The organism is Caulobacter segnis, assembly GCF_019931575.1.
GTDB classification, from domain to species: Bacteria; Pseudomonadota; Alphaproteobacteria; order Caulobacterales; family Caulobacteraceae; genus Caulobacter; species Caulobacter segnis_C.
The window spans coordinates 845,485-900,276 of the sequence record NZ_CP082923.1; the positions used below are offsets into that span (position 1 = coordinate 845,485).

56 protein-coding genes and 3 pseudogenes (2 of these 59 cut by a window edge) are annotated in these 54,792 nt (G+C 69.4%); 31 read left to right on the forward strand and 28 right to left on the reverse strand.

Annotated features, from left to right (window positions below):
* Together K8940_RS03960 and K8940_RS03965 are read right to left on the reverse strand one after the other, a co-directional pair.
* Positions 1-333 (reverse strand): annotated as a pseudogene (locus tag K8940_RS03960) (efflux RND transporter permease subunit) (it extends 2,734 nt beyond the left edge of the window).
* A gap of 3 nt (positions 334-336) precedes the next feature.
* Positions 337-1,440 carry an efflux RND transporter periplasmic adaptor subunit gene (locus K8940_RS03965; RefSeq protein WP_223393233.1) on the reverse strand — a complete coding sequence of 368 codons (1,104 nt, stop codon included), beginning with the start codon at positions 1,438-1,440 and terminating at the stop codon, positions 337-339.
* 84 nt (positions 1,441-1,524) lie between these two features.
* Between K8940_RS03965 and K8940_RS03970 the strand changes: the two genes are divergently transcribed.
* Entirely contained in the window at positions 1,525-2,157 is a 633-nt protein-coding gene (locus K8940_RS03970) for a TetR/AcrR family transcriptional regulator (RefSeq protein WP_223393234.1), read from the forward strand.
* 67 nt (positions 2,158-2,224) lie between these two features.
* On the forward strand, positions 2,225-2,431 hold the full coding sequence (locus K8940_RS03975) for a hypothetical protein (RefSeq protein ID WP_223393235.1): 207 nt from the start codon (positions 2,225-2,227) through the stop codon (positions 2,429-2,431).
* A gap of 48 nt (positions 2,432-2,479) precedes the next feature.
* On the opposite strand, the gene K8940_RS03980 is transcribed toward K8940_RS03975, so the two are convergent.
* Together K8940_RS03980 and K8940_RS03985 are read right to left on the reverse strand one after the other, a co-directional pair.
* Positions 2,480-2,839 carry a nuclear transport factor 2 family protein gene (locus K8940_RS03980; RefSeq protein ID WP_223393236.1) on the reverse strand — a complete coding sequence of 120 codons (360 nt, stop codon included), beginning with the start codon at positions 2,837-2,839 and terminating at the stop codon, positions 2,480-2,482.
* Positions 2,840-2,850: 11 nt separating this feature from the next.
* Positions 2,851-3,606, reverse strand: coding sequence for an SDR family NAD(P)-dependent oxidoreductase (locus tag K8940_RS03985; RefSeq protein ID WP_223393237.1), 756 nt, complete (start codon positions 3,604-3,606; stop codon positions 2,851-2,853).
* 119 nt (positions 3,607-3,725) lie between these two features.
* Between K8940_RS03985 and K8940_RS03990 the strand changes: the two genes are divergently transcribed.
* Positions 3,726-4,631: a LysR substrate-binding domain-containing protein gene (locus K8940_RS03990; protein ID WP_223393238.1), complete on the forward strand. Its 906-nt coding sequence runs from the start codon at positions 3,726-3,728 to the stop codon at positions 4,629-4,631.
* Here K8940_RS03990 and K8940_RS03995 read toward each other — a convergent pair.
* The gene (locus K8940_RS03995) at positions 4,621-6,036 is read right to left on the reverse strand and encodes a PLP-dependent aminotransferase family protein (RefSeq protein WP_223395762.1); all 1,416 of its coding nucleotides are present in this window, start codon (positions 6,034-6,036) and stop codon (positions 4,621-4,623) included. The genes K8940_RS03990 and K8940_RS03995 overlap by 11 nt on opposite strands.
* On the opposite strand from K8940_RS03995, the gene K8940_RS04000 reads away from it, so the two are divergent.
* Complete coding sequence (locus K8940_RS04000) at positions 6,035-6,448, forward strand: DUF983 domain-containing protein (protein WP_223393239.1); 414 nt, start codon at positions 6,035-6,037, stop codon at positions 6,446-6,448. The genes K8940_RS03995 and K8940_RS04000 overlap by 2 nt on opposite strands.
* Positions 6,449-6,598: 150 nt before the next feature.
* On the opposite strand, the gene K8940_RS04005 is transcribed toward K8940_RS04000, so the two are convergent.
* On the reverse strand, positions 6,599-7,057 hold the full coding sequence (locus tag K8940_RS04005) for a carboxymuconolactone decarboxylase family protein (RefSeq protein ID WP_223393240.1): 459 nt from the start codon (positions 7,055-7,057) through the stop codon (positions 6,599-6,601).
* Positions 7,058-7,149: 92 nt separating this feature from the next.
* On the opposite strand from K8940_RS04005, the gene K8940_RS04010 reads away from it, so the two are divergent.
* Entirely contained in the window at positions 7,150-8,007 is an 858-nt protein-coding gene (locus K8940_RS04010) for a sigma-70 family RNA polymerase sigma factor (RefSeq protein ID WP_223393241.1), read from the forward strand.
* A 2-nt stretch (positions 8,008-8,009) separates the two neighbouring features.
* On the opposite strand, the gene K8940_RS04015 is transcribed toward K8940_RS04010, so the two are convergent.
* Positions 8,010-8,318 (reverse strand): polyhydroxyalkanoic acid system family protein, encoded by a 309-nt coding sequence (locus K8940_RS04015; RefSeq protein WP_223393242.1) that lies wholly within the window; start codon positions 8,316-8,318, stop codon positions 8,010-8,012.
* Between the two features lie 130 nt (positions 8,319-8,448).
* On the opposite strand from K8940_RS04015, the gene didA reads away from it, so the two are divergent.
* The 3 genes and pseudogenes from didA to K8940_RS23930 all read left to right on the forward strand — a co-directional run.
* On the forward strand, positions 8,449-8,661 hold the full coding sequence (gene didA / locus K8940_RS04020) for a DNA damage-induced SOS-independent cell division inhibitor A (RefSeq protein ID WP_223393243.1): 213 nt from the start codon (positions 8,449-8,451) through the stop codon (positions 8,659-8,661).
* Between the two features lie 40 nt (positions 8,662-8,701).
* Positions 8,702-9,706 (forward strand): dipeptide epimerase, encoded by a 1,005-nt coding sequence (locus tag K8940_RS04025; RefSeq protein WP_223393244.1) that lies wholly within the window; start codon positions 8,702-8,704, stop codon positions 9,704-9,706.
* Positions 9,702-9,833, forward strand: a pseudogene (locus tag K8940_RS23930) (hypothetical protein); the annotation flags it as partial. The gene K8940_RS04025 and the pseudogene K8940_RS23930, both read left to right, overlap by 5 nt.
* A 16-nt stretch (positions 9,834-9,849) precedes the next feature.
* On the opposite strand, the gene K8940_RS04030 reads toward K8940_RS23930, so the two are convergent.
* The gene (locus K8940_RS04030; protein WP_223395763.1) at positions 9,850-10,794 is read right to left on the reverse strand and encodes a winged helix-turn-helix transcriptional regulator; all 945 of its coding nucleotides are present in this window, start codon (positions 10,792-10,794) and stop codon (positions 9,850-9,852) included.
* Between the two features lie 119 nt (positions 10,795-10,913).
* Between K8940_RS04030 and K8940_RS04035 the strand changes: the two genes are divergently transcribed.
* Positions 10,914-12,137, forward strand: coding sequence for an acetyl-CoA acetyltransferase (locus tag K8940_RS04035; RefSeq protein ID WP_223393245.1), 1,224 nt, complete (start codon positions 10,914-10,916; stop codon positions 12,135-12,137).
* A gap of 177 nt (positions 12,138-12,314) precedes the next feature.
* Positions 12,315-13,136, forward strand: coding sequence for a DUF1295 domain-containing protein (locus K8940_RS04040; RefSeq protein WP_223393246.1), 822 nt, complete (start codon positions 12,315-12,317; stop codon positions 13,134-13,136).
* A gap of 119 nt (positions 13,137-13,255) precedes the next feature.
* On the opposite strand, the gene K8940_RS04045 is transcribed toward K8940_RS04040, so the two are convergent.
* From K8940_RS04045 to K8940_RS04075, 7 genes and pseudogenes are all read right to left on the reverse strand, one after another.
* On the reverse strand, positions 13,256-14,011 hold the full coding sequence (locus K8940_RS04045; RefSeq protein ID WP_223393247.1) for a DUF72 domain-containing protein: 756 nt from the start codon (positions 14,009-14,011) through the stop codon (positions 13,256-13,258).
* A gap of 73 nt (positions 14,012-14,084) precedes the next feature.
* Positions 14,085-14,450, reverse strand: a complete 366-nt coding sequence (locus tag K8940_RS04050; RefSeq protein WP_223393248.1) for a VOC family protein — start codon at positions 14,448-14,450, stop codon at positions 14,085-14,087.
* A 22-nt stretch (positions 14,451-14,472) separates the two neighbouring features.
* Positions 14,473-14,550, reverse strand: a pseudogene (locus K8940_RS04055) (hypothetical protein); the annotation flags it as partial.
* Between the two features lie 102 nt (positions 14,551-14,652).
* The gene (locus K8940_RS04060; RefSeq protein WP_223393249.1) at positions 14,653-16,041 is read right to left on the reverse strand and encodes an L-serine ammonia-lyase; all 1,389 of its coding nucleotides are present in this window, start codon (positions 16,039-16,041) and stop codon (positions 14,653-14,655) included.
* Between the two features lie 203 nt (positions 16,042-16,244).
* Positions 16,245-17,900: a M28 family metallopeptidase gene (locus tag K8940_RS04065; protein WP_223393250.1), complete on the reverse strand. Its 1,656-nt coding sequence runs from the start codon at positions 17,898-17,900 to the stop codon at positions 16,245-16,247.
* A gap of 94 nt (positions 17,901-17,994) precedes the next feature.
* On the reverse strand, positions 17,995-19,188 hold the full coding sequence (locus K8940_RS04070) for an alanine racemase (protein ID WP_223393251.1): 1,194 nt from the start codon (positions 19,186-19,188) through the stop codon (positions 17,995-17,997).
* A gap of 64 nt (positions 19,189-19,252) precedes the next feature.
* The gene (locus K8940_RS04075; RefSeq protein WP_223393252.1) at positions 19,253-20,230 is read right to left on the reverse strand and encodes a threonine/serine dehydratase; all 978 of its coding nucleotides are present in this window, start codon (positions 20,228-20,230) and stop codon (positions 19,253-19,255) included.
* A gap of 100 nt (positions 20,231-20,330) precedes the next feature.
* Here K8940_RS04075 and K8940_RS04080 point away from each other — a divergent pair, with 100 nt between their 5' ends.
* The 5 genes from K8940_RS04080 to K8940_RS04100 all read left to right on the forward strand — a co-directional run bounded on the left by K8940_RS04080 (position 20,331) and on the right by K8940_RS04100 (position 25,323).
* Positions 20,331-20,954 carry an acyloxyacyl hydrolase gene (locus K8940_RS04080; protein WP_223393253.1) on the forward strand — a complete coding sequence of 208 codons (624 nt, stop codon included), beginning with the start codon at positions 20,331-20,333 and terminating at the stop codon, positions 20,952-20,954.
* Between the two features lie 123 nt (positions 20,955-21,077).
* Positions 21,078-22,364, forward strand: coding sequence for an adenylosuccinate synthase (locus K8940_RS04085; RefSeq protein WP_223393254.1), 1,287 nt, complete (start codon positions 21,078-21,080; stop codon positions 22,362-22,364).
* A gap of 16 nt (positions 22,365-22,380) precedes the next feature.
* Positions 22,381-23,172 (forward strand): polysaccharide deacetylase family protein, encoded by a 792-nt coding sequence (locus K8940_RS04090; protein ID WP_223393255.1) that lies wholly within the window; start codon positions 22,381-22,383, stop codon positions 23,170-23,172.
* A 100-nt stretch (positions 23,173-23,272) separates the two neighbouring features.
* On the forward strand, positions 23,273-24,421 hold the full coding sequence (locus K8940_RS04095; protein WP_223393256.1) for a hypothetical protein: 1,149 nt from the start codon (positions 23,273-23,275) through the stop codon (positions 24,419-24,421).
* Between the two features lie 155 nt (positions 24,422-24,576).
* Positions 24,577-25,323, forward strand: a complete 747-nt coding sequence (locus K8940_RS04100; protein WP_223395764.1) for a response regulator — start codon at positions 24,577-24,579, stop codon at positions 25,321-25,323.
* Between the two features lie 85 nt (positions 25,324-25,408).
* Here the strand turns inward: K8940_RS04100 and K8940_RS04105 are convergent, their stop codons facing one another.
* From K8940_RS04105 to K8940_RS04125, 5 genes are all read right to left on the reverse strand, one after another.
* A complete protein-coding gene (locus K8940_RS04105; RefSeq protein ID WP_223393257.1) occupies positions 25,409-27,706 on the reverse strand; it encodes a TonB-dependent receptor plug domain-containing protein in 2,298 nt (765 codons plus the stop codon).
* A 129-nt stretch (positions 27,707-27,835) separates the two neighbouring features.
* Positions 27,836-28,555, reverse strand: coding sequence for an alpha/beta fold hydrolase (locus tag K8940_RS04110; protein WP_223393258.1), 720 nt, complete (start codon positions 28,553-28,555; stop codon positions 27,836-27,838).
* A gap of 30 nt (positions 28,556-28,585) precedes the next feature.
* Positions 28,586-29,047 carry a hypothetical protein gene (locus tag K8940_RS04115; RefSeq protein WP_223393259.1) on the reverse strand — a complete coding sequence of 154 codons (462 nt, stop codon included), beginning with the start codon at positions 29,045-29,047 and terminating at the stop codon, positions 28,586-28,588.
* 91 nt (positions 29,048-29,138) lie between these two features.
* Complete coding sequence (gene rpoH / locus K8940_RS04120) at positions 29,139-30,026, reverse strand: RNA polymerase sigma factor RpoH (RefSeq protein WP_223393260.1); 888 nt, start codon at positions 30,024-30,026, stop codon at positions 29,139-29,141.
* 4 nt (positions 30,027-30,030) lie between these two features.
* Entirely contained in the window at positions 30,031-30,135 is a 105-nt protein-coding gene (locus K8940_RS04125) for a hypothetical protein (protein ID WP_223393261.1), read from the reverse strand.
* Between the two features lie 105 nt (positions 30,136-30,240).
* Between K8940_RS04125 and K8940_RS04130 the strand changes: the two genes are divergently transcribed.
* From K8940_RS04130 to K8940_RS04145, 4 genes are all read left to right on the forward strand, one after another.
* Positions 30,241-30,600, forward strand: coding sequence for a phage holin family protein (locus K8940_RS04130; protein WP_223393262.1), 360 nt, complete (start codon positions 30,241-30,243; stop codon positions 30,598-30,600).
* A 67-nt stretch (positions 30,601-30,667) separates the two neighbouring features.
* Entirely contained in the window at positions 30,668-31,204 is a 537-nt protein-coding gene (locus K8940_RS04135; protein WP_223393263.1) for a VOC family protein, read from the forward strand.
* Positions 31,204-31,839 (forward strand): carboxymuconolactone decarboxylase family protein, encoded by a 636-nt coding sequence (locus K8940_RS04140; RefSeq protein WP_223393264.1) that lies wholly within the window; start codon positions 31,204-31,206, stop codon positions 31,837-31,839. The genes K8940_RS04135 and K8940_RS04140 overlap by 1 nt, the downstream gene beginning before the upstream one ends.
* A gap of 160 nt (positions 31,840-31,999) precedes the next feature.
* Positions 32,000-33,823, forward strand: a complete 1,824-nt coding sequence (locus tag K8940_RS04145) for a putative bifunctional diguanylate cyclase/phosphodiesterase (protein ID WP_411675580.1) — start codon at positions 32,000-32,002, stop codon at positions 33,821-33,823.
* Here the strand turns inward: K8940_RS04145 and K8940_RS04150 are convergent.
* The 5 genes from K8940_RS04150 to K8940_RS04170 form a co-directional block, all read right to left on the reverse strand.
* Entirely contained in the window at positions 33,724-34,764 is a 1,041-nt protein-coding gene (locus K8940_RS04150) for a beta-eliminating lyase-related protein (protein WP_223393265.1), read from the reverse strand. The genes K8940_RS04145 and K8940_RS04150 overlap by 100 nt on opposite strands.
* 64 nt (positions 34,765-34,828) lie before the next feature.
* On the reverse strand, positions 34,829-36,124 hold the full coding sequence (locus K8940_RS04155; RefSeq protein ID WP_223393266.1) for an O-acetylhomoserine aminocarboxypropyltransferase/cysteine synthase family protein: 1,296 nt from the start codon (positions 36,122-36,124) through the stop codon (positions 34,829-34,831).
* A gap of 99 nt (positions 36,125-36,223) precedes the next feature.
* Positions 36,224-37,363, reverse strand: a complete 1,140-nt coding sequence (locus K8940_RS04160) for an epoxide hydrolase family protein (protein WP_223393267.1) — start codon at positions 37,361-37,363, stop codon at positions 36,224-36,226.
* 117 nt (positions 37,364-37,480) lie between these two features.
* Positions 37,481-38,377, reverse strand: a complete 897-nt coding sequence (locus K8940_RS04165; RefSeq protein WP_223393268.1) for an EamA family transporter — start codon at positions 38,375-38,377, stop codon at positions 37,481-37,483.
* Between the two features lie 97 nt (positions 38,378-38,474).
* Positions 38,475-39,080 (reverse strand): TetR/AcrR family transcriptional regulator, encoded by a 606-nt coding sequence (locus K8940_RS04170; RefSeq protein ID WP_223393269.1) that lies wholly within the window; start codon positions 39,078-39,080, stop codon positions 38,475-38,477.
* Positions 39,081-39,168: 88 nt separating this feature from the next.
* Between K8940_RS04170 and K8940_RS04175 the strand changes: the two genes are divergently transcribed.
* Positions 39,169-40,554, forward strand: coding sequence for a carotenoid oxygenase family protein (locus K8940_RS04175; protein ID WP_223393270.1), 1,386 nt, complete (start codon positions 39,169-39,171; stop codon positions 40,552-40,554).
* 204 nt (positions 40,555-40,758) lie between these two features.
* Positions 40,759-41,814, forward strand: coding sequence for a DUF2855 family protein (locus K8940_RS04180; RefSeq protein WP_223393271.1), 1,056 nt, complete (start codon positions 40,759-40,761; stop codon positions 41,812-41,814).
* 155 nt (positions 41,815-41,969) lie between these two features.
* Here K8940_RS04180 and K8940_RS04185 read toward each other — a convergent pair whose 3' ends face one another.
* On the reverse strand, positions 41,970-42,674 hold the full coding sequence (locus tag K8940_RS04185; protein ID WP_223393272.1) for an ArsR/SmtB family transcription factor: 705 nt from the start codon (positions 42,672-42,674) through the stop codon (positions 41,970-41,972).
* An 83-nt stretch (positions 42,675-42,757) separates the two neighbouring features.
* On the opposite strand from K8940_RS04185, the gene K8940_RS04190 reads away from it, so the two are divergent.
* Positions 42,758-44,092: an MFS transporter gene (locus K8940_RS04190; protein WP_223393273.1), complete on the forward strand. Its 1,335-nt coding sequence runs from the start codon at positions 42,758-42,760 to the stop codon at positions 44,090-44,092.
* A 61-nt stretch (positions 44,093-44,153) separates the two neighbouring features.
* Positions 44,154-44,753, forward strand: a complete 600-nt coding sequence (locus K8940_RS04195) for a methyltransferase domain-containing protein (RefSeq protein WP_223393274.1) — start codon at positions 44,154-44,156, stop codon at positions 44,751-44,753.
* A gap of 94 nt (positions 44,754-44,847) precedes the next feature.
* On the opposite strand, the gene secA is transcribed toward K8940_RS04195, so the two are convergent.
* Positions 44,848-47,616 carry a preprotein translocase subunit SecA gene (secA, locus tag K8940_RS04200; protein WP_223393275.1) on the reverse strand — a complete coding sequence of 923 codons (2,769 nt, stop codon included), beginning with the start codon at positions 47,614-47,616 and terminating at the stop codon, positions 44,848-44,850.
* A 412-nt stretch (positions 47,617-48,028) separates the two neighbouring features.
* Between secA and K8940_RS04205 the strand changes: the two genes are divergently transcribed.
* From K8940_RS04205 to K8940_RS04225, 5 genes are all read left to right on the forward strand, one after another.
* A complete protein-coding gene (locus tag K8940_RS04205) occupies positions 48,029-48,988 on the forward strand; it encodes a peptidyl-prolyl cis-trans isomerase (protein ID WP_223393276.1) in 960 nt (319 codons plus the stop codon).
* 11 nt (positions 48,989-48,999) lie between these two features.
* Positions 49,000-50,478, forward strand: a complete 1,479-nt coding sequence (gene argJ, locus K8940_RS04210; RefSeq protein ID WP_223393277.1) for a bifunctional glutamate N-acetyltransferase/amino-acid acetyltransferase ArgJ — start codon at positions 49,000-49,002, stop codon at positions 50,476-50,478.
* A complete protein-coding gene (locus K8940_RS04215) occupies positions 50,475-50,945 on the forward strand; it encodes a hypothetical protein (protein WP_223393278.1) in 471 nt (156 codons plus the stop codon). Before argJ ends, K8940_RS04215 begins: the two co-directional genes overlap by 4 nt.
* A 143-nt stretch (positions 50,946-51,088) precedes the next feature.
* A complete protein-coding gene (locus K8940_RS04220) occupies positions 51,089-51,622 on the forward strand; it encodes a hypothetical protein (protein ID WP_223393279.1) in 534 nt (177 codons plus the stop codon).
* Between the two features lie 10 nt (positions 51,623-51,632).
* On the forward strand, positions 51,633-52,313 hold the full coding sequence (locus K8940_RS04225) for a lysozyme inhibitor LprI family protein (protein ID WP_223393280.1): 681 nt from the start codon (positions 51,633-51,635) through the stop codon (positions 52,311-52,313).
* A 7-nt stretch (positions 52,314-52,320) separates the two neighbouring features.
* Here K8940_RS04225 and K8940_RS04230 read toward each other — a convergent pair whose 3' ends face one another.
* The gene (locus K8940_RS04230) at positions 52,321-53,166 is read right to left on the reverse strand and encodes an oxidoreductase (protein ID WP_223393281.1); all 846 of its coding nucleotides are present in this window, start codon (positions 53,164-53,166) and stop codon (positions 52,321-52,323) included.
* Between the two features lie 48 nt (positions 53,167-53,214).
* On the opposite strand from K8940_RS04230, the gene K8940_RS04235 reads away from it, so the two are divergent.
* The 3 genes in view from K8940_RS04235 to K8940_RS04245 are tightly spaced (at most 19 nt apart) and all read left to right on the forward strand, a layout consistent with a single transcriptional unit that may run on beyond the window.
* Complete coding sequence (locus K8940_RS04235; protein ID WP_223393282.1) at positions 53,215-53,856, forward strand: TetR/AcrR family transcriptional regulator; 642 nt, start codon at positions 53,215-53,217, stop codon at positions 53,854-53,856.
* A 19-nt stretch (positions 53,857-53,875) separates the two neighbouring features.
* Complete coding sequence (locus K8940_RS04240; RefSeq protein WP_223393283.1) at positions 53,876-54,625, forward strand: ABC transporter ATP-binding protein; 750 nt, start codon at positions 53,876-53,878, stop codon at positions 54,623-54,625.
* Positions 54,622-54,792: the 5' portion of a hypothetical protein gene (locus K8940_RS04245; protein ID WP_223393284.1), read on the forward strand. 1,377 nt of this gene lie beyond the right edge of the window; only the first 171 of its 1,548 coding nucleotides appear in the window; it begins with the start codon at positions 54,622-54,624; its stop codon lies beyond the right edge, outside the window. Before K8940_RS04240 ends, K8940_RS04245 begins: the two co-directional genes overlap by 4 nt.

Consider the following 54,792-nt stretch of genomic DNA (forward strand, 5'->3'; position numbering starts at 1 on the left):
GACCACCTGGTCGTACTTGCGCTCGGCGTCGACGTCCCAGGTGAAGTGGACGCGGACCGTGGCCGCCCCGTCCAGGCTGGTCGACTCGACCTTGTCGATATTGTCGAGGCCGTCGACCGCGTCCTCGATCGGATCGACCACCAGTTGCTCCATCTCCGACGGCTCGGCCCCGGGCAGGACGGCGCGCACGATGACGATCGGGGTGGGGAAGTGCGGGTCCTCGGACCGCGGCACGTTCAGGAAGGCGTTGATCCCCAGCACCACCAGCAGGCCGAAGGCCACGAGGGTGAACTGCCAGCGACGGACGGCGAAGGTCGCGAGGTCGAACGTCACGGGCTAGCGACCCGAGGGCGCGGCGAGCCGCGTGGGATCGATGACCCGCACGGCCTCGCCGTCGGCGACGAAGCCGGCCCCGGCGGTGATCACCTGGGTCCCGTCCGGCAAGCCCGCGACCAGGGCGTCGTCGCCGTCGAAGCCGCCGAAGGTCACGCCCGTGCGGCGGGCCTTGCCGTTGTCGAAGCGGAAGACGAAGCCGCGCTGGCCGCTGGCTTCCAGCATCGCCTCGGCCGGGATGCGGGTGAAGGCGGCGGCTGCGCCCGGCGCGGCGCGGACTTGCAGGGTGGCGTGCGCCACCTGGCCGCTGCGCAGGGCGGGCGGCGGAGCCGACAGCTCGATCTCGACCAGGATGGCGCCGGTGCGGGTGTCGGCGGCCTCGCCGACGCGGGTGACGCGGCCGGCCAGGGTCTGACCGTTCAGGTCCTCGACCGTGACCTTGGCGACGTCGCCGACCCGCACGCGCGTCGCCTCGCGGGCGGCCAGGGGCAGGCGCAGGACCAGCGGGCTGGACAGGTCGGCGACCCGCGCCACCACCTGGCCGGCGGCCACGACTTCGCCCGCCTGGGCCCGGCGCTCCAGCACCACGCCAGAGACCGGCGAGACCAGGCTGGCCCAGCGGCGGTCGAAGCGGGCGGCGTCATAGGCCGCCTGGGCGGCCTTCAGGGCGCTGGTCCGGTCGTCGATGCGCTGGCGGCTGACATAGCCCTTGTCGAACAGGGCCTTGTCGCGCTCGACGTCGCGGCGGGCCCGCTCCAGGTCGGCGGTGGTCTGCTGCTGGCGGGCGTCGACACCGGCCGGATCGATGGCGGCGATGGCCTGACCGGCCTGGACGCGGTCGCCGGCCTCGACCCGCATCGCCGTCAGCACGCCGGGGATGCGGAACGACAGCGCCATCTCGCGGCGGCGCTCCAGCGTGCCGGCTCCGGTGACCGCGCCGGTCGCGTCCGGCGCGGCCACGCGCGCGGCCTCGACCGGCGTCGGGGCGATCGGTTCCTCGGCCTTGGGCTTGTCGCCGCAACCGGCCAGCGTCCCCGCCGCGAACAGCGCTCCCAGGGCAAGGATGGGCGAGGCCCGCAACCAAGTCCGCCACATAAGCTGTTCCAAATCGATCAGTGATAAGTTATCAGTGATCGACAATGCCTGCTTGTCAAGCTCCGATACCGGTGGTCAACGACCCGAATGTCTTCGATGCGTACGCCCAAGACCCGCTCGCCGCGTAAGCCCAAGGGGCAGGGCGCCGAGCGCCGCGAGGAGATCCTCGACGCCGCCCAGAGCCTGTTCGCCCAGAAGGGCGTGCACGCCGTCTCGACTCGCCAGATCGCGGAGATCGCCGGCATTTCGCAGCCGGCCCTCTACGCCTATTTCGCCACCAAGGACGACATCGCCGCCGAGCTGTGCGTGCGGGCCTTCGCCATCCTGGGCCAGCGCATGGCCGACGCGCGGGTCGACTACACGCCCACGCCCGAGGCCTTCGAGCGCTGCCTGCGGGTGTATATCGATTTCGGCCTGGACCATCCCGACGCCTACCGCGTGGCCTTCATGCTGGAGAAGAGCGTCGACGGCAGCTTCCTGGAGAAGACCGGCGACCGGCCGATGATCGCCGGCAAGCAGGTCTTCCATGTCTTCGTCGAGATGGTCGGCGAGCTGCATGCGCGGGGCCAGATGGCCGGCGACGACGTCATGGCCGCGACCCAGGCGCTATGGGCCGGACTGCACGGCCTGGTCTCGCTGTTGATCGCCCGGCCGGAGTTCCCGTGGGTGGAGCGCGAGCAGTTGATCGCGACCCATGTGGCGATGCTGCGGCGTGGAGCGCTCAAGTAAGGGGGGCGTTGAAGTAGGGCGTTTCCGTCTCTAGATGACGCCCTCGCTCTTCCGGGAAGGATCCCCCATGGCCAAGCTCCTGCCGCTCCAATCGTTCAGCCTGCAGGAGACCGACGACGGCTACCGCCTGCTGGTCTCGGCCATCGGCGGCGAGTCGCTCTACGTCTCGATCACCCCCGACCAGATGGACGACATCATCGACAGCCTCGAGAACGCCATGGGCGGCGAGGGTGAAGGCGGGGGCGAGGGGAACGAGGACGACGTCGAGTACTGAGATCCGAATAACCCGCTCATCCCACGGGGATGAGCGGGGTTGGGAAGCCTACCCCTCCCCATCCAGGAACACGTAGATCGCCGCGATCCTGCCGTCTCGGACCAGGATGAAGTCGTGGCCCGCGTAGCGCGGCGGCTCGCCGGCCGGGCCCGAGACCCACGACAGGCGGCCGGCGTCGTGGCTGGCCTGGGCCGGCGAGGTCTCGGTATAGGCGAAGGTCGGGTGCGAGGCCCGGATGATCCCGGCGATCTTGTCGATCGCCTCGCGGCCGTGGTGGCCCTCGCCGCCCGGGCCGTAGAACACCGCGTCCTCGGCGTAGAGCTCCTCGATCGCGGCCCGGCGGCGGGTCGGATCGCCCTCGCCGAACACCTCGTGCAGATTGCGGATCAGCAGCTGTTCGATGGTCATCTCGTTTCTCCTCAGACCTGGGTCATGCCGCCGTCGACGAACAGTTCGGCGCCGGCGATGAAGCTGGCGTCGCTGGACGCCAGGAAGGTGACCGCCTTGGCGATCTCGGACGGGTCGGCGACGCGGCCCAGCGGCACCTGGCTGGCCATGAAGTCGACCAGGCCCTGCTGGGCGGCCTTGTCCTCGCCGGCCAGCTCGACCAGGCCCGGCGTCTTCACCGGTCCGGGCGAGACGACGTTGACGCGGATCTGGCGGTCCTTGAGATCGCTGGTCCAGCCGCGCGCCAGGTTGCGCACCGCCGCCTTGCTGGCGCTGTAGACGCTGAAGGCGCCCACGCCCTGGACGCCAGTCGTCGAGCTGATCAGCACGATCGCGCCGCCGTCGCGCAGCAGGGGCAGGGCCTTCTGGACGGTGAAGATCACGCCCTTCACGTTGCGGCCGAAGATATCCTCGTAGTGCTCCTCGGTGATCGCGCCCAGGGGCAGCATCGAGCCGCCGCCGGCGTTGGGCACCAGCACGTCGATATGGGCGTGGCGCTGCTGGATCACGTCATACAGCTTGTCCAGGTCGGCCAGCTTGGAGGCGTCGCCCTGGACGCCGGTGACGTCGCCGCCGATCGCCTTCACGGCGGCGGCCAGCTCGGCCTCGCGGCGGCCGGTCACGTAGACCGCGGCGCCCAGCTCGGAAAAGCGCTTGGCCGTGGCCAGGCCGATGCCGCTGGCGCCGCCGGTCACCACGACCACCTTACCGTCGAAAGTCTTGCTCATGTCGATCTCTCCTTGGTTTCGCCGGCGGGGCGTCCGTCGGTGACAAAAGAGATGCCTGCGGAACGAAAAACGGAGTAGACGGGTAAATTGGCTCTCAGTGTTCCATTGGTGAGACAATTGTGGCGGTTGACCTCAACGACTACGTCCTGTTCGCCGAGGTGGTGGCGCACGGCGGCTTCGCGGCGGCGGGGCGGGCCCTGCGCCAGCCGAAGTCGACTTTGAGCCGCCGGATCGCGAGCCTGGAGGCGCGGCTGGGCGTGCGGCTGATCGAGCGCTCGACCCGCCGGTTCCGGGTCACCGAGGTCGGCCAGGCCTTTCACGAGCGCTGTCGCCTCCTGATGCTGGACGCCCAGCAGGCCGACGCCGTGGTGGCCGAGGCGCTGAGCGAGCCGCACGGCCTGGTCCGCTGCAGCTGTCCGGTCGGGCTGATTGAGGCGCTGTCGCCGACCTTCCAGGCCTATATGGCGCGCTATCCCAAGGTGCGGCTGCAGGTGGTGGCCATCGACCGTCCCGTGGACTTGATCGCCGAGCGCATCGACCTGGCCGTCCGCGTGCGCCTGACCCTGGACACCGATGCGGCCCTGACCATGCGGACCCTGGGGCGCTCGACCCGGATCCTGGTGGCTGATCCGCGCCTGGCGATGCGCTGTGCTGGTCAGCCTCTGGCGGCCCTGGCCGGGCTGCCGACCCTCAGCCCCACCGACCAGATCGGCGAGCTGGAATGGGAGCTGGTGGACGCCGAGGGCGAGGCGCGGAGCGTCAAGCACACGCCGCGCATGACCTGCGGCGACTTCGGCGCCCTGCGCGACGCGGCGGCGGCCGGGCTGGGCGTGGCCTTCCTGCCCGACCATGCGTGCCGCGAGCTGCTGGAGGCCGGGCGCCTGGTGCGGGTGTTCCCGGACTGGAGCAGCCGGGCCGGCATCGTCCACGCGGTCTTCACCACCCGGCGCGGCCTGCCGCCGGCCGTCCGAGCCCTGATCGATCAGCTGGCCGAGGCGTTCCGGCGGGGCGGGATCACGGAGTAGTCAGGGTCCGCAACGCGGTGAGCGCTCGGGTCAGCATCGTCCGCTTGCCCGCCGCGCCCAGCGAGATCCGCAGGCCCTCGCCGACCGCGCCCGGCGCCCGGAAGGCCTCGGCGTCGACCAAAGCCAGGCCGTGGTCCCGCGCCGCCAGCGTCGCCACCGCGCCGGGCAGCCAGACGTGCAGGCTCTCGGGGCCGCCCACCGCCGCCGGCAACAGCTCGGCCGCCAAGGTCCGGCGGGCCACGGCCTCGTCCCGCACGCCCGCCAGCACGCGCGCGGCGACGCCGTCTCGGATCCAGCTGGTGACCACGGCGGCCATCAGTGGGGCGGGCATCTGGGCGATAGCGTGCAGGGCCGCCGCGAAGCCCTCGGCCCGGCCCGGGGGGCAGGCGACATAGGCCAGGCGCAGGCCGGGCGACAGCGCCTTGGCGGTGGTGGCGACGTGGAACACGCCCTCGGGCCACAGGCTGGCCAGGGCCGGCAGGGGATCGTCGGGCAGCAGGCCGTAGGCGTCGTCCTCGACGATCGTGACGCCGGCCGTGCGGCAGATCTCGACGATCGCCCGGCGTCGCGAGACGCTCATGGTCGCCGCCGTCGGGTTCTGGAAAGTCGGGGTGGCGCAGACCAGGCGCGGGCGGCGTTCGGCGATCAACCTTGCGAGCGCGCCTGGCTCCAGGCCCTCCGCGTCCAGTGGGCAGGCGACGACGGTCAGGTCGCGCCGGGCGGCGGTGGCCAAGAGGCCCGGATAGGCGAAGGCCTCGACCAGGATGGTGTCGCCGGGCGCGGTCAGGTGATCCAGCAGGGCCGACAGCGCCGTCTGGGCCCCGCTGGCGACCACGATCCGCTCGGGCTCGACCTGGCCCAGCGCCGGCGCCAGCCAGGCCGCGCCGGCTGTCCGCTGGGCCAGCGAGCCGGCGCCGGGGTGATAGGCCATCAGGGTCGCCGGGGCGGTGCGAGCCAGGATCGCGCCCGTCGTCTCGCGCAGCAGGACGGCCAGGTTCAACCCCGCCGGCGGGGGCGGCAGGTTCATGGAGAGGTCGACCAGCCCGGCCTCGTCCTCGATCGTCCGTAAACGGATGAAGGTGCCGCGACCGGTGGTCCCCTCGATCAGGCCCCGCTCGCGGGCCAGGGCGTAGGCGCGGGTCACCGTGGTGAAGTCGATTCCGACAAGACGGGCGACCTCGCGCTGGGCTGGGATCTGGTCGCCGGCCTGCAGCTCGCCCTCGGCGACGGCGGCCTCCAGGGCGGCGGCGATCCGGCGATAGGCCGGGCCGTCCAGCCCCTCGATGCGGCCAAGCCACGCAGCGGCCGGATTCGGCGATCCCTTAGTTGTCGTCATGGATCGATATCCATACATTACATGCACAATGTATGGATCATTTCCGCGATTGTAGGAAGGGCCCCCGATGGCCGACCAAGAACCGATCTACAATTCCCCGACGCCCATCGAGGCCGGCCTCAAGTGCTGCTGCCCCCGCTGCGGCGAGGGCAAGCTGTTCCAGGGCTTCCTGAAGCTGGCGCCAAGGTGCGATCGCTGCGGCCTGGACTACGGTTTCGCCGACCCGGCCGATGGCCCGGCCTTCTTCGTGATGAGCGGCGTCGGCATCGTGGTCACCGCCGTCTTCGCCTGGGCCGAGGTCATGTGGCAGCCGCCCATCTGGGTGCACCTGGTCACCACCTTCCCGGCCCTGATCATCGGCTGCCTGGCCACCCTGCGCCCGGTGAAGAGCTGGCTGGTCGCCTCGCAGTACATCAACAAAGCCGAGGAAGGCCGCTTCGAGAGCCTGGGAAAGCACGAGTTCGACGAGCGGCGATTATAGCGTCTCCCCAACCCCCGCTTCCCCGGCGAAAGCCGGGGCCCAGCTGGAAGAGCGCTGGGGTGGGCTCTATACGCGTTGCGCTTCTCCAATCAGCCCAAACGCCTTGAGATCTGGGCCCCGGCTTTCGCCGGGGAAGCGGGTGTGGGGGGGTTACACCCCCAAGCTGCCCGCCACCTGGCGCGTGGCCGCGTTCAGGCGGTTCCAGACGTTGATGGCCGAGATGCTGATCAGCAGGCCGGCCAGGGCCTTTTCGTCGTAGTGGCGGGCGGCCTCGTTCCAGACCTCGTCCGGCACCGGGTCGGCCTTGTCGGCGACGCGGGTCACGGCCTCGGCCAGGGCCAGGGCGGCGCGCTCGGCCTCGGTGAAGTAGGGGGTGTCGCGCCAGCCGGCGACGGTGGCCAGGCGCTCGGGGCTCTCGCCGGACTTAAGGGCCGCGCGGGCGTGCATCTCGAGGCAGACGCCGCAGCCGTTGATCTGGCTGACGCGCAGGTGCAGCAGTTCGTGCAGGGCCTCGGGCACGCCCTCGACATGGGCGGACTTGCCGAGGGCCATCATAGCCTTCATGGCTTCGGGGATGAGGAAGGCGGGCTGGGTCATGCGGGCTTGCATCGGATTTCTCCTTCGAGGGACGCCGCCGGTCACATCCGGCGACTTCGTTTCGTCGAAGAGGTGACGAAGCCCGACGGAGCGATGTGACCGAGATGTCCGAGAAAAATTATCTCGCTGAGAAATTCGAAGCCGACCGGGCCCGCCTGCGCGGCGTGGCCTACCGGATGCTGGGCTCGCTACCCGAGGCCGAGGACGCAGTGCAGGAGGCCTGGCTGCGCCTGTCGCGCGCCGACGCGTCGGGCGTCGACAACCTGTCGGCCTGGTTGACCACCGTGACCTCGCGGGTGTGCCTGGACATGCTGCGCAGCAGGAAGTCGCGCCGCGAGGACGCCCTGGATGGCGGGCCGGAACCGTCGGTCAGCGGCGAGGACGCCATCGAGCGCGAAACCATTCTGGCTGACTCCGTCGGCCTGGCGCTGCTGGTGGTGCTGCAGGCCCTGAGCCCCGCCGAGCGGATCGCCTTCGTGCTGCACGACCTGTTCGACATGCCGTTCGAGCAGATCGCCCCGATCGTCGAGCGCACCCCCGACGCCGCCCGCCAGCTGGCCAGCCGGGCCCGTCGCCGGGTGCGCGGCGGCGCGGCGCCGCTGGACGACGCCCAGACCGCCCAGAAGAGCGTCGTCGACGCATTCCTCACCGCCTCGCGGACCGGCGACCTGGCCGGGCTGATGGCGGTGCTGGATCCGAACGTGGTGGTCCGCGCCGACGTCTTCGCCGGCGGCGGCCAGACCCGCGAGCTGCGCGGCGCCGAGCGGGTGGCCAACTTCTACAACGGCCTGGCCCAGACCGCCCGCACGGCCCTGGTCGACGGCGCGATCGGCGCGGTCGTGGCCCCGCTGGGCAAGCTGTACGTCGTACTCGACATCAAGGTCGAGAACGGCAAGGTCGTCGAGATCTTCGCCGCCGGCGATCCCGAGCGCCTGGCGGCGGCCGAGGTGTCGGTGGTCTAGAGCTACTTGAGCAGCAGCTGTCCGCGCTTGCTCAGCTCGTCCTTGATCTTGCCGGCGGCCATGCCCAGCAGGCCGGGCAGGGAGAGGTCGAGACGGGCGTGGTCCTCCAGCACCTGGACGACGCCGGTGATGGTCTGGCCCATGGCCACGGCCGAGAAGTTCAGCACGTCGCCGGCCCAGCTCTGCGAGAAGCGGCTGGCGTCGCCGCCCGGGATCTGGCCGGCCAGCTGCGACAGGCCCTGCTCCAGGCGGCGCTTGGCCTCGGCCGCGCCCAGCTGGTGGGGGATGTTGATGCTGACTGTCTTGGCCATGGCGATCCTCTGAAGTCTCGACGGCCAAAACGCGGTCGGCCTGAGCTTGGCTGCATACGTCCGATTCTGGCGCAAGGCCAGATCAAGGTGCCTTCATCAGATGAGGCCTTCCTTGGACAAAGGGCGCGACATGACCGACTTCGCCATCACCCCGCCGTTCGCCGCCCCGCGTCGCCCCCGTTTCGTGCGTCCGGGCCGTCCCGGCGGCCTGCTCGGCGCCGTCCACTATGCCGGCGTGCTGCTGGTCTGGGCGGCGCTGTTCCTCGTCGACCGTCCGCTGGCCCTGAAGGTGATGGCTGAGCGCCGCGCCGACTCGCCGATCCCCCGTCACTGGGGCTGGTAGGGGGCTGGCAGGACCTCGCGAAACGCGGCATGCCTGCGGGATGTCGATCGCTGTCTCCGCCCGCCCGGTCTCGCACCTGCTGAAGGCCCCGTTCCGCATCTCGCGTGGGGTCAAGACCGCCGCTGAGGTGGTCGAGGTGAGGGCCGAGGCGGACGGCCATATCGGGCGCGGCGAGAGCGTGCCCTATGGCCGCTACGGCGAGACGGTCGACAGCGTGCTGTCCCAGCTGGCGCCGGCCCTGGCGTCCGACGACGTCGAGGCCGCCCGCGCCGCCCTGCCGCCGGGCGCGGCCCGCAACGCGCTGGACCTGGCCCTGTGGGACCTGCGGGCCCGGCGCACCGGCGTCAGCGTCGCCCGGGCGACCAGCCTGCCGATCCCGACCAATCTGGTCACGGCCGTGACTGTCAGCCTCGACTCGCCCGAGGCCATGGCGGCGGCCGCCCGCGCCGTCGCCGACGCGCCGCTGATCAAGATCAAGCTGTCGGCCGAGGATCCCGCCGCCCGCCTGCGCGCCGTGGCGGCGGCCGCGCCCGACGCCCGCTTCATCGTCGACCCCAACGAGGGCTGGACCTTCGCCATCCTCAAGGACCTCAAGCCCCTGCTGGCCGACCTGCCGATCGCCCTGGTCGAGCAGCCGCTGCCGGCGGGCAAGGACCACGAGCTGGATGGCTGGGATCCGCCGTTCACGGTCTGCGCCGACGAGTCCGTCCATGTCGGCGGCGACCTGGCGGCCCTGCGCGGCCGCTACCGGGCGGTGAACCTCAAGCTGGACAAGACCGGCGGCCTGACCGAGGCCGTGGCCATGCTGAAGGCGGCGCGGCGCCTGGGATTCCAGGTGATGACCGGCTGCATGGTCGCCTCGTCGCTGGGCGTGGCTCCGGCGCTGCACCTGGGTGGGGCCAGCGACTTCGCGGATCTGGACGGGCCGTGGTGGCTGGCCGTGGATCACCCCGGCGGCCTGCGGGTCGAGCGCGGGCGGATCACGCCGCCCCAGGCAGGGTTCTGGGGGGATGGGGAAGCGGCCGAGGGGCTGTGGCTCGATTGAGCTCTACTCCCCTCAGGGGGAGGGGGACCGCCGAACGGCGGTGGAGGGGGCTTTGGGGCGCTGAACCTCAGAACCGCTTTGCGGACCCCCTCCGTCTCGGCGCGTAGTCGCGCCGATCCACCTCCCCCTAATGGGGAGGAGGTTCAGCCGATCGTCGTGTTCCCCACGTCCACCGCGCCGTCACACGCCCCGCAGCGCAACACCGGCTCCAGCCGCGCGCCGCAGCGGTGGGTCAGGATTTCCGGACTTCCCTCGTTTCCTGACAGCCACCGATCACCCCAGGCCATCAGAGCCGCGACCAGCGGGAACAGGTCGCGGCCCTCGCGGGTCAGGCGGTATTCCCAGCGTTCCGGCCGCTCCTGGTAGCGCACGCGCTCCAGCACGCCGCGCGCGACCAGTCGCCCGAGGCGGTCGGTCAGGATGTTGCTGGCGACCTTCAGCTCGGCCTGAAAATCCTTGAACCGGCGCTGGCCATAGAAGGCCGCGGCCAGGACGTGGGCCGTCCAGCGGTCGCCCAGCACCTCGATCCCGCGCTCCAGCATCGGATGCAGGGCGGGGCCGCCGACGTCGTCGGAGCTGGCGCGGCGCGAATGGCGCGCGGGCGGGGCGGCCTCCAACCCGGCGCCGGGACCGGGCGACAGGGTGATGTCGCGCACCTTCACCGCCTCGCCGCACGCCTTGCAGACCAGCACAGGCTTCAGCGGCTGGCCGCAGGGCTCGTGGACGATGCGGTGCGAGGGGCAGTCGGGATCGAAGCGCCAGCGCATCTCCCAGCCCAGCAGCATCAGGGCCGAGTCGTAGAGGTCGCGGCCCATGGCCGTGAGCCGGTACTCGTGGCGCGGGGGCCTGTCCTGGTAGAGGCGCCGCTCCAGGACGCCGGCGGTCTCCAGGCGCTTGAGCCGGTCGGTCAGCAGCGAGCGGGCGATGCCGGTCATCTCGACGAAGCCGTCGAACCGCTTCACGCCCATGAAGGCGGCGTACAGCACCAGCAGGGTCCAGCGGTCGCCGATCAGGTTCAGCGCGCGGGCGGCTGAACTGCGTCTGACCAGGACGGGGGCCTTAGGCGCTTGGGCCTTCTGGGGGACCATGGCCGGTTGGTGGGCCGCTTCGGCTTGGCGAGTCAATGTTCCGCGAGGCCGTGGACACGGCGATAGTCACTTGTATAGTTGGACTCACTGAGGAGCGTCCATCTGGGGAGGAGGCGCGCATGGTCTATGTGCTGGGCGGCTGGCAGAGCGACTTCGCCGCCAACTGGAGCCGCGCGGGCCGCGACCTGGCCGACGCCTTCGCCGAGGCGGTGGGCGAGGGGCTGGCCGCCGTCGACCTGGATCCCGAGGACGTCGAGACCGGCCATGTCGGCAACTTCGCCGCCGAGCTGTTCGCGGGCCAGGGCCTGCTGGGCGGCCTGTTCGGCCTGGTCCACCCCGCCTTCGATGGCCTGCCGACGGCGCGGCACGAGGCGGCCTGCGCCTCGGGCAGCGTGGCGGTCCTGGCCGCGACGGCCGAGATCGAGGCCGGGCGCTACGACCTGGCCTGCGTGGTCGGGATCGAGCAGATGCGCAACGTCCCTGGCCAGAAGGCCGCCGAGAACCTGGGCAGCGCCGCCTGGGCCGGCCACGAGTTCCAGGACGCCCGCTTCCTGTGGCCGCGCGCCTTCTCCGACCTCGCCGACGAATACGACCGGCGCTATGGCCTGAAGTACGAGCACCTGATGGGCATCGCCGAGGTCAATTTCGCCAACGGCAAGCGCAATCCCAACGCCCAGACGCGGGCCTGGAACTTCGGTCCCGACGCCTTCACCGCCGACGACGTCGCTAATCCCGTGGTGGAGGGGCGCACGCGCAAGCAGGACTGCGGCCAGGTCACCGACGGGACGGCCGTGGTGTTCCTGGCGTCGGAGCGGCGGGCCCGCGCCTACGCCGACAAGCGCGGCGTAACGCTGGAGAGCATCCCGCGCATCAAGGGCTGGGGCCACCGCTCGGCCCCGATCAGCTACGCCCGCAAGGTCGAGGCCAGCCGCGACCAGCCCTACGTCTTCCCGCAGGTGCGCCGCGCCATCCTGGACGCCCGGAGCCGGGCCGGGATCGCGCCGGACGTCTCCGGCATTGACGCCGTGGAAACCCACGACTGCTTCACCGCCACCGAATACATGGCCATCGACCATCTGGGCCTGACTGCGCCCGGCGAGAGCTGGAAGGCGGTCGAGAACGGCGACATCGCGCTGGGCGGCGAGCTGCCGATCAACCCGTCCGGCGGGCTGATCGGAACGGGGCACCCCGTCGGGGCCACGGGCGTTCGTATGCTGCTGGACGCATGGAAACAGACCACCGGCCAGGCCGGCGACTACCAGGTCGAGGGGGCCAGAACGGTGCAGACGTTGAACATCGGCGGTTCGACCACGACGACGGTGAGTTTCGTCGTGGGGACGTGAAGCCGCGCTTACGCTCTCCTCCCCCTCTGGGGGAGGGGGACCGCCGAACGGCGGTGGAGGGGGCTTGGGGGCGCTGAACCTCGGAACCGCTTCGCGACCCCCTCCGTCTCGATGCGTATTCGCATCGATCCACCTCCCCCTCATGGGGAGGAGAGAGAAATCCGATCAAGGTCTTCCATGCCCGCCATCCTCACCACCCTCGCCGTCAACGCCGCCGTCTCGGCGCTCGCCTTTCTGGTGTTGTGGGTCGTCAGTCTAAGGATCAAGGACGTCAGCTTCATCGACGCCTGGTGGGGGCCCAGCATGGCGCTGCTGGCCTGGAGCGCCTTCCTGCAGGCCCCGCCCACCCCGCACGGCCTGCTGCTGACGGGGCTGTGCACCCTGTGGGCGGCGCGGCTGGGCGGGTATCTGTTCTGGCGGTGGCGCAAGCACGGGGCCGATCGGCGCTATGTGTCGATGATCGCCCATGCCGAGAAGACGCGCGGCTGGGGCTTCGCCAAGACGGCGCTGATCTTCGTGTTCTCGCTGCAGTACGTGCTGGGCTTCGTCGTCGCCCTGCCGGTGCAGCTGGGCCAGCAGCCGGGCGCTTTGGGACCGCTAGCCTGGGCCGGCGCGGCACTGGCGATCGTCGGCGTCGCCTTCGAGACGATCGGCGACGCTCAGCTGACCGCCTTCAAGGCCGACCCGGCCAACGCCGGCAAGGTCATGGATCGGGGCCTGTGGCGCTACACCCGCCACCCCAACTATTTCGGCGACGCCTGCGTCTGGTGGGGCCTCTACCTGATCGCCGCCGAGACCGGCCTTGGCGCCTGGAGCCTGCCGGGGCCCGTGCTGATCACCTTCCTGCTGACCAAGTGGAGCGGGGTCCCGACGACCGAAGGGCGGATGCGCAAGTCCAAGCCGGGGTACGAGGCGTATGTGGCGCGGACCAGCGGGTTCGTGCCGTGGTTTCCGAGAAATCTCCCTCTCCCCGAGGGAGAGGGCGGGGCCCGCCGCTGAAGGCGGTGGGAGGGTGAGGGGTTATGAGGTCTGACGCTGCGGCCGCGCCCCGGCCGGCGCTGTAAACCCTCACCCTCCCACGCTGCGCGCGGATCCCTCCCTCTCCCCCGGGGAGAGGGTTACTTTGCCAACTTCTCGATCAACGCCATCGCCGCCGCCGGATTGCGCACCTTGGCCCCGGCGATGAAATAGGCGAATACGTCGCCGCGCTCGGCCCACTTCCGCGCCTGCTTCACCACCCCGTCCAGCTCCTCCGAGCTCATGCCCGTCGGCTCGTCGGCCTTGCTGGACATCAGGCGGGCATAGGTGAAGTCGGCGGTCGGCTCGTCGATGCACGGCCAGGTCGGCTCCTCGTCGTCGACCGCGTAGACGATGGCCGCGCCGTACTTGGCGGCCAGGTCGTAGAACTCCTGGCAGGCGAAGGTCGGGTTGCGGACCTCCAGCGCGTGGCGCAGGCGCACCCCGCCGCGCTCCTTCGGCAGTAATTTCAGGAAACCCTCGAAATCCGCCGGGTCGAACTTTTTGGTGCCCATGAACTGCCAGTTGATGGGGCCCAGTTTCGGCCCAAGCTCCTCCAGCCCCTGGGACAGGAATTTCTCGAGCGAGTCGTTGTTCTCGGAGAGCACCTTGCGGTTGGTGCAGAACCGGCTGGCCTTGACCGCGAACACGAAGTCGTCGGGCGTCTCGTCGCGCCACTTCTGCCAGCTGTTGGGCTTGAAGGTCGAATAGTAGGTGCCGTTGATCTCGATGCTGGTCAGCTTGGACGCGGCATATTTCAGCTCGTCCTTCTGCTTGAGATCGTCGGGATAGAAGGCCCCGCGCCAGGGTTCGAACGTCCAGCCGCCGATGCCCGTCCGGATCACGCCCTTGGCCATGTTTGTTCCCTTCCTGTTCACGGCGGAACTTAGGCGAGCGCGGGCGCGACGTCGAGCGGATTCAGCCGCCTTTTCAGGTCGGAGCCGGCTGGCCGAAGGTGATCCAGAAACGGTTGAGATCGCGGATGACGAACTCGCGCATGCCATGCTCGGTGTCGTGCGGCGGCTGGAACACGTCGACCCGGTCCTTGAGGCCGTCGAACAGCGCGTCCAGGCCATCGTCGACGCCGACATAGAGGTCGACCTCGCGCCGGTGGGCCAGCGAGGGCAGGCCGCCCGCGCCGAACATCACCGCCCCGTCGCCCAGGGTCAGCCGCGCCCAGGTCCAGGCGCCGTCCAGGCTGTGGAAGCCGGTCAGCACGAAGCCGAGGTCGCGATACCAGTCGGCGGCTTCGCGCACGTCGGGCACATGGATCATCGGAGTGATCGAGCCGGGCATGGGTGTCCTCCCGAGGCGGAGGTTAGCCTAGATTCAGAAACAGGCGAGACCCTCTCCTCCCCCTCTGGGGGAGGGGGACCGCCGAACGGCGGTGGAGGGGGCTTCGGGGCGCGGCCTATGCAGAACCGCTTGCGCGGACCCCCTCCGTCTCGATGCGTCTTCGCATCGATCCACCTCCCCCTAATGGGGAGGAGAGTTGGCTTCAGCACTCCACCCGGTTGACCGACAGGCCCACGGCCAGGCCGCCCATCGAGGTCTCCTTGTAGATCTCGTTCATGTCCTCGCCGGTGCGTTTCATGGTGGCGATGACCTTGTCGAGCGACACCGAGTGCTGGCCGTCGCCCAGCAGCGCCAGGCGGGCGGCGTCGATAGCCTTGATGGCGCCCATGGCGTTGCGCTCGATGCAGGGGATCTGCACCAAGCCGCCGATCGGGTCGCAGGTCAGGCCCAGATTGTGCTCCATGCCGATCTCGGCGGCGTTCTCGATCTGGGCGTTGGTCCCGCCCAGGGCGGCCGCGAGGCCCGCCGCCGCCATCGAGCAGGCCACGCCGACCTCGCCCTGGCAGCCGACCTCGGCCCCCGAGATCGAGGCGTTGCGCTTGTAGAGCGCGCCGATCGCCGCGGCGGTCAGCAGGAAGACGCGGACCTGCTCGGGGCTACCCTTGTGGAAGCGCACGAAGAACCGCAGCACGGCCGGGACCAGGCCCGCCGCGCCGTTGGTCGGGGCGGTGACGACGCGGCCGCCGGCGGCGTTCTCCTCGTTGACCGCCATGGCCCACAGGTTGACGAAGTCCATGGCCGCCAGGGGATCGCTCATCTGGCGCTCCATCCGGCCCTGGATCGTCTGATGGATCTGGCGGGCGCGGCGCTTGACGGTCAGGCCGCCGGGCAGGACGCCCTCCTGGCGCATGCCGCGATCGATACAGGCCTCCATGGCCGCGAAGATGCGGTCGAGGCCGGCGTTCATGTCGTCCAGCGACATCCGGGCCAGCTCGTTGGCGCCCATCACGCCGGCGATCGACAGGCCCGCGTCGGCGGCGCGTTGCAGCAGGTCGGCGCCGCTCTCGAAGGGGTGAGGGACGGCCGGGCCGTCCTCGGGCGGGGCGTTGCGGCCCATCTCGCTTTCGTCGCGTACGAAGCCGCCGCCGACCGAGAAGTAGGTGCGCTCGGCGATCGGGAAGCCAGATCGGTCGAAAGCGGTGAAGGTCAGGCCGTTGGGGTGCTGGGGCAAGCGCTCGTGGCCGAGCCAGACGATGTCCCTAGCCTCGTCGAATTGGATGTCGATCTGGCCGTCCAAGAACAGCGACTGGGTGGCCTTTGTCTCAAGCAGCGCCGCTTCCCCGACATCGGGATCGAGCTCAGCCGGCGTGAAGCCCATCAGGCCCAGGACCACGGCGCGGTCGGTGGCGTGGCCGCGTCCGGTCAGGGCCAGGGAGGCGTAGAGCTTGATCTCGACCCTCACCACGTCGGGCAGCTTTCCGGCGTCCCGCAGGCGGCCGACGAACATCCGCGCGGCCGTCATCGGCCCCATGGTGTGGCTGCTCGACGGGCCGACGCCGAGTTTGAAGAGGTCGAAGACGGAGGCGGTCATGGGTACTCTAGATAATCATTTCAGCCCCCAGATCCGTCTCCCCGGCGAAAGCCGGGGCCCAGATCGAACCCAGGAGCGTTTGCCGAACGGTCGAGGCTGTCGGCGAACCCGCCCCAACCGCTCAGGCTATATCTGGGCCCCGGCTGGAGTTTATGCTCGGGCGCGCGAAGCGCGACCCGTGGCGCCGGGGAAACGGGGAAGGTCTAGTTCCGCTGCGCCGCGGTCTGGTCGCGCAGGGCCTTGAACTCCGAGCCCGCCTGCCATTGCGGCCAGACGCGGGAGTTGGCCAGGTCGGCGCCGATCTCGTAGACGAGGCCCAGGTCCTGGGCCTGGCCGCTGAGGTCCCAGTCCGCCGACCATTCGTCGGCCGGCTGGTGGTAGCGGTTGTCGGTGTAGTCGGCCTCGGCCTTCTCGCCGGCTTCCTTGCCGCCGTTGACCAGGTCGGCGCCCGAGCCGATCGAGATGGCCGGCACGCCGCGCTTGGCGAACGGGAAGTGGTCCGAGCGGTAGAAGTGGCCGGCCTGCGGCGACGGGTCGGGCGTGAAGTAGCGGCCATGGGCCTTGGCTTTGGCGGCCAGCATGTCCTGCAAATCAACCTTGCCGTCGCCCGAGGTGGTCACGTCCCTGGCCGGACCGGCCGCCGACAGGGCGTCGATATTGATGTCGCCGACCGTGGTCGCCAGCGGGAACAAGGGGTTCGCGCCATAGTATTCCGAGCCCAGCAGGCCCTTCTCCTCGGCGGTTACGGCCAGGAACAGGATCGAGCGTTGTGGCGCGGGCTTGGCCTTGAAGGCGCGGGCCAGCTCCAGGAGGGCGGCGATGCCGTCGGCGTTGTCGACCGCGCCATTGTAGATCTTGTCGCCCTTGGCGTCCGGGGCGCCGACGCCCAGGTGGTCCCAGTGGCCGCTGTAGATCACCGTCTCGTTCGGGAACTTGGTTCCGACGATGCGGCCGGCGACATTCTTGGAGACGATGACCTCGTGCTTGACCTTGTAGTCGGCCGAGAAGGTCACGCCCTTCAGCTCCACGGCCTTGAAGTCGCGGCTCTGGGCCTGCGCCTTCAGGGCGTCGAAGTCGAGACCGGCCTGCTTGAAGAGGTCGACGGCGACGTCGCGCTGGATCCAGGCCTCCAGCTTGGGATGCTGCTTGGCAGGCTCTTTCCGGACGATGTCGAACATCGTGTTGGTGTTGGAGTTCTTGACCGTGTTCCAGCCATACGAAGCCGGGGCCGTCTCGTGGACGATCAGCACGCCGGCCGCGCCCAGGCGAGCGGCCTCCTCATACTTGTAGGTCCAGCGGCCGTAATAGGTCATGGCCTTGCCGCCGAAGTCGCCGGAACCGGTCTCGAAGTCCGGGTCGTTGATCAGCACGACCAGGATCTTGCCCTTCACGTCCAGGCCCTTGAAGTCGTCCCAACTTCTCTCTGGAGCTTTCACGCCATAGCCGGCGAAGACGATCGGGGCGTCCTTGATCGAGACGGCGTCGACATTGGTCATGGCTGCGCGGATGGCGATCTGGTCGCCCTGGGCCAGGGGCGTGGCCTTGCCGTCCTTGGTGACGGACGCGGTGACCGGGCCGGCCATCTGGAAGCGGGCCAGCGGCACGTTCTGGGTCCAGGCGCGCTTGCCGTCCTTCTGGACCTCGCCGGCGGGCGACAGGCCGATGGCCTTCATCTGGTCGACGATGTAGCCGACCGCCTTGGTCTCGCCGGCTGTGCCAGGACCCCGGCCCTCGAAGTCGTCGGATGAGAGCACCTTGATGTGGGCCGACAGCCTGGCGGGGTCGATCTTGGGCGCGTCGGCCGCGTGCGACAGCATGGGCGCGGCGATCAGGACGGTGGCGAGCAGCAGGCGTTTCATCAAGGGCCCTCTACGGGAGCAAATCTTGGCGCGGACCCTAGTGACGGTTTTGGAGCATGGCTAGGTAGTTTGGCGCGCGGTAGCGATACCGCGATCAGGCGCTGATCCGACGCCCATCCACCGCCCACCGTTCCAGCGTCTGACCGTCCCAGACGTGCAGGGCGTCGTAGAGGTTGATGGTCGGGTCGCAGTGGCCCGGTTGCAGCCAGACCAGGTCGCCGACCTGGGGCGCGTCGGCCGGAAACGCCCGGGCCGGATCGGCGTCGGCGGCGGACACGGCCTTGTCGAAGCCCAGCGGATCGCGCCCGGCGGCCTTCAGCACGTCGAGGGTGGCGGGGTGGGCGATCATGCCGTGCTCGTCGCCCATCGGCCGCCACAGCGACCCGCTTGCGGCGCCGGCGACGACGCGGGCCGGTGGCCCGTCCATCGATACGGCCTTGAAGCCGGCGTCGACCACGACGTGGCTCTTGTGGCGGGCCGAGACGACGGTGGCGGCGATGAACAGCGCCGGCTCGAACGGCCAGTCGCCGCCGCCGGGCGCGCCGCAGGCGTCGTACTCGACGTCCATCACCGCGTAGGAGCCGGCCTGCAGTTCGGTGAACACGCCCGAGGCCAGGTCGAAGGCGTGGGTCCCGGTGCCGCCGCCGGTCACGACGGGCGGCGCCAGTCCGACGGCGGTCAGCTCGGCGACGACGCCCTTCAGCGCGGCGAAGGCGGTCTCGTCGGCGGCCTGGCGCAGGGTCCCGTCGTCCAGATGCTGCAGGTGGCCGAGATAGGCCTGGATGCCGGCGAACCGCAGGCCCGGCGCGGCGTCGGCGGCGCGGGCCAGCTTCAGGGCCTCGTGCGCATAGACGCCGGTGCGATGGGTGCCAAGGTCGAGGTCGACGACCAGGTCCAGGGTGACGCCGGCCGCCACGGCGGCGTCCGACAGCCGGTCGATCTGGCCCTCGTCATCGGCCACCGCGCCGACGGTTGCGCCCGTTCGGGCCAGGGCGGCGAGACGGGCCGCGCCCCACGGCGGGGCGGGGGCGGTGACCAGCACGTTCTTGATCCCGCCGGCGACATAGGCCTCGGCCTCGCCCACGGTCTGGCAGCACAGGCCAACCGCGCCGCCCTCGACGATCAGCCGACCCAGGGGCGAGCACTTGTGGGTCTTGCCGTGAGCCCGCAGCCGCACGCCGGCGGCGTCGCACAGGGCTTGCATGCGGGCGATGTTGCGGGTCAGCGCCGCGCGATCGACGACGAGGAGCGGGGTCTGGGGGAGGGCGGCTGCGCTTGGAAAGTTCACTTGATCCCTATCCCCTAAACCCGCTCATCCTCGCGAGAGCGGGGATGAGCGGTGACACGAAAGCTTAGATCTCGCCCTTCAACACGCTCGCGAACAAGTCCGGATCGACATTGCCGCCCGACAGCACGATCGCCGCCGTCTTGCCCTTCAGATCCACCTTGCCCGTCAGCGCCGCCGTTAGCGCCACGCAGCCGCCGGGCTCGACCACCAGCTTCAACGTCGAGAACGCAAACCGCATCGCCTCGGCGACCTCGGCGTCGGTCACCGCCACGACGCCCGCGAGGTTGCGCTGGTTGATCGGCCAGGTCAGTTCGCCGGGGATCGGGGTCAGCAGGGCGTCGCAGATCGAGCGGGCGTCCTTGTCGATGGTCTCGCGCTGGCCGCTCGCCAGCGAGCGGCGGGTCTCGTCGAAGCCGGCGGGCTCGGCCCCCCAGACCTCCGTGGACGGCGACAGCGCCTTCACCGCCGTCGAGGTCCCGGCGATCAGGCCGCCGCCGCCGACCGGCGAGAGCACGCGGTCCAGTTCGACGCCCAGCGCCCGGGCCTGGGCGATGATTTCCAGCCCCAGCGTGCCTTGGCCGGCGATGATGTGCGGATCGTCGTAGGATGGCACGACCGTGCAGCCGCGCTCGGCGGCGATCTGGTCGGCGATGGCGACGCGGTCCTCGGTGAAGCGGTCGTAGAAGCGGATCTCGGCCCCGAAGCCCCTCGTCCCCTCGACCTTCACGGTCGGCGAGTCCGACGGCATGACGATCAGGGCGGGGATTTCCAGCAGCTTGGCCGCCAGGGCCACGCCCTGGGCGTGGTTGCCGGACGAGAAGGCCACGACCCCGCGCGCCTTCTCCGCGTCGCTCAGCTGGCTCAGGCGATTATAGGCGCCGCGGAACTTGAAGGCCCCGGCCCGCTGCAGGGTCTCGGGCTTGAGGAACACCCGGCCGCCCAGGCGTTCGTTCAGGGCGGGGCTCTCGATCAGCGGCGTCTCGACGGCCTGGCCCTCGAGGCGTTTGGCGGCGGCTTCGATGTCGGAAAGGGCGATGGTCATGGCGCAAAGGTCTAGCTCGCGTTTCGCCGCATCGAAACCCTTTGCGGGTCGCATCGTTCGATCCATATAGGGCAAGGGCTCAGCTGTTCAGGACGACTCCATGAAGACCGCCATGTTCGCCGCCGTGGCCGCCTCCCTGCTGGGAAGCGCCGCGCTGGGTTTCGCCGCGCCCGCCATGGCCGGGGAAGCCTTCGTCGGCGTCTACAAGCACGACGTGACCTTCATCGGCAAAGCCGTCGGCCTGGGCGCCGCGGGGCGCGAGGACGGCTACGACGTCCACCTGGGCTACCGCACCGACAAGCTGGAAAACCTGCGCTGGCTGGGCAAGCCGCAGGTCCACACGATGGTGTCGATCAACAGCGAGAACAAATCCAACTTCGTGGCCGCCGGTTTCGACTGGAAGCTCGACTTCGGCCAGCCGGGCGGCTTCTACCTGCGCCCTGGCATGGGCCTGGCCTATACGGACGGCAAGGCCAAGCTGCCGCCGGCCAATGCGCCGAACATCAGCGACGAGGAGCGGGCCCGCCGCACCTATCTCTACTATCACCGCATTGAATTCGGCTCGCACGTGCTGTTCGAGCCGGAGCTGGCCCTGGGCTACCAGGTCAGCGACAAGGTGTCGGTGGAACTCAGCTACACCCACCTGTCGAACGGCCAGATCTTTCACCAGGGCAAGAACCAGGGGCTTGACGACGCGGGGGTCCGGCTGGTTTACGCCTTCTGACTTCGCGCGGGTCAGATTTGACCGATCGCGCGGCGCCGCCCAAAACTGATTGAACGTCCGGGGTCGAGTCCTGTCGAAGGACCCCGCGACGTCACCCGGCAGGCGACAAGGCATATCTCTACCATGGCCAACGTGACCGTTGTCGGCGCCCAGTGGGGCGACGAGGGCAAGGGCAAGATCGTCGACTGGCTCAGCAACCGGGCCGATGTCGTCGTGCGCTTCCAGGGCGGGCATAACGCCGGCCATACGCTGGTGGTGGACGGCAAGGTCTACAAGCTGGCCCTGCTGCCCTCGGGCGTGGTGCAGGGCAAGCTGTCGGTGATTGGCAACGGCGTCGTGGTCGACCCGTGGCACCTGCTGGGCGAGATCGACAAGATCGCCGACCAGGGCGTCAACATCACCCCCGAGCTGCTGATCCTGGCCGACAACGCCTGCCTGATCCTGCCGCTGCACAAGGACCTGGACCAGGCCCGCGAGGCCGCCTCGACCCAGAAGATCGGCACCACCGGCCGCGGCATCGGCCCGGCCTACGAGGACAAGGTCGGCCGCCGCGCCATCCGCGTCGCCGACCTCGCCGATCCGGAAGCCCTGAAGCCCAAGATCGAGCGCCTGCTCAGCCACCACGGCGCCCTGCGTCGCGGCCTGAACCTGCCGGAGGCGAGCGCGCAAGAGCTGTTCGACGCCCTGATGGAGCTGGCCCCGCGCATCCTGCCCTACGCCCAGCCGGCGTGGCGGGTGCTGGACCAGGCCCACAAGGCCGGCCGCAAGATCCTGTTCGAGGGCGCGCAAGGCGCCCTGCTGGACGTCGACCACGGCACCTATCCGTTCGTGACCTCGTCCAACACCGTGGCGGGGCAGGCCTCGGCCGGCTCGGGCATGGGCCCGTCGGCGACCGGCTTCGTGCTGGGCATCGTCAAGGCCTACACCACCCGCGTCGGCGAGGGCCCGTTCCCGGCCGAGCTGTTCGACGAGGTCGGCAAGCACCTGTCGACGGTTGGCCGTGAGGTCGGGGTCAACACCGGCCGCGCCCGCCGCTGCGGCTGGTTCGACTCGGTGCTGGTGCGCCAGTCGGTGGCCATCAACGGCATCCACGGCGTGGCCCTGACCAAGCTGGACGTGCTGGATGGCCTGAAGACCCTGAAGATCTGCGTCGGCTACAAGATCGGCGACAAGGTCGTCGACTACCTGCCGGCCGGCCTGCGCGACCAGGCCGCCGCCACGCCGGTCTACGAGGAGATCGAGGGCTGGACGGAGAGCACCGCCGGCGCCCGCTCGTTCAAGGACCTCAACGCCAACGCCATCAAGTACGTGCGCCGCGTCGAGGAGCTGATCGGCGCGCCGGTCGCCCTGCTGTCGACCAGCCCCGAGCGCGACGACACCATCCTGATGCGCGACCCCTTCCAGGGCTGACGGACGAGAGGGGCGAATGCGGAAGATCCTCGTCGCCCTGATCGCGCTGTTCCTGGCCTCGCCCGCCGTGGCCGGTTCCTTCGACTGGCCCGGCGGTCGCAAGGCGGCGATCGTCCTGACCTATGACGACGCCCTGACCTCGCATTTGGACGTCGCGGCCCCGCAGCTGGAAGCGGCGGGATTGCGCGGGACATTCTTCCTCAACGGGACCTTCCCGGCGGCGGACATCCCGCGCTGGCGGCGGCTTGCGGAGGCCGGGCACGAGCTGGGGAACCACTCGATGTTCCACCCGTGCCCGCGCGCGTCTTTCGCGATGGATCCGCAGTTCAACACCGAGCGCTACACGGTCCCCGGCATGCTGCGCGAGATCGGGGCGATGAACACCCTGCTGACCGCGATCGACGGTCGGACGGAGCACACCTATTCGGTCCCCTGCAGCATCAGCCTGGCCGGCGGCGTCGACTACATCGACGCGCTGCGGACTTCCGGCATGATCCGCTCCGTACGCACCGGCGTGCCGGACGGCGGGGTGGTGAGCGATCCGGCGAGGCTGGACCCATTCCGCGTCCCCAGCCGCTCCTTCCCAGAGACCGCCACGGCCGACGACCTTATCGCCTATGTGAAGGACGTGCAGCGCGCGGGCGGCCTGGGCGTGTTCATGTTCCACGGCGTGGGCGGCGACTACCTCACCGTCTCGGCCGAGGCGCACCAGGGATTGCTGAAATATCTGAAGGCGCACGCGGACGACATCTGGGTCGCGCCCTTCCAGGAGGTGATGCGGCGCGCCAGTCCGGCGACGCGTCCCTGAACCCTTACCCGTTTCCGGTTTCGCGGGTCGCCAGAACGCGGCTCGGTTAGCGTTTGTTAGCCCCGGTCCCCTATGAGGGCTTGTCCACTCAGGGGGTCTCGTGTCCGCACACGCGCGCCGTCGCAAGCTCAAGCCCGTCAACCAGGCAGACCGCGTCACGCGCAGCCTGCGGGCGCTGGAGCACACGGCCTCGACCAGCCGGGTGCTGAACCTGCTCGCCATCGAGGCCGAGAGCGGCCACCGGCCGGAATACGGTCAGCAGCCGCTGTTCAAGAACAAGCTCCTGAACACGGCGCTGATCATCAAGCACCGCCTGCGCAACGACGACCTCTACCTGTTCGACGAGGCGCGGCAGACGGCGACCAAGGTCATCATTCCCTTCGACCGCGACGACCTGAAGTACGGCGGCCAGTCGGTGTTCGTGGGCCAGCGCGGCTGGGCCCAGATGCTGATCGAGGCCTGCAACGCCTCGGGCAATCTGAGCCGCGACCTGGAGACCCTGGAGGCCATCGACGCCCTGCCGTCGCTGGACCCGTTCCTGCTGCGCGAGCACCTGCGCCGTCATCGCATCGCGGTGGCCGGTTGCTACTTCACCCTGTCGCCAGCCGACTACGAGGCCATGCAGGGCTTCGTCAGCATGGAGATCTCGCATCTCATCGAGCTGGCCTATCGCGACGCCGGCGGCCTGCGCCGGATCCATTCGGCGCGGCTGGTCGAGGCGCTGCTGGCGGCCGATGTCGACGAGCGGCTGGAGCCGCTGCGCGACACCCTGGTCATGGAGGGCGCGAGCTTCCGGGAAGGCGTCTTCAGCTGGAAGGGCTTCCTCTACTACAAATGGATGCTGACCAAGCTGTGGCCCATGCTGACCGACGTCGGCGCCGAGATCAGCGCCATCACGGTCACCGGCCAGCGCGACGCCGAGGCCGACCAGTACCTGGAGGGCGTCCGCAAGCGTCTGCAGGGCGGGGTCATGGTCGAGCGCGCCGCCATCATGCGCACGCTGAAGGTCTATGACGACGCCTTCGAGAGCCTGACCAACAACGGACGGCCCCAGCAGTTCCGCGACTTCCTGCTGCGCGCGCCCGAGCTGTTCCTGAGCCTGGGCGAGCGGGTCGGGGTGATCTCGCACATCTCCAGCTTCTGGCGCTATCGCTTCCCGAAGGGCGAGGCGACCTCGGTCCATGTCGACGAGGCGATCGATATCTTCATGGATTTCGAGGCCAATCTGTCGCCGCCGCCCAATACCTGAAATCGGGACAATCCGCCGCGGCGGGGGTCCCGATCATCAAGCGGATTTTTACATTCTGAGCCTAGTGATCGGGTTCAGTTTCGAGGAGCCGCGAGTCCGTGTTCGACGGGAACGCCCGCACAATCCAGCGTGTCGCCGCCAAGACGCAGCGGGTGATGGTCGTCGACCCGAACCCCGCGACCGGGCGTCTGCTGGCCGAACACCTGCGTCCGCTGGGCGGCGTGCAGATCTTCTCGGCCACGACGGCGGAGAAGGGCTACGCCATGGCCCGGGCAGTCGAGCCGCAGCTGATCTTCGTCGAGCACGCCCAGAACGGCGTCGACGGCCTGGCCTTCACCCGCAAGCTCCGCCGCAGCGACCTGCTGTGCCGCGAGGTCCCGGTGATCATGTGCACGGCCGACGCCACCGCCGAGACGATCTACGGCGCCCGCGACGCCGGCGTTCACGAATTCATGCGCAAGCCCTTCAACCTGAAGGACCTGGAGCGTCGCCTCGAGGCGGTGACCCTGAAGCCGCGCGGCTGGGTCGAGGCCGTGGGCTATGTCGGCCCCGATCGCCGACGCTTCAACTCGGCCGACTACAAGGGGCCGCGCAAGCGCGAGGCCGACCAGGCCGGCACGCCCGCCGCGCGCCTGTCCCAGGCCCTGCGCATCGTCAAGTCGGCCGCCCAGGCCCTGGACACCGATCCGGCCCAGGCCCGCCGCGCCTTGGCGGCCCAGGCCGTCGAGCTCAGGCGCGTGGGCGAGGCCGTCAAGGACGCCCGCCTGATCCAGGCCGCCGCGGCGCTGGAATCCTGCACCGGCGCCGACCTGGCCGGTCGCGGCGGCCGCGCCGAACTGGTCAAGCGCATCGACGCCCTGATGGGCTTCATGAGCCCCGAGGACGCGGGCCGGGCGGCTTAGATCCTCCGTTCACCGGGGAAGACCTGAACGAGAAAGGCGGCGCCCTCGCGGACGCCGCCTTCGTCGTTTCCGATCGCCCCTGGCCTTAGAACGCCATCCGCGCCGTCAACTGGAACACCGGGCCGGCCTTTTCGCGCTCCAGCTCGTACTCGTCGAACGAGCGGCCGCGCTGGTCGGCGATGGTGGTGAACTTGTTGAACGTTTCTTCCTTCTTGGCGTCCAGCAGGTTGGAGCCGGTCAGGCGCACCACGGTGTTCTTGCCGATGCGCTTCTCGATGAAGGCTTCCAGGTCGGCGCCGTAGGTGGTGGTGACTTCCTCGCCGACGACGCGGCTGTAGGCCTCGCCCTGCTTGCGATAGGTCATGCCGAACGCCGCGCCGAAGCTCGGGATGTCCTGGATGAAGCCGACGTTGAACACCGACTCCGCCTGGCTGTTGAAGCGGCGCTTGCCGAACTCGTCCTTCACCTCGCTGTCGAGGTACGAGTAGTTCAGGAACACGCCGGTGTTATCCCAGCCGATGAACGACAGCGGCGTCGAGAGGTCGAACTCGATCCCGTAGACCTTGCCGTCGCCGGTGTTGCGAGCCGAGTACAGCCAGGTCACGTCGTCCGGCGGATCGTTGGCCGAGCCGGGCGCGCCGGTGTTGTAGATCTCGATCAGGTCCTTGATGTCGCGATAGAAGACGTTGATCCCGAACACGCCGTCGCGGCCCATGCGGCGCTCGTAGCCGACGTCCACGCCCCAGGCCTTTTCCGGCTCCAAGGTCGGATCGCCTCGGAAGTCGTTGTCGCCCAGCTCCTCTTCCAGGGTCACCGGCGACAGGTACTCGAAGCCGGCGCGGCGCACGGTGCGGGCCACCGAAGCGTAGATCTGGTCGGCGCCGGTCAGGTCGTAGCGCACCGAGGCCGACGGCAGGAGGACGTTGTAGTCCTTGTCGGTCTTGGCGTTGATCACGAAGTCCTGGACCTTCACGTCCGTGGTCTCGTAGCGCAGGCCCGCTTCCCACTTCAGGCCGTTCGAGCGGCCCGACAGCATCACGTACGGGTCAAGGCGGGTCTGCTCCAGGCGCGCCTTGCTGCTGATCGCGAACGGGCCGTAGGCGGGCGGGCTGGCCGAGGGCAGGTTGTAGCGGTTGCGCGGAACCTCGCTGACGCGGGCGTCGCGGCGCTTGCCTTCGTACTGGACGCCGAACTCCAGGTCGGTCCCTTCGGCGATTTCGCGCTTGTGTTCCAGCTTGGCGCTGACCTCGTCGTCGGTGATGCGGGTCTTGGCCCGGTCGCCGGTGAAGCGGTCGCCGTCCGGGAACGGAGTCGTGTCGCGCAGGTACTCGGTCTCGTACTCGAACTCGTACTCGTCGTTCTGGAAGGCGGCGTAACCCAACTTGATGCTGGTCTCGCCACCGGCCATTGGGAACTTGTACTTGCCGTTCAGCGAGTAGCTGTCCTGCTGGATGTCGACGTCGTTGTTGTTGATCGTCGACAGGTTGGCGTTGGCGGCGACGCCCTTGTTGTACTCGATCGAGTCCTCGTCCTGGAACCGGTCGGTGTGGACGTAGAAGCCGTTCACCGACAGCTGGCCGGGGCCGACCGGCACGTCGTAGGCGATGTTGAACGAGCTGTCCGTGCCATTGCGGGTGTCGGTCTGGATCTCGTTGTTGTTCAGGGACGCGCCCGGCTCGTCGTAGCGCAGGCTGAGCTTTTCCTTGGGGTTGCGGCGGCCTTGGACATTGGCGCCGATCAGCAGGCGGCCCGGGCCGACCTGTCCGCCCCACACGCCGCCGAAGGCGCCGCGGATGCGCTTGTCGTCGAACATCAGGGCGCCGGCGCGGACATAGCCGCCGTCCAGGGCCAGGGCGTCGCGCAGGACGATGTTCAGCGCGCCAGCCACGGCGTCGCCGCTACGGTTGGCGCTGTTGCTGCGGACGATCTCGATGTGATCGATCAGCTCGGCGGGGATGCGGTCGACGAAGAACGCCTGGTCGGCGCCGCTGCCGAACGCCCCCGAGCTGGAGCCCGAGCCGGGAACCTTCTCGCCGTTGATCAGGATCTGGGTGTAGGCCGGATCCAGGCCGCGCAGGCGCACGCCGTCCGATTCCAGCACGTCCGACAGGAACGAGACGCTGGGCACGCGCTTGAGGGCGTCGCCGACGGTCAGCGGCTCGAAACGCTGGAAGTAGTCGAGGCCGTATTCCAGGACCGGCGCGGTCGATTCCGAGCGGTTGCGGTAGGCGATCTTGGCCTGGACCACGACTTCCGAGGCCAGGGTCGGCTCATCGGCGGTGGCGATCGGCGCGTCGTTGGCCGCCGTGGCGGCCAGGGCGCTCGAAGCGGCCAAGGCCAGCGGCGCGAACGCCGCCAGCGCGAAGAGCGTGGTCTTCTTCATCGATATCCCCTTGTTGTGCTCCGCGCGGTTTTGAGCAGGCGCGGTTGGACAGCCCGGGGGTCGGGATAGTTTCGGGACGCGATGTTTCCCTGACAGTTTTGTCTCAGTTTTGTGGCGCGGCCCTGACCGTCAACGCTTTCCGGCTGGCCTTCCCAGCCAGTGGCGCAGGGCCCCGTTCACCGGGCCTGGCGCCTCCATCGGCGTCATGTGGCCGGTGTTGGGGATCACCACGAGATGGGTGCAACCGATCGCCCAGGCCATCTCGCGGTGGCCGGCGGCGGGGGTGATCTGGTCGTTCTCGCCGACGATGATCAGCAGCGGGACGCGCAGGGCCTTCAGCGCCGCCTCGCCGTCCTCGCGCTCCAGGCTGTTCTGGCGCAGGAACACCTCGCGGCCCAGGCGCTGGGTCATCTCGACGATGCGGGTGGTCAGGTCCGTGTCCTCGAGGCGCGAGGCGTCGACATAGGATTTCATGATCGCCTGGCCGATGCCCAGGAATGTCCCGCCCTTGGCGGCGGCCTTGTTCAGCGCCCGGCGTTGGGCGGCGCGCTCGGGCGTGTCGACGCGGATCGAGGTGTCCAGCAGCGCCAGGCGCTCGATCCGTTCCGGCGCCAGCCGCGCGATCTCCTGGGCCACGTAGCCGCCCATCGAGAACCCGGCCAGGGCGAAGCTCGGCTCGGCCTTGTCCAGCACGCTCCGCGCCATCTCGCGGATCGTGGCGTAGGGGGCGAGGTCCGGTACCCAGATACGGGCGACGTCGGCGAGGCCCTCGATCTGGTCGCGCCACAGCTCGGCGTCGTTCAGAAGGCCGGGCAGCAGGATCAACTGGGGCAGGGGAGCGTCGGTCATCGCGGTCTTATAGCCCGACGCGCGGGCGCTTCAGAAGGGCTCGTCCGTCGTGCGCGCGGCGGCGATGGCCAGTTCGTGGGCGTGCAGCGGAAGCAGGTCGCGGGCGCGCTGGGTGAACTCTAGCCCGTGGGCGTCGACATAGGCGCGATCAACCTGGCCGCCGGGCTTGGGGTCGATGATCTTCTCGCCGTCCCAGAACACCGCGTGGCCCGTGCCCGGCAGGGTGGGCGACAGCACGCCGACGATGCCGGGACTGGACCACAGCATGTAGATGCCGCTCAGCAGCATGAAGCCCCAGCCGTGCGCCACGCTGCGCAGGATCGAATGGCTCATGGGCCCCTGGACCGGGAACGCGGCGTCGTGGGCGAGCGCGGCGGCGACCACATCCTCGTAGGATCGGCCGGTCAGCATCGCCAGGACGCAGATCATGCAGTCATCGGGCGAGCGCTGGTAGACGGCCGGCTGGCCAGTGTGGGCGCAGATCAAGGTCATGGTCCGAGCCTTGTAGATCATCGGACTGGCAACGAAAAAGGGGCGCTCCGGAGAGCGCCCCTTTCCGTCTCACTTGCGTGAGCCGTGCTCGTTACGCATCCACCATGTTCTTGGCGATCGCCGCCTCGCGCATGGTCTTCTGCAGCTTCTCGAACGCGCGGACCTCGATCTGGCGGACGCGCTCGCGAGAGACGCCGTACTGGGCGGCGAGCTCTTCCAGGGTCGTCGGGTCGTCCTTGAGGCGGCGTTCGGTCAGGATGTGACGCTCACGGTCGGTCAGTTCGACCATCGCCTCTTCCAGAAGCGACATCCGCAGCGACTTCTCCTCGTTGTCGGCGACCAGGGTCTCTTGCGAAACCTGTTCCTCGTCGGCCAGCCAGTCCTGCCACTCGCTCTCGCCGTCGGCGCGCAGCGGCGCGTTCAGCGAGGCGTCGGGGCCCGACAGGCGGCGGTTCATCGAGATGACCTCGCTGTCCAGCACGCCCAGCTTGGTGGCGATGGCGCTGACCTGCTCGGGGCGCAGGTCACCGTCCTGGAAGGCGGCGATCTGGCTCTTGGCCTTGCGCAGGTTGAAGAACAGCTTCTTCTGCGCGGCGGTCGTACCCATCTTCACCAGCGACCACGAGCGCAGGATGTATTCCTGGATCGAGGCGCGGATCCACCACATGGCGTAGGTCGCCAGGCGGAAGCCCTTGTCGGGCTCGAACTTCTTGACGGCCTGCATCAGGCCGACATTGCCTTCCGAGATCACCTCGCCGATCGGCAGGCCGTAGCCGCGATAGCCCATGGCGATCTTGGCCACGAGACGCAGGTGCGACGTCACCATCTTGTGGGCGGCTTCGGAGTCCTGATGCTCTTTCCAGCGTTGGGCGAGCATGAACTCCTCGTCCTTCGGCAGCATCGGGAACTTGCGGATCTCGGTGAGGTAACGCGACAAGCCGCCGTCCGGCGACATCACCGATAGAGAATTCACGGCCATCTATTCATATCCCCTTGCGTGCGGATCCGCTCGCCATTCGCGCGCGATCATCCCCCACACGAGGGAATAGATAGTTCGCGGAGCGGCGGTTGGAAGAGTGGTAACGCATTTGTAATGTCCGAGTTCACAGCTGGGATATTGTATGAATGCGGCGTCACTTTGATCCGGCGCGCGGTTAGGCCAATCTGCCTCCAAATCGAGGGGGAGTCGCCGCATGATCCGTTTCATTCTCCGCATCCTGATCGCCGCCGCCGGCCTGTGGCTGGCCGCCCGGATCATCCCTGGCGTCACCGCCGACGGGTGGAAGACCCTGATCATCGCAGGCTTCCTGCTGGGGATCGTCAACGCGGTGGTCCGGCCGGTCGTGACGATCCTGACCTTCCCCCTGACTGTCCTCACCCTGGGCCTGTTCCTGCTGGTGGTGAACGCGGCGATGATTGGCCTGGTCGCCTGGTTCCTGGACGGTCTGGCGGTGGCCGGCCTGTGGGCTGGGGTGCAGGCGGCGGTGGTGACGGGGATCGTCAGCTGGATTGGCCAGGTGCTGCTGGGCGACGCCCAGAAGGCGCGGGAATAGCGGACGCAGGGGCAATCTGGCGCTCGGCCCGCTTTGGCGTAACCTCGGTCTCCGGGAGGAAGCCGAGATGAAGATCACCGGCGTCAATCACCTGGCTCTGGTCTGCCGCGACATGGCCGAGACGGTGAAGTTCTACACCGAGGTGCTGGGCATGCCCCTCGTCAAGACCGTGGCCCTGCCGGACGGCGGCCAGCACTTCTTCTTCGACTGCGGCGGCGGGTCGTGCCTGGCCTTCTTCTGGTGGCCCGAAACCCCGCCGGCCGCGCCGGGGATCGCCTCGGTCCGCCAGTTCCCGGCCGACTCCAAGACCGCCGTCGGCTCGATGAACCACGTGGCCTTCACCGTCGACGAGGCCGACCTCGAGGCCTGCGTGACGCGGCTGCAGGCGGCGGGCGTGCCGGTCCTGCCGGTGGTGGTCAATCACGACGACAGCGAGATGGGCGTGGCCCGCAAGCTCCACCCCGGCGTCTTCGTCCGCTCGGTCTATTTCACCGATCCCAACGGCATCATGATGGAGCTGGCCGCCTTCACCCGCGACTTCGGACCCGAGGACGTGCGGCACGAACCGGCGGGCGCCTCGCGACCCGTTCCGGTGACCGCCTGATGCCGCGCCTGCGCCAGATCCCGCGCGGCGAGGTGGCCGACAAGGGGACGCTGAAGCTCTACGACCTGCTGTTCGGCGATCGCGACCCCGTGGCCCAGCCCGGCACGGCCACCGGTACGCGCGGCGACTGGTGGACGGTGTTCGCGGGCAGTCCCGACGTCCTGCGCCACGCCGCCCAGGGCTTCGCCCTCTATCGCGACCCGGCCCGCAAGATCGATCCGGTGCTGCGCGAGCTGGCCCAGACCCGGGCCGGCTGGACGCGGAGCAGCCAGTTCGTGTTCTCCCAGCACTGCAAGTCGCTACGCGGTCTGGGCGTTGCGGAGGAGAAGATCGCCGCCGTGCCGCACTGGCAGGTGTCGACCGTGTTCGACGCCCAGGAGCGCGCGGTGCTGGCCTATGCCGACGGCCTGGTGCTGGACGGCGGCCGGATCGCCGACGGGGTGTTCGCGGCGCTCAAGGCGTTCCTGACTGACGAACAGATCCTGGAGCTGACCTACATCACCTGCCTCTACGAGATGCACGCGGTGATGAGCCGGGCCCTGCGCACCGAGTTCGACGACCGCGACGAGCCGGTGGTCGAGGTCGCCGCGCCGGAGGACTTCAAGGCCCGGGACTTCATGGATACCGGGCGCTAGTTCCGCGGTTCTCTCAGAAGTAGTCAGGCACAGTAAACGCGCCCACAAACACTGTGACGGCGTCGTGAAGTTTTCGCGAAATGCACCGTCGCAAGCTCAGCTATTAGCGCCTCGTTAGCCGAGGAAATGGTCCCTCCCGCTCGTAAGTGGAGGCGTAGCGATGTTCACCCTGAGGGACACCGTTTCTTCCCTGACGCCCGCGCGTCAGGACGATCTGGGCAAGGCCCTGTACGAGCGCTTCCGCGAGGAGCCCGACACCCTGATCGTGCCCGTGCTGGACGCCGAGGACCGCCCGATCGGCATCGTCGAGCGCAACGCCTTCTTCCTGCGCATGGCCGCCGAGTACGGCCGCGCCCTCTACGCCAACCGTCCGATCTCGTCGCTGATGGACCGCGAGCCGCTGGTCGTCGACGCCGACGCCGAGCTGGCCGAGTTCACCACCGACAGCCTGTCCTACCGCGCCTCGGACCTGCTGCGCGGCTTCATCGTCACCGAGAACGAGCGCTATCTGGGCGTCGGCACGGTGCTGGGGCTGCTGCAGGCCTCGAACGAGACCAACCGCCGGGGCGTGGCCCAGATCGCCCGCCTGGCCCACTACGACCCGCTGACCGACCTGCCCAACCGGGTGCTGTTCCAGAAGTCGCTGTCCGAGGCCCTGGCCCGCCGCTCGCGCAAGGGCGACCAGCTGGCGGTGCACTTCATCGACCTGGACCGCTTCAAGACCGTCAACGACACCCTGGGCCATCCGCTGGGCGACGCCCTGCTGCGCGAGGCCGCCGAGCGCCTGCGCAACTGCGTGCGCGACGGCGACACCGTGGCCCGCCTGGGCGGCGACGAGTTCGCGGTCGTCCAGACCGGGCTCTCGGACATGGGCGGCGCCACCCGCCTGGCCGGCCGCGTGGTCGAGGCCATGGCCGCCCCGTTCGAGCTGCAGGGGCACCAGGTGGTGATCGGGGCCAGCGTCGGCGTCGCCGCCGCCCCCTCCGACGGCGAGGACGCCGACGAACTGCTCAAGAAGGCCGACATGGCTCTCTACCGCGCCAAGGCCGACGGGCGCGGCGCCTTCCACTTCTTCGAACGGGCCATGGACGAGCAGCTCCAGGCGCGCCGCGCCCTGGAGCTGGACCTGCGCCGCGCCCTGGCGGACGGCGAGTTCGAACTCTACTACCAGCCGCTCTATCACCTGGACGACGAACGGGTGACCGGCTGCGAGGCCCTGCTGCGCTGGCGCCATCCCGAACGCGGCATGGTCTCGCCGGCCGACTTCATCCCCCTGGCCGAGGAGATCGGCCTGATCATGCCGCTGGGCGAGTGGGTGCTGCGCCACGCCTGCGCCGAGGCGGCCAACTGGCCCGCCCATGTCCGCCTGGCGGTGAACCTGTCGCCCGCCCAGTTCCGCGATCGGGGGCTGGTGCGCACCGTCGTCTCGGCCCTGGCCGCCTCGGGCCTGCCGGCCCAGCGCCTGGAGCTGGAGATCACCGAGTCGGTGCTGCTGCAGGACAGCGTGGCCAACATGTCGATGCTGCACGACCTCAAGGCCCTGGGCGTGCGCATCTCGATGGACGACTTCGGCACGGGCTACAGCTCGCTGAGCTATCTGCGCAGCTTCCCGTTCGACAAGATCAAGATCGACCAGACCTTCGTCCGCGACATCCTCGACGACAGCGACGCCATGGCCATCATCAAGGCCGTGCTGGACCTGGGCGCGTCGATGGGCATCGTCACCACGGCCGAGGGCGTCGAGACCCTGGAACAGATGAACGCCCTGCGCGGCCAGGGCTGCGCCGAGATCCAGGGCTACTTCATCAGCCGCCCCGCCCCGGCGGCCGAGATCGCCAAGCTGCTGGGCGTGGAGCGTCTGGCGGTGGCGGAAGAGGGCGCGGCCTACGCCACCCGCTTCAGCGCCGCGCCCAGGTCCTCGACCATCTCGGGCGTGGTGGCCCACGAGCACATGAAGCGCACCGCGCCGTCCAGGAAGCGGTAGACGAACCAGCCCTCGCCGCGCAGGCGCTCCAGGGTCGGCTCGTCCATCTCGACGAAGATCCCGTTGGCCTCCACCGGGTGCCGGATAGGGAAGGGCATCAGCCCGGCCAGCTTTTGCGCCATGGCGTTGGCGTGGGCCGCGCGGGCCGCCCAGGGCGTCTTGGAGGCTTGGCCGGCCTCGCCGTCCTCGCCCAGCAGGCCCAGCCACGGGGCGGCCAGGAAGCGGCCCTTGCTGACCAGCTGGCCGGCGTGCTTGAGGCGCGCGTCCAGGCGGCGGGCATGGGCGGGATTGAGGAACACGACGGCCTCGGTCGGGGTCGAGCCGGCCTTGGTGCCGCCGATGACCAGGATGTCGACGCCCATCCTGGCCACGCTCTTCAGGTCGAAGCCGGCGGCGACCGCGTTGGCCAGCCGCGCGCCGTCCAGATGGACGCCGCAGCCCTTGGCCTTCGCGGGCGCGATCAGGCCGCGCAGGTGTTCTTCCGAATAGACCGTGCCGTATTCGGTGGCGGTGGTCAGCGACAGGGCGGCGGCGGGCTGGTTGTACGAGACCTCGGGCCGGGCCAGGGCGGCCTCCAGGCTGGCCGGGTCGATCCGCCCCGACGCGCCGGACAGGCCGATCAGGCCAACGCCCTGGCCGAAGAAGCCGGGCGCCCCCGTCTCGTCGGTGCAGATGTGGGCGTGCTCGTGGGCCAGAACCGCCTCGTGCGGCTGGGCTAGAAGGGTCAGGGCGAAGGCGTTGGCGGCCGTGCCCGAGGCGGTGAACCGCACCTGCGCATCGGCGTCCAGCACGCCGCGGATCCGGTCGGCGGCCGCGCGGCTGACATGGTCCGTGCCATAGCCCGAGGCCGTGCCGGCGTTGGCGGCGACCAGGGCCTCGATGACCTCGGGCATGGCGCCGGCGACGTTGTCGGACGCGAAATCGTAGCGGGGGCTTTTCATGACCTCTGGATAGAGGCGCGGGCGGGCTCCGGGCAAGTCGGAACCCGCGCGGCTGGCGATCGGCCTACCGGGCCGCCGCCAGGGCCTGGGTCAGGTCGGCCAGGATGTCGTCGATATGCTCCAGGCCGATCGAGAGGCGGACGTAGCCGTCGGACACCCCGGTCGCCCGCTGCTCCTCGGCGCTCAGCTGCGAGTGGGTGGTCGAGGCCGGATGGATGGCCAGGCTGCGGGCGTCGCCGATATTGGCCACATGGTAGAACAGCTTCAGGCCGTCGATGAACGCGCGGCCCGCCTCGCGTCCGCCGGCCAGCTCGAAGCCGACCAGCCCGCCATAACCGCCGGAGAGATAGCGGTCGGCGCGCTCGCGCTGAACGCCGGTCTGAAGGCTGGGGTGGATCACCCGCGTCACGCCCGGCGTCTGCGACAGCGTCTTGGCCACGGCCGTCGCGTTCTCGCTATGACGGGTGATGCGCAGGGGCAGCGTTTCGACGCCCTGCAGGATCTGGAAGGCGTTGAACGGCGACAGCGCCGCGCCCAGGTCCCGCAGCAGCACCGTGCGGGCCCGCAGGATGTAGGCGATCGGGCCCAGCGGCTTGGCGGCCTCGGCCCACACCGCGCCGTGATAGCTGGCGTCGGGGGTGTTCAGAGTCGGGCTGCGCTCGGGATGGGCGGTCCAGTCGAAATTGCCGCCGTCGATGATCACGCCGCCGATCGAGGTGCCGTGGCCGCCGATGTACTTGGTGGTGGAATAGACGACGATCGCCGCGCCATGCTCCAGCGGCCTGGCCAGCAGCGGGGCGGCGGTGTTGTCGACGATCAGGGGAACGCCCGCCTTGCGGCCGATCTCGGCGACCTCGGCGATCGGGAAGACGGTCAGTTTCGGATTGGGCAGGGTCTCGGCGTAGTAGGCGCGGGTGCGCGCGTCGGTGGCGCGGGCGAAGGCCTGCGGGTCCTCCGGATCGACGAAGCGGACCTCGATCCCCTGGTCGCGCAGGGTGTTGGCGAACAGGTTCCAGGTGCCGCCATAGAGGTCGGTCGAGCTGACGATGTTGTCGCCGGCGCGGGCCAGGTTCTGGATCGCGAAGGCCGACGCCGCCTGGCCCGAGGCGACGGCCAGGGCCGCGGCGCCGCCCTCCAGCGCGGCCAGGCGCTGCTCCAGGATGTCGATCGTCGGGTTGCCGATCCGCGTATAGATGTTGCCCAGCTGGCGCAGGGCGAACAGGTCGGCGGCGTGCTGGGTGCTTTCGAACTGGTACGAGGTCGTCTGATAGATCGGCGGCGCCACCGCCCCCGTCGCGGGATCGGCGCGCCAGCCGGCGTGCAGAGCCAGGGTCTCGGGGTGAAGCTTGCGGTCTGACATCGGCGTTTCCTGTTGCTCTTCCTGACAACGACGCCGTGACCTTAGTCGCCCGAACGCCCACGAAGAGGTCCGTTATTCTCGCCGCCCGGCCAGAAAATCTTAGGTCGAGCGCGCCCAGTCCCGAACGTCCTGGACGAATAGCCCGGGCTCTTCCATCGCCGCGAAATGGCCGCCGCGCGGCTGGTCGGTCCAGCGGGTGATGTTGTAGGCCCGGTCGGCCCACGAGCGGGGCGGGGGCTTGTAGATGCTCTCGCCGGGGAAGTTGGCGAAGGCGGTCGGGGTCTCGCAGCGCTGGCCTTCGGCCAGGACCGGCCCGCCTTCCTCCAGCATGGCGCGGTAGTACCAGGCGCCGGTCGTGAAGCTGCCGGTCATCACGTACAGCATGACGTTGGTCAGCAGCTGGTCGCGGCTGAACACCTGCTCGAACGGCTTGGTCGAGAGGTCGGCCCAGTCGTGGAAGCGCTCCAGGATCCAGGCGGCCTGGCCAACGGGGTTGCTGGCCCCCAGCCAGGCGACGGACTGCGGCTTGCTGGCCTGCAGGCGGAAATAGGCGCCCCACAGGTCCATCTGGGCGCCGAAGCCGGTGATCCAGTTTATTTCCTCGGGCGTCTGGGGCGGACCGGCCGGGCGCAGGCCGATCATGTTCAGGTGGATGGCCTTGACGTGCGTGGCGTGGTCGAGACCCAGCCACGAGGTGACCAGCCCGCCCCAGTCGCCCCCCTGGGCCAAGTAGGTTCCGTAGCCCAGTTCGCGGGTCATCAGCGTGTCGAAGATTCTCGCCGTCGCCCGCTGGCCCAACGGCCGTTTCGGCTTACCCGAGAAGCCGAAGCCCGGCAGCGACGGGATGACCAGGTCGAAGGCGTCGGCCGGAACGCCGCCGTGGCGCGAGGGAAAGGCCAGGGGTGCGATGGCGTCCCAGAACTCGAAGTGGCTGCCCGGCCAGCCGTGGGTGATCAGCAGCGGCCGCTTGCCGCCGGCCTCGCCGACCACGTGGACGAAGTGGATGTCCAGATCCTCGATCGTCGCCGTGAACTGCGGGAAGCGGTTGAGGTTGGCCTGGGCGGCGGCGACGTCGAAGCCGTCGGTCCAGTACGCGCAGAGGTCGCGCAGAAAGTCCGCGTCGCAGCCATACCCCCAGCCGCCGCCTTCCGGGGCGGGCGGGAAGTCATAGGCGCGGACCTGGGCGAGAACCTTGTCGATGGCCTCGCGGCTCCAGTTCACCTCGAACGGCGTCGGCATGGCGGCCCTCCCTGGTTTTCGGAGAGGGTCGGCCGGGTGACGTGGGGGAGGTCAAATCAAACTGTGTCATCCCGGATAGCCTCTGCAAGGCTTCCGGGATGACACGGAACTGGGACCTCAAGCCGCCGCCGCCCTCCACGCCCGCACCTTCGGCCACAGCATGTTCACCGCCAGGCCGGTCAGCACCAGGGCGGCGGCCGCCAGTTTCCAGGCGGGCAGGCCCTCGCCCAGCAGCAGGGCCGAGGCGCCCATGCCGAACACCGGGACCAGCAGGGCCATCGGGGTGACGGTGGCGGCCGGGTGGCGGGCCAGCAGCCAGCCCCAGGCGGCGTAGCCGAACATGGTGTTGCCCACCGCCTGCCAGGCCACCGCCAGCCAGGTCGAGAGGCTGGCGCCAGTCACGCCCTTGACGATGGCCGGCCAGCCTTCCAGCCACAGCGACATGGCGAAGAGCGGCGGGATCGAGAACAGGCTGGCCCAGACGACATAGCCCAGCATGTTCACGGAGCCCGCCTGGCGCGCGACGATGTTGCCGGCCGACCAGCTGGCCGCCGCCAGCAGCACCAGCAGCACGCCCAGGGGCGTGGCCGAGCCGCCGCCGTGCGCGGCGATCAACACGATGCCCGAGGCGGCCAGCAGCAGGGCCGCGATCTGGAAGCCCTGCACCCGCTCCTTGCTGATCTGCATGGCCATGCCGATGGTGAAGAACACCTGGGTCTGCACGACCAGCGAGGCCAGGCCCGGCGAGATGTGACCCTTCATGGCCACGAACAGCAGGCCGAACTGCCCCGCCCCGATCAGCACGCCATAGGCCGCCAGGTTCCTCCACGACACCGCCGGCCGCTTCACGAAGAAGGCCATCGGGACCAGCACCAGGCAGAAGCGCAGGGTGGCGAACAGCAGCGGCGGCAGGTGGTCCAGGCCGATGCGGATGACCACGAAGTTCGTCCCCCAAACCGCCACCACGGCCAGGGCCAGCAGGAAGTGGCGCAAGGGCAGGGGCGTGTTGGTCATGGCCGTTCCGATCGCAGGCGGGGACAGGCTTCCGGACTTGAGCCCTCACGCGGAGCGGAGCAATGGAAACATTGTCTCGATGACAATGCTCCCCGCCTCAGGGCGCGGCGATGCCCAGGCCTCGGACCAGGGTGGTCAGCGCCAGGGCTCGCAGCCGCGCCGGATCGATGGCCGGCGACAGCTTGCCGGTCAGCTGCAGCATCAGCATGCCGTGCAGCACCGACCAGAACAGGTGGCCGATCAGCTCGGCGTCGCCGTCCAGCAGGCCGGCGGCGATCATCGCCTCGACATGGACGGTCATGGTGCGGCGGGCGCGGACGATGGCGGCCTGCAGCTCGGGATAGTCGCCCTCGGTCGGCTGGTTCAGGTCGAACATCAGGCGATAGGCCAGGGGCTCGGCCAGGGCGAAGTCGACATAGGCCTGGCCGGCGTTGCGCGAGCGATGCAGCGGGTCGGCGGGGACCGCCATGGCCGTCTCCAGCCGCGCGGCGAAGCGGGCGAAGGCCGCCGTGCGCACGGCCGCCAGGATGGCGTCCTTGTCCTTGAAGTAGCGGTAGGGGGTCATGGGGCTGACGCCCAGGGCCTGGGCCAGCTCGCGCATGGTCACCGCCTCGATGCCGCGCTCGGCGAACAGGCCCTCGGCGGCGTCGCACAGGCGGCGGCGGAAGGCTTCGACGTCTTCGGACGACAGGACGCGGGGCACGCGAGAATCCCGATTGACTCACTCAGCCGCTTACAACATAAATTTACATTGTAAACAATAAGCGCGTTCCAAAACGGGAGGTCCGGTCATGGACGGTGACGTGCGTATCAACCCCTTCCTCAGCGGCAATTTCGCGCCGGTGCGTAGCGAGGACGACCTGGTCCTGCCGGTCACGGGCGCCTTGCCGCCGGGTCTGCGCGGCACGCTCTATCGCAATGGCCCAAATCCGCAGTTCGATCCGCGCGACGCCAACTACCACTGGTTCGTCGGCGACGGCATGCTGCACGCCTTTACCGTGGGCGACGGCCAGGTCCGGTACCGCAACCGCTGGGTCCGCACCAACAAGTGGACCCTGGAGCACGAGGCCGGGCGAGCCCTGTTCGGCAGCTGGGGCAACCCGATGACCACCGACCCCTCGGTGCTGGGCGTGATCAGCGAGGGCGTGGCCAACACCAACATCATCACCCACGGCGGCCATCTGCTGGCGCTGGAGGAGGCCCACGCGCCGTTCGAGATGAGCGGCCCGGACCTCGAGACGGTCGGCCAATACGACTTGGGCGGCAAGGTCACGGCCCATCCCAAGACCTGCCCTTTCACCGGCGAGCTCGTCTTCTTCGCCTATGCCGACGACGCCATGCCGCTGTCGAACAAGATCAGTTGGGGCCTGGCCGACAAGGACGGACGCCTGCTGAAGCGCGAGACCTTCGAAGCCCCGTACTGCGCGATGATCCACGATTGCATCGTCACCGAGCACCATATCGTCATCCCGGTCCTGCCGCTGTCGGGCAGCCTGCCGCGCGCGATGAGCGGCAAGCCCGCCTTCGCCTGGGAGCCCGCGCTGGGCGGCCATCTGGCGGTGATCCGCCGCGACCAGGGCGTTTCCAGCCTGCGCTGGATCGAGGTCCCCGCCTGTTACGTCTTCCACGTCATGAACGCCTTCGAACAGGGCGAGACGATCGTCGCCGACGTCATGCGCTATGACACCGCGCCGCTGTTCCCCAATCCCGACGGGACCAAGGGCGAGAACGCCGCCGCCTATCTGACGCGCTGGACGATCGACCTGGCCGCCGGCGCGGTGGCCGAGGCGCCGCTGGACGATACGGCCGGCGAGTTCCCCCGCTTCGACGAACGCTTCGCCGGCATGCCCTACCGCTACGGCTGGCTGGTGGGCCAGAGCCTGAAGCCTGGCGACTTCCGCTCCAACATCGTCGTCCACCTGGACCTGGCGACCGGCGCGCGGAAGACCTGGACGGTCCCGAAGGGCGACGCGATCTCGGAGGCGGTCTTCACCCCCGCCGGACCCGACGCCGCCGAGGGCGAGGGCTGGCTGACGGCGGTGATCTATCGCGCGGTCGAGGACGTCAGCGAGTTCGTGGTCTTCGACGCCCAGGCGGTGGACAAGGGCCCGATCGCCGGGGCGAAGCTGCCGCGCCGCGTGCCGTTCGGGTTCCATGGGCAGTGGGTGAGGGGATAGATCTCCTTCTCCCCTTGCGGGAGAAGGTGGCGCGCAGCGCCGGATGAGGGGTTGAAAGGCGTGTCCGACGGGCCGGCGCGACCCCTCACCCGACCGCCTTCGGCGGCCACCCTCTCCCGCAAGGGGAGAGGGATGAATTCAAACAATTGTTTGACTTCTCGCGGACCTGACCGCCTACTCCGCGCGAATGCCAAGGAGGCTCCGATGGCCTGGGATTTCCTCGTCGCCAAGTCCGACCTGCGCCGCACCGAATTCCGCGAGGTTGATCCGCCGCCGCTGGAGGCGGGCCAGGTCCGGCTGGCCATCGAGAGCTTCGCCCTGACGGCCAACAACATCACCTACGCGGTGTTCGGCGAGGCGATGAAGTACTGGGATTTCTTCCCGGCGCCAGAAGGCTTCGGCCGCGTGCCCGTGTGGGGTCACGCCCAGGTCGAGGCCTCGGCCCATCCCGAGATCGCGGTCGGCCAGAGGTTCTACGGCTACTGGCCGATGTCCACGCACCTGACGGTGCAAGCCAAGGTCGGCAAGACCGGCTTCACCGACGTCTCGCCCCATCGCGCGCATCTGGCGGTGGTCTACAACCAGTATCAGGCGGTCGGGGACGCGGATGGGCTGGAGGCGCACAAGGCGCTGCTGCAGCCGCTGTACATCACCTCGTTCCTGATCGAGGACTTCCTGGACGAGAGCGCCCTGTTCGGCGGCAAGTCGGTGGTGCTGTCCAGCGCCTCGTCCAAGACCGCCATCGGGCTTGCCTACCTGCTGAAGCAGCGCGGGGCGGCCAAGGTGGTGGGCCTGACTTCGCCGCGCAATGTCGGCTTCGTCGAGGCCTTGGGCTACTATGATCAGGTCGTGACCTATGCCGACCTGCCGACGGCGGCGATCGAACGGCCGGCGGTGTTCGTCGACTTCGCCGGCGACGCTGGGGTGCTGAGGGCGGTCCACGAGACCTTCGGGGCGGACCTGGCCTTCTCGCTGCTGGTGGGCGGCACCCACTGGGAGGCCCAGAAGGGCGGCGGCGAGCTGCCCGGCCCCAAGCCGGTGTTCTTCTTCGCCCCCGACCGCATCGCTAAGCGCCGCGTCGACTGGCCCCCGGGCGAGTTCGAGACACGCTACGGCAAGGCCTGGGCCGGGTTCGTGAAGGATGCGCCACGCTGGCTGACGGTCGAACGCGGGCAGGGCCAGGCGGCGATCCAGGCGGCGTTCGCGGCGCAGGTGGATGGTGGGACTAGCCCCGACACGGGCGTGGTGTTGGCGCCTTAACCCCTCTCCTCCCCATTAGGGGGAGGTGGATCGGCGCGACTACGCGCCGAGACGGAGGGGGTCCGCGAAGCGGTTCTGCATAGGCCGCGCCCCAAAGTCCCCTCCACCGCCGTTCGGCGGTCCCCCTCCCCCAAAGGGGGAGGAGAGTGGGAAACCTAAGCCGCCACGCGCCCCTCGTCCTCCAGGCTCACGCCCAGCCGCTCGCGCAACGCCGCCGCGCCATCCGGGGTCAGCCGCACTGCGCGGCCCTGGGCCTCCAGCGCCAGCCACCCCCGCGCGGTCATCGCCTCCAGCAGCTTGACCCCCAGCGGCCCGGCCAGGTGATGGCGGCGCTCGGTCCAGTCCAGGCACTGGCGGGCCACGCCGCGCGGCGAGCGCAGGGCGTCGACCGCGATCCCCAGATCCTCGAACCAGCGTCGGCCTTGCGGCGTGACGTCATAGAGCTTCTCCGTCGCCGGGCGGATCAGGTCGCGCTCGACCAGGGCCTCGCAGACCCTGACCCCCAGCCGCCCCGCAAGGTGGCCGTAGCAGCAGCGGGCGTCGCGCAGGGCGCGGGCCTTGGGCGAGCGGGGAACCTCCAGCGAGCGGACCGGCGCGGCCAGCACCGACAGGGCCTCGATCGCGTGGGCGACTTCGGCGCTGGCCAGCCGATAGTAGCGGTGGCGGCCCTCGCGCTCGACGGCCAGCAGGCCGCCGTCGACCAGCCTGGCGAGGTGGTTGCTGGCCGCCTGGGCGGTGACGCCGGCGGCCCAGGCCAGGGCGCTGGCCGGCTGGGCGCGGCCGTCCTGCAGCGCCTGCAGCATCGCCGCGCGGGTCGGATCGCCGATCAGGGCGGCGGGGGTGGCGATGTTGGCGTCCATGTTCGCATCATACCGCCATCGCTGGCGGAATGGTTCATCGGCGCGTGTAGCATCCAGGCGGCGGATCAGGGCAAGTCGAGACCATGAGCCGATCCCGCCTGCCTCTGATCACCGCCGCCGCCAGCTTCGGCTTCTTCGTCACCCAGCTGGACGTGACCATCGTCAATGTGGCGCTGGACGCGATCGGCGCGGCGTTCGATGCGCCCACCGCCCAGCTGCAATGGGTGGTCGACGCCTATGTGCTGGCCCTGGCGGCGATGCTGCTGTCGGCCGGGGCGATTGGCGACCGCGTGGGACCGCGCCGGGCGTTTGTGGCGGGCCTGGTGCTGTTCGGCGTCGCCTCGGCGGCCTGTGGTTTCGCGACCAGCCCCTTGATGCTGATCCTGGCCCGCGTGGCCCAGGGCGCGGCGGGCGCGCTGCTGATCCCGCCGTCCCTGGCCTTGATCGCCCACGCCGCCCATGGGGATGACAAGAGGCGCGCCTCGGCCGTGGGCTGGTGGACGGCGGCCGGCGGGGTGTCGATCGCCGTCGGGCCGGTGCTGGGCGGCCTCTTGGTCGAGACGCTGGGCTGGCGCTGGGTGTTCTTCGTCAACCTGCCGATCTGCGCGCTGGGCGCGGTCCTGACCCTGCTGGTCGCGCCGCCGACCCCGGCCAAGCCGCGCATACCGCTGGACATCCCCGGCCAGGCCCTGGCCGTCGCCGCCGTCTCGTTGCTGGTCGGCGGGCTGATCGAGGGCGGACATCGGGGATGGACGGGGGCGCCGCTGCTGGCCCTGGTCGCGGGCGGCCTTCTGGCGGTCGCCTTCGTGCTGTTCGAGCGCCGCGCGGCCCATCCCGCCATGCCGCTCAGCGTCTTTCGCCAGCGCCCGGCCTGGACGGCGGTGGTGGTCGGTTCGGCGCTGAACTTCACCTATTACGGCCTGATCTTCGTCCTAGGCCTCTACATGCTGCGCGCCCTGCACTGGAGCCCGTCGCGGGCGGGCCTGGCCTTCCTGCCGCTGACGGCGACCTTCATCGTCTCCAACCTGGTCAGCGGCGGGCTGGTCGCTCGGTTCGGCGCGCGGACGGTGACGACGGCCGGGGTGTTGGTCGCCGCCTGCGGCTACGCCCTGACCGCGCGGCTGGGCGTGGACAGCGACCTCATCCAGATGCTGCCCGGCTTCGTCCTGATCCCTGGCGGCATGGGCCTGGCGATCCCGGCCCTGACCAGCGGCCTGCTGGCCAGCGTCGACCGCCACGAGGCCGGGGCCGCCTCGGGCGCGCTGAACGCCTGCCGCCAGGTCGGCGGGGCGGCCGGGGTGGCGATCTTCGGGGCGCTGGCGGGCGTCGACGCGGTGGCGGGCCTGCGAAGCTCGGCGATCGCGGCGGCGGTCGTGCTGGTCGCGGCCGGCGCCCTGGCGGCGCGCGTCCGCGCTTGACCGCAGGCGCGGTTCGCCGCCTGCTGGGGCCCCGACGAATCCCGTCCGGCCGAGGCCCGCGATGCACGAATCCAGCAAGTCCGTCTTCCACAAGATCAAGGATTCGCGCTACGCGACCCGCTACATCGTCGGCGACGGCATCGACATCGGGGCCGGCGAGGACACGATCGGCCAGTACTACGAGTTCTTCCCGCTGATGAAGTCGTGCCGGGGCTGGGACCTGCCCGACGGCGACGCCCAGCTGATGGAGAGCGTGGCCGACGCGACCTTCGACTTCGTCCACTCCTCGCACTGCCTGGAGCACATGCGCGACCCCAAGGAAGCGCTGGAGAACTGGCTGCGGATCCTCAAGCCGGGCGGCCACCTGGTCTGCCTGATCCCCGATGAGGACCTGTACGAGCAGGGGGTCTTCCCCTCGACCTTCAACACCGACCACAAGCACACCTTCACGATCTTCAAGAAGGCCTCGTGGTCCGGCGCCAGCATCAACCTGACCGAGTTCCTGGCCAGCCTGTCGGCGAACGTCGAGATCAAGAAGATCGAGTTGATGGACGCCACCTTCCGCTACGAGCTCAACCAGCGCATCGGCGTCGACCGCTTCGACCAGACCCGCACGACGGTCGGCGAATGCGCGATCGAGTTCGTGCTGAAGAAGCTCTGAGGAGAATCCTTCCTCCATCAAGGGGGAGGGCTCAGAAAGCAAAAAGGCCCGCCCTGGTTTCCCAGGGCGGGCCTTTGAACTCAGGGGTTCAAGCCTAGACCAGCGAGCCGTGGCACTGCTTGAACTTCTTGCCCGAGCCACAGGGGCAGGGGGCGTTGCGGTTGGTGCGTTCCCAGTCTTCCGGCAGGGCCGAGACCGGCAGGGCCTCGCGCTGCTGGGGCGACAGGCCGTCCGGGATGGCGCCGGCGACGGCGGCGTTCTCGCCGGTCAGCGGGTCCAGGTGGACCTCCTGCAGGCCCTCCAGCGGCGTATGCGGGATCTCCGGCTCGGCATAGGCGATCTCGACCGTCATCAGCCAGCGGGTGGTGTTGGTGCGCAGGTCGCCCAGCAGCTTCTCGAACAGCGAGAAGGCCTCGGTCTTGTACTCGTTCAGCGGATCGCGCTGGCCATAGCCGCGCAGGCCGATGACGTTGCGCAGGTGATCCAGGTGCATCAGGTGCTCGCGCCACTGCAGATCGATCATCTGCAGCAGGAAGTTCTTCTCGACCGAGCGCATCTGCTCGGGCGTGATGATCACTTCGCGCTGGGCGGCGTATTCGTCGGCCGCCTTCTGGATGCGGTCCTTGATCTCCTCGTCGGCGATGCCTTCCTCGGCGGCCCACGCCTCGATCGGCAGGTCCAGGCCCAGGATCGACTGGACGCGTTCCTTCAGGCCTTCGACGTCCCACTGCTCGGCATAGGCCTTGGGCGGCAGGTGGCGGGCGACCAGGTCGTCGATCGTGTCCTGGCGCATCTCGACAATGATGTCCGAGAGGTCGTCGCTCTCCATGAACTCCTGGCGCTGCTCGAACACGGCCTTGCGCTGGTCGTTGACGACGTCGTCGTACTTCAGGAGGTTCTTGCGGATCTCGTAGTTGCGCTGCTCGACGCGCTTCTGGGCGGTGGCGATGGCGTTGTTCAGCCACTTGTGGGTGATCGCCTCGCCTTCCTGGACGCCGAAGGTGCGCATGATCGCGTCCAGGCGCTCGCCGGCGAAGATGCGCAGCAGGTCGTCCTCGCACGACAGGAAGAACTTGCTGCGGCCCGGGTCGCCCTGACGGCCGGTGCGGCCACGCAGCTGGTTGTCGATGCGGCGGCTCTCGTGGCGCTCGGTGCCCAGCACGAACAGGCCGCCGGCGGCCAGGGCCTGGGCCTTGCGGTCGGCGATCTCGGCCTCGAGCCGCGCGCGTTCCTCGACCTCGTCCTCGTGGGTGATCTCGAGGCCCATGCCCTTCTGCTGCTGGCGCCAGTTGAACAGGCGCATGTCGATGCTGCCGCCCAGCTGGATGTCGGTGCCGCGGCCGGCCATGTTGGTGGCGATGGTCACTGCGCCGGGCACGCCCGCGTCGGCGACGATCAGGGCTTCCTGCTCGTGGAAGCGGGCGTTCAGCACCTGGTGCGGGATGCCCTTCTGCTTCTTGCCGTCGTTCTCGAACGAGAAGCTGGACAGCAGCTTGGACAGCTCTTCGGACTTCTCGATCGAGACGGTGCCGACCAGGATCGGCTGGCCGCGCACGTGGCAGTCGGCGATCTGCTTGAGGATGGCCTCGTTCTTCTCGCGCTCGGTGCGATAGACCTCGTCGTCGTCGTCGATGCGCTGGATGGTGCGGTTGGTCGGAATTTCCGAGACGCTCATCTTGTAGATGTCGTCGAATTCCTGGGCTTCGGTCGAGGCCGTGCCGGTCATGCCCGACAGCTTCTTGTAGAGGCGGAAGTAGTTCTGGATCGTCACCGAGGCCAGGGTCTGGTTCTCGGGCTGGATGTCGGCGCCTTCCTTGGCCTCGATGGCCTGGTGCAGGCCTTCCGACAGGCGGCGGCCGGTCATCATGCGGCCGGTGAACTCGTCGATCAGGATGACCTCGCCGCCCTTGACGATGTAGTCCTTGTCGCGCGTGTACAGCACGTTGGCGCGCAGGGCCTGGTTGACGTGGTGCACCACCGAGACGTTGGCCGCGTCGTAGAGGCCCGCCGAGTCCTCGGCCAGGTGGCCGCCCGACATCAGGATCTCCTCGATCCGCTCCTGGCCGTCCTCGGTCAGGATGACCTGCTTCTGCTTCTCGTCGTGGTCGTAGTTGGTCTTGTCCAGGATCAGCTGCTTCACCAGCACGTCGATCGTCTTGTAGAACTCGCTGCGGTCTTCGGTCGGGCCCGAGATGATCAGCGGGGTGCGGGCCTCGTCGATCAGGATCGAGTCCACTTCGTCGACGATGACGAAGTTGTGGCCGCGCTGGACCATCTCGTCGACGCTGTAGACGAGGTTGTCGCGCAGGTAGTCGAAGCCGAACTCGTTGTTGGTGCCGTAGGTGATGTCGCTGCGGTACGCGCGCTGACGCTCGCCTTGGCTCAGGCCGTTGACGATGACGCCGTAGGACAGGCCCAGGAAGTTGTAGATCTGGCCCATCCAGTCGGCGTCGCGGCGGGCCAGGTAGTCGTTGACGGTGATGACGTGGACGCCCTTGCCTTCCAGGGCGTTCAGATAGGTCGGCAGGGTGGCGACAAGGGTCTTGCCTTCACCCGTGCGCATTTCCGAGATGCCCGAGAAGTGCAGCACCATGCCGCCGACCATCTGGACGTCGAAGTGGCGCATGCCCAGCACGCGCTTGGAGGCCTCGCGCACGGCGGCGAAGGCTTCGTTCAGAAGGTCGTCAAGCGTCTCGCCCTTTTCCAGGCGCGCCTTGAACTCGGCGGTCTTGCCCTTCAGGGCCTCGTCCGAGAGGGCGGCGTACTCGGGCTCGTAGGCGTTGATCTTCGCGACGCGCGCTTGGAAGGTCTTGACCTTGCGTTCGTTGGAAGAGCCGAAGAGCTTTTTGGCGAGACCAAGCATGCGGGGGGAATCCGAAGGACGGTTTGACGTGGAGGCCGGCGCTAAGGCTTTACGGGCCTCGACTACGGGAAACGGAGCCGCAGCAGGATCAGCGGAAAATCCGCTTCTCCAGTGCGGCCGGAGACTTAAGCACCGGTCATCTTGGTGTCAACGCGAAGACCCCGGCGTAAGTAAGGCTTTCGGGCCGGTTAGTGGCCGTCCCGCCTCAGTTTTCGCAAGAGCGCGTTAGGGTTAGGCGTGAGCGCCTAACCCGCCCGAACGCGCTCTCAATGCTAGAAGATCGAGCCTGTTTATCCGGTTTGGATGGGTCCATCCAAACCGTACAGGCTCGAGCCCGAACGCTTTGTGTGGCGAAGCCGTTTCCACTCGGCGAGAAACCGCGCTAGAGCCCATTGCAACAAAGCCGGAGATCTTGGCCTTGAAGACCACTTTCCGCCTCATGGGCGTGCTCAGCGCCTGCGCCCTGCTATTGGTCGCCTGCGGCCAGAACAAGGTCGCCGAAAAGCCGCCCGAGCCGGGCGACACCGCCGTGGCCCGCGTCAACGGCCAGGTGATCTGGGCCAGCGACGTCAAGCGCGAGGCCGTGGCCCAGGGCCTGATCAGCGAGGGCGAGCCGCTGGACGTCTCCAGCGAGGTGTTCCGCCAGCGCCTGGACGAGGTCATCGACCAGAAGCTGCTGGCCGCCGAGGCCGCCAAGCGCAAGATCGACAAGGACCCGATCGCCCAGCGCCGCCTGGCCGCCGCCCGCGAACGCATCCTGGGCGACATGCTGGTCGAGGGCGTGGTCGAGAAGGCCGTCACCGAGGACGCCATCCGCAAGCTCTACGCCGAGCAGCAGAAGCTCTCGAAGCGCTCGGAGGAGATCCGCGCCCGCCAGATCATCGTCGGCAGCCAGGCCGAGGCCGAGAGCGTCAAGAAGCTGCTGGCCTCGGGCGCCTCGTTCGACGCCTTGGCCATGGAGCGCTCGACCGACCAGGCCACCCGCTTCAACGGCGGCGACCTGGGCTATTTCACCCTGGACGTGATGCCCGAGCCCTATGGCGTGGCCCTGAAGGACGCCCAGAAGGGCGCTCTCGTCGGACCTTTCGCGGCCGAGGGCGGCTGGGTCCTGGTCCGGGTCGAGGACAAGCGCACCGAGGAGCCGATCACGCTCGAGGCCGCCCGGCCGCAGATCGTCCGCTTCCTGACCTATGACCAGGTCCGCGACATCCTCGAAAAGCTGCGCGGCTCGGCCAAGGTCGAGATGCTGATCGGCAAGGCCCAGGACGCCTCCGTCACCGGCGCCCAGGAACCGGCCTCGGCCCCGCCCGAAGCGCCGGTCGGCGCCCCGGCCTCGGCCCCGCCGCCTCCCGCCCAACCCGCCAAGAAGTAAAGAAGCGGTTCATGACCAAGACTCCCAAAGCTTCGGGCAAGAAGACAGCCGCGAAGGCCCCTGAAGTCGCGTCGGCTTCGGCGACGTCCAATCCCGTCGCGGCCGCCGGCGCCGCCATCGAGCGCGCGCTGGTCGACCCGCTGACCTCGGCCCTGAAGCGCGCTGGCCTGCGTCGCGCCCAGAAGTCGGCCAGCGAGGGCTCGCCCGGCGTCGCGGCGCCGGCCAAGCCCGCCCCCGCCGGCGCCGGCAAGCCGGGCCTGGCGATCTCGCCCCTGGCCGTGCCGTTTCCGCTCATCCCGCCGATCCCTGGCGTCGAGATCGCCACCGGCCGCGCCGGCTTCTACAAGCACGAGCGCGAGGACCTGCTCTTGATGCGCTTCGCCGAGGGAACCTCGGCGGCGGGCGTCTTCACCCGCCACGGCGTCGGCTCGGCCCCGGTCGACTGGTGCAAGCGCCAGCTGGCCGCCAGCGGCGGCGCGGATGTCCGCGCCCTGGTGGTCAACGCCGGCTGCGCCAACAGCTTCACCGGCAAGCCGGGCGCCGACGCGGTGCGCCGCGTGGCCACGGCCGTGGGCAAGCGCCTGGACTGCCGCCAGCGCGACGTGATGATGGCCTCGACCGGCGTCATCGGCGTCATCCTGGACGACAGCAAGATCACCGCCCGCCTGCCCGAGGTCGAGGCGCGCCTGACCGCCGACGCCTGGGCCCAGGCCGGCCGGGCGATCATGACCACCGACACCTTCCCCAAGGGGGCCTACGCCACGGCCCTGATCGACGGCGTGGAAGTGAAGATCGCCGGCATCGCCAAGGGCTCGGGCATGATCGCGCCCGACATGGCCACCATGCTGGCCTTCGTGGCCACCGACGCGGCCATCGCTCCGGCGGCGCTGCAGACCCTGGTCAGCCTCTACACCCGCACCACCTTCAACTGCGTGACGGTGGACGGCGACCGCTCGACCAATGACACCCTGCTGCTGTTCGCCACCGGCCAGTCGGGCGCGCCCAAGATCAGCCGTCCGGGCGACAAGCGTCTGGCCGACTTCCGGGAGAAGCTGGAAGGCGTGCTGCTGGACCTGGCCTTGCAACTGGTCAAGGACGGCGAGGGGGCGACCAAGTTCGTCAAGATCACCGTCAACGGCGCCGAGAGCCCGGCCTCAGCCCGCAAGATCGCTCGCACCATCGCCGAGAGCCCGCTGGTCAAGACCGCCTTCGCCGGCGAGGACGCCAACTGGGGCCGCATCGTCATGGCCGTGGGCCGCGCCGACGAGCCGGTCGCCCGCGAGAAGATCAGCGTCAAGTTCGGCGACCTCTACGCGGCTCGCGACGGCCTGATCTCGGCCGAGTACGACGAGGCCAAGATGAGCGCCTACGTCAAGAACCAGGAGTTCGAGGTCAGCGTCGACGTCGGCGTCGGCCGGGGTTCGGCCACGGTCTGGACCTGCGACCTGACCAAGCAGTACGTGGCGATCAACGGGGACTACCGCTCATGACACCCGATCAGGAAGCCGCGCTCCTCGACAACCTGGCCAGCGTCTGCCGCGAGGCCGGCTATGTCGTCGAGGCGATCGATCGCGGGCTGGAGGTGTCCGGCGGCGAGGATGAGGGCGCCTTCTACCTGCTGCCCGACCACGGCTGGCTGCAGGCGCGCTGCCTGGTGCTGGCCCCCGAGGACCTGAACGAGGCCCGCGATCTGACCGCCCTGTTCGAGACGGTGGCGCGGGCTCAGTTCCGCCTGATCGGCTGCCGGTTCGGCTATGACGCCGAGACCGGGCTGTGGCTGGTCGAGGATCTCTATCCGGGTTTCGAGGCCGCCAGGGTCCCGGCCGTGCTGGAGCAGCTGACCTTCATCTGGGACGCGCTGGAGGATCTTTTCGAAGCCGCCCTGGCTGGGACTGTGCCGGGCGAGGACGCCTTCGACGCGGCCTTCGATCTGGAAGCGGCCACGCCCACTCACTAGGCGTTCGATGCGCGCTCGGGCCAGTTGATCGAGCGCATTGAGGTCCGGCGCGCTATAGCTTCACCTTAAGGGGGCGAGCGGCGGGAACTCCAAGCGGTGCTTGCCGTTCCTGATCGGTGTTCACCCGGGTGGAGGGCGTTTTGATGTCTCGGAAGCTGTTGATCATGATCGGGGCGGGCCTGCTGCTGGCCACTTCGGTTCACGCCCCCGCCGCCCTGGCCCAGGTCAAGCCGCCCGCGACGCCCGACGAGCCCGGCGGCCGCTGGGGCGAGGCCAAGAAGAAGGCCGTCGACATCGGCAGCCAGCCGGCCCGCGACGTCGGCATGTCCAAGCGCGAGATCCCGCCGATCCTCGAGAAGGCCTTCAACGACCCCTACAGCCTGAAGGGCCTGAAGACCTGCAAGGCCCTGGCGTCCGAGGTGACCAACCTGAACGCCGTGCTGGGCGCGGACTATTCGGTCGGCAACGAATATACCGAGAACCGCGCCGGCAAGCTGGCCGAGGCGGGCGGCAAGACCATCATCAACAGCATCATCCCCTTCCGCGGCCTGGTCCGCGAGGTGACCGGCGCGGCGCCGGCCGACCGTCACATGAACGCCGTGGTCGACGCCGGCCTGGCCCGCCGCGGCTTCCTGCGCGGCGTGCACCTGAAGCAGGGCTGCAAGACCAAGTTCTGAGGCGTTCGGCATGAAGCGCGCAACGACCGCCCTGCTGGCCGTCGCCCTGCTGGCGGCCCCGACCCTGGGGCGCGGCGCGGACGGGCCGGCCATCGACGCCGAGCGGGAATACTCGCCCGCCTACGCCCGCTGCCTGAAGACCGGCGACGCGGCCAAGGGCGTCACGGTCGCCATGGCCAGCTGCGCCAACCTGGAGCTGGGACGGCAGGACAAGCGCCTGAACGCCGCCTATGGCGCAGTGATGGCGCGACTGTCGCCGGCGGCCAAGCAGACCCTGCGCGACCAGCAGCGCGCCTGGATCAAGCGTCGCGACGCCGAATGCGCCGAGAACCTGACCGGCGGCACGATCGACATGATCGAGCGCGCCGAGTGTCATCTGCGCAAGACCACCGAGCGGGCGGTCGAGCTGGAGCGCATGGGCGCGGCCGACACCGTGACCGAGGTGAAGTCCGAAGCCCGCGCCTTCGCCCATGACGGCGGCGCCGTCGACCTGCTGGTCATCGGCCCGGCCGCCAAGACCCTCTACGACCGCCTGCCGGGCCCGGCCAAGCCCAGCGAATGCGGCGCGGCCGGCCTGCACAAGGGCGACGGCCGCATGACCTGCGTGAAGCTCGACACCGAACACAGCTGCCACGTCTGGCTGAACCCGGCCAAGCAGTCCCTGACGGACGCCGAGGACGACGACTGCTGAGACGGCGTCAGGCCGTGAAGCCGGTCGAGCGCGAGAGCGCGTCCCAGGCCTCGATCTCGGCCTTCATGGCCTCCAGCTTGCGGTCGACCAGGGCAAGGGCGTCCTCGCCGAGAAACAGCCTGGCCGGCGGGTTTTCCAACGTGACCAGGGTCAGCAGGGCCTCGGCGGCCTTGGCGGGGTCTCCAGGCTGGGCGCCGCTCTTGGCCTGGCGCGCGGCGCGTATGGGATCCATCACGCCGTCGTAGTCGGCGATGCTGCGAGGCGTTCGGTCCATCGAGCGGCCGGCCCAGTCGGTGCGAAACTGGCCGGGCGCGAGGGTCGTCACGCGCACGCCGAACGCGGCGACCTCCTTGCCCAGCGACTCCGAAATACCCTCCAGCGCGAACTTGCTGCCGCAATAGAAGCTGATCCCGGGCATGGTGATGAAGCCGCCCATCGAGGTCACGTTGATGATGTGGCCGCGCCGGCGCTGGCGCATGGATGGCAGCACGGCCTTGATCATGGCGACGGGGCCGAAGACGTTCGCCGCGAACTGGCGCTGCAGATCGTCCAGCGACGATTCCTCCAGGACGCCCTCGTGGCCGTAGCCGGCGTTGTTGACCAGTACGTCGATAGGACCGGCCTTTCGCTCGGCATCGGCGACGGCCGAGGGGATGGCCGCGTAGTCGGTGACGTCCAGCACCAGGGGGAGGGCCCGGTCCGGGGCGAGGGCGGCGAAGGCTTCGGCGTCCGCGGCGCGTCGCACCGTGCCGACGACGCGGTGGCCGGCCGCCAGGGCGCCGACCGCGAAGGCCCGGCCCAGGCCCGAGCTCACGCCCGTGATCAGAAAGGTCTTCGGGTCGATGTCGGACATGGTCGTCTCCAGGCTATCGCAATATCTATATCTTGATATAGTTATAGCATGACAGGTCGCAATACCCACTCCGCCGCCGCCGTCCGGGGCGAGCCGGTCCGCCAGCGCGTGATCGACGCCGCCGAGCGGCTGCTCCGCCAGGACAAGGCCGACTTCTCGATGCGCGACCTGGCCGCCGAGGCCGGGGTGAGCTTCGCGACGCCGTTCAACCAATTTGGCTCCAAGGCCGCGATCATGCAGGCGCTGTCGGCGCGCCGTATCGAGGCGATGGAGGTCCGCTTTGTCCAGGCCGCGCCGTCCGGCGACGCGCTCGATCGCGTGCGCCTGGCCATCGACACCGCGGCGGCCGTCATGCTGGAGGAGCCGGTCGTGAATCGCGCGGTGATGGGATCGCTAGGCGCGCCCAGCCCGACGCCTGGCCAGGTCTGGGCGCATTCGAAGGCCCTTTGGGCGCTGGCCCTGGGCGACGGCGACGGGATCGTGGCCGAGCGGCGCGAACAGGCCCTGAGCGTCCTGCCGGGGCAGTTGGCCTTCGCATTCCGAGGCGTGCTGTCCTTCTGGACCGCCGGCGAATTGCCCGATGACGCATTGGCCGCCAGCGCGCGGGACGTCGCGGTCGCCCTGATGCGCGGCTGCATGGAACCGTCCCGCTTGCCTCCGCCCGCGCAACAGGCTCACATCTCCGCGTGACAGCGTCTCGGGGGCGGGTTTGACGGAAGCCTTGATCGTTCGCGGGTTGAACAAGACGTTCGCCAAGCCCGCGGTGTCGGACCTCGACCTGACGGTCCATGCCGGCGAGCTCTACGCCCTGCTGGGCCCCAACGGGGCGGGCAAGACCACCACCTTGCGGATGGTGGCGGGCCTGACCCAGGCCGACAGCGGGACGGTCGAGATCTTCGGCGTCGACGCCCGCCAGGATCCCGCCGGCGCCAAGGCCCTGCTGGCCTGGGCCCCCGACGAGGCGATGATCTACGACAAGCTGACGCCGCTGGAATATCTGGAGTTCGTCGCCGGCCTCTGGAACATCGAGCCGCGCGCCGCCAAGGCCAAGGCGGAAGAGCTCCTCGCCACCCTGGGCCTGACGGACGAGGCGCGGCGGCGGTGCGAGGGCTTCTCGCGCGGCATGAAGCAGAAGGTCGCCCTGGCCGGGGCGCTGATCCACGATCCCAAGCTCTTGATCCTGGACGAGCCGCTGACCGGGCTGGACGCGGCCGCCGCGCGCCTGGTCAAGGACATGCTGCAGGCCCGCGTCGACGCCGGCGGCACCGTGATCCTGACCACCCACATCCTGGAAGTCGCCGAGCGCATGGCCGACCGCATCGGCATCATCGCCGGCGGCCGCCTGCTGGCCGAGGGCACGCTGGACGAGCTGCGCGGCAAGGCCGGCGGCGGCGGGACGCTGGAGGACGTGTTCCTGCAGCTGACCACCGAGGCCGCGCCCGAGAAAGTCGGGGCATGAGCCTGCCGTTGCGGCCCGCCAGCACGCCCTGGCTGCTGGCCCACGAGCTGCGCCTGGCCTGGCGCGGCTTCAAGGCCGGCCGCAAGTCCAGCGGCCCGGGCGCGTTCGTCGCCTTCGCGATCCTGGGCGGCTTGATCCTGATCGGCGGGATCTTCCTGGCGCTGGCG

Coding starts and splice junctions, on each gene's coding strand:
- K8940_RS03970 (WP_223393234.1), top strand. CDS start 1,525: ATGCGTACGCCCAAGACCCGCTCGCCGCGTAAGCCCAAGGGGCAGGGC.
- K8940_RS03975 (WP_223393235.1), top strand. CDS start 2,225: ATGGCCAAGCTCCTGCCGCTCCAATCGTTCAGCCTGCAGGAGACCGAC.
- K8940_RS03980 (WP_223393236.1), bottom strand. CDS start 2,839: ATGACCATCGAACAGCTGCTGATCCGCAATCTGCACGAGGTGTTCGGC.
- K8940_RS03985 (WP_223393237.1), bottom strand. CDS start 3,606: ATGAGCAAGACTTTCGACGGTAAGGTGGTCGTGGTGACCGGCGGCGCC.
- K8940_RS04000 (WP_223393239.1), top strand. CDS start 6,035: ATGGCCGACCAAGAACCGATCTACAATTCCCCGACGCCCATCGAGGCC.
- K8940_RS04005 (WP_223393240.1), bottom strand. CDS start 7,057: ATGCAAGCCCGCATGACCCAGCCCGCCTTCCTCATCCCCGAAGCCATG.
- K8940_RS04010 (WP_223393241.1), top strand. CDS start 7,150: ATGTCCGAGAAAAATTATCTCGCTGAGAAATTCGAAGCCGACCGGGCC.
- K8940_RS04015 (WP_223393242.1), bottom strand. CDS start 8,318: ATGGCCAAGACAGTCAGCATCAACATCCCCCACCAGCTGGGCGCGGCC.
- didA (WP_223393243.1), top strand. CDS start 8,449: ATGACCGACTTCGCCATCACCCCGCCGTTCGCCGCCCCGCGTCGCCCC.
- K8940_RS04025 (WP_223393244.1), top strand. CDS start 8,702: ATGTCGATCGCTGTCTCCGCCCGCCCGGTCTCGCACCTGCTGAAGGCC.
- K8940_RS04030 (WP_223395763.1), bottom strand. CDS start 10,794: ATGGTCCCCCAGAAGGCCCAAGCGCCTAAGGCCCCCGTCCTGGTCAGA.
- K8940_RS04035 (WP_223393245.1), top strand. CDS start 10,914: ATGGTCTATGTGCTGGGCGGCTGGCAGAGCGACTTCGCCGCCAACTGG.
- K8940_RS04040 (WP_223393246.1), top strand. CDS start 12,315: ATGCCCGCCATCCTCACCACCCTCGCCGTCAACGCCGCCGTCTCGGCG.
- K8940_RS04045 (WP_223393247.1), bottom strand. CDS start 14,011: ATGGCCAAGGGCGTGATCCGGACGGGCATCGGCGGCTGGACGTTCGAA.
- K8940_RS04050 (WP_223393248.1), bottom strand. CDS start 14,450: ATGCCCGGCTCGATCACTCCGATGATCCATGTGCCCGACGTGCGCGAA.
- K8940_RS04060 (WP_223393249.1), bottom strand. CDS start 16,041: ATGACCGCCTCCGTCTTCGACCTCTTCAAACTCGGCGTCGGCCCGTCG.
- K8940_RS04065 (WP_223393250.1), bottom strand. CDS start 17,900: ATGAAACGCCTGCTGCTCGCCACCGTCCTGATCGCCGCGCCCATGCTG.
- K8940_RS04075 (WP_223393252.1), bottom strand. CDS start 20,230: ATGACCATCGCCCTTTCCGACATCGAAGCCGCCGCCAAACGCCTCGAG.
- K8940_RS04080 (WP_223393253.1), top strand. CDS start 20,331: ATGAAGACCGCCATGTTCGCCGCCGTGGCCGCCTCCCTGCTGGGAAGC.
- K8940_RS04085 (WP_223393254.1), top strand. CDS start 21,078: ATGGCCAACGTGACCGTTGTCGGCGCCCAGTGGGGCGACGAGGGCAAG.
- K8940_RS04090 (WP_223393255.1), top strand. CDS start 22,381: ATGCGGAAGATCCTCGTCGCCCTGATCGCGCTGTTCCTGGCCTCGCCC.
- K8940_RS04100 (WP_223395764.1), top strand. CDS start 24,577: ATGGTCGTCGACCCGAACCCCGCGACCGGGCGTCTGCTGGCCGAACAC.
- K8940_RS04105 (WP_223393257.1), bottom strand. CDS start 27,706: ATGAAGAAGACCACGCTCTTCGCGCTGGCGGCGTTCGCGCCGCTGGCC.
- K8940_RS04110 (WP_223393258.1), bottom strand. CDS start 28,555: ATGACCGACGCTCCCCTGCCCCAGTTGATCCTGCTGCCCGGCCTTCTG.
- K8940_RS04115 (WP_223393259.1), bottom strand. CDS start 29,047: ATGACCTTGATCTGCGCCCACACTGGCCAGCCGGCCGTCTACCAGCGC.
- rpoH (WP_223393260.1), bottom strand. CDS start 30,026: ATGGCCGTGAATTCTCTATCGGTGATGTCGCCGGACGGCGGCTTGTCG.
- K8940_RS04125 (WP_223393261.1), bottom strand. CDS start 30,135: ATGCGTTACCACTCTTCCAACCGCCGCTCCGCGAACTATCTATTCCCT.
- K8940_RS04130 (WP_223393262.1), top strand. CDS start 30,241: ATGATCCGTTTCATTCTCCGCATCCTGATCGCCGCCGCCGGCCTGTGG.
- K8940_RS04135 (WP_223393263.1), top strand. CDS start 30,668: ATGAAGATCACCGGCGTCAATCACCTGGCTCTGGTCTGCCGCGACATG.
- K8940_RS04140 (WP_223393264.1), top strand. CDS start 31,204: ATGCCGCGCCTGCGCCAGATCCCGCGCGGCGAGGTGGCCGACAAGGGG.
- K8940_RS04145 (WP_411675580.1), top strand. CDS start 32,000: ATGTTCACCCTGAGGGACACCGTTTCTTCCCTGACGCCCGCGCGTCAG.
- K8940_RS04150 (WP_223393265.1), bottom strand. CDS start 34,764: ATGAAAAGCCCCCGCTACGATTTCGCGTCCGACAACGTCGCCGGCGCC.
- K8940_RS04155 (WP_223393266.1), bottom strand. CDS start 36,124: ATGTCAGACCGCAAGCTTCACCCCGAGACCCTGGCTCTGCACGCCGGC.
- K8940_RS04160 (WP_223393267.1), bottom strand. CDS start 37,363: ATGCCGACGCCGTTCGAGGTGAACTGGAGCCGCGAGGCCATCGACAAG.
- K8940_RS04165 (WP_223393268.1), bottom strand. CDS start 38,377: ATGACCAACACGCCCCTGCCCTTGCGCCACTTCCTGCTGGCCCTGGCC.
- K8940_RS04175 (WP_223393270.1), top strand. CDS start 39,169: ATGGACGGTGACGTGCGTATCAACCCCTTCCTCAGCGGCAATTTCGCG.
- K8940_RS04180 (WP_223393271.1), top strand. CDS start 40,759: ATGGCCTGGGATTTCCTCGTCGCCAAGTCCGACCTGCGCCGCACCGAA.
- K8940_RS04185 (WP_223393272.1), bottom strand. CDS start 42,674: ATGGACGCCAACATCGCCACCCCCGCCGCCCTGATCGGCGATCCGACC.
- K8940_RS04190 (WP_223393273.1), top strand. CDS start 42,758: ATGAGCCGATCCCGCCTGCCTCTGATCACCGCCGCCGCCAGCTTCGGC.
- K8940_RS04195 (WP_223393274.1), top strand. CDS start 44,154: ATGCACGAATCCAGCAAGTCCGTCTTCCACAAGATCAAGGATTCGCGC.
- secA (WP_223393275.1), bottom strand. CDS start 47,616: ATGCTTGGTCTCGCCAAAAAGCTCTTCGGCTCTTCCAACGAACGCAAG.
- argJ (WP_223393277.1), top strand. CDS start 49,000: ATGACCAAGACTCCCAAAGCTTCGGGCAAGAAGACAGCCGCGAAGGCC.
- K8940_RS04215 (WP_223393278.1), top strand. CDS start 50,475: ATGACACCCGATCAGGAAGCCGCGCTCCTCGACAACCTGGCCAGCGTC.
- K8940_RS04220 (WP_223393279.1), top strand. CDS start 51,089: ATGTCTCGGAAGCTGTTGATCATGATCGGGGCGGGCCTGCTGCTGGCC.
- K8940_RS04225 (WP_223393280.1), top strand. CDS start 51,633: ATGAAGCGCGCAACGACCGCCCTGCTGGCCGTCGCCCTGCTGGCGGCC.
- K8940_RS04230 (WP_223393281.1), bottom strand. CDS start 53,166: ATGTCCGACATCGACCCGAAGACCTTTCTGATCACGGGCGTGAGCTCG.
- K8940_RS04235 (WP_223393282.1), top strand. CDS start 53,215: ATGACAGGTCGCAATACCCACTCCGCCGCCGCCGTCCGGGGCGAGCCG.